This is a genomic window from Acinetobacter vivianii, assembly GCF_014635885.1.
Classification (GTDB): Bacteria; Pseudomonadota; Gammaproteobacteria; order Pseudomonadales; family Moraxellaceae; genus Acinetobacter; species Acinetobacter vivianii.
This window is the reverse complement of the sequence record NZ_BMDR01000014.1, coordinates 1-54,647: the sequence shown is the minus strand read 5'-3', so window position 1 is coordinate 54,647 and position 54,647 is coordinate 1. Positions and strand designations below refer to the sequence as shown.

The 54,647-nt window shown below is 41.6% G+C and carries 54 protein-coding genes and 1 pseudogene; 29 read left to right on the top strand and 26 right to left on the bottom strand.

The features are described 5' to 3' along the window. Positions 1-376: 376 nt before the first annotated feature. Entirely contained in the window at positions 377-2,365 is a 1,989-nt protein-coding gene (locus IEV36_RS18245; protein ID WP_005255258.1) for an Ig-like domain-containing protein, read from the top strand. A gap of 235 nt (positions 2,366-2,600) precedes the next feature. Here IEV36_RS18245 and IEV36_RS18240 read toward each other — a convergent pair whose 3' ends face one another. Beyond that, positions 2,601-2,936 carry a protein tyrosine phosphatase family protein gene (locus tag IEV36_RS18240; protein WP_004774417.1) on the bottom strand — a complete coding sequence of 112 codons (336 nt, stop codon included), beginning with the start codon at positions 2,934-2,936 and terminating at the stop codon, positions 2,601-2,603. A 122-nt stretch (positions 2,937-3,058) separates the two neighbouring features. Here IEV36_RS18240 and IEV36_RS18235 point away from each other — a divergent pair, with 122 nt between their 5' ends. The 4 genes from IEV36_RS18235 (at position 3,059) to msrC (ending at position 5,372) form a co-directional block, all read left to right on the top strand. Next, positions 3,059-3,955 carry an alpha/beta hydrolase gene (locus tag IEV36_RS18235; RefSeq protein ID WP_004774419.1) on the top strand — a complete coding sequence of 299 codons (897 nt, stop codon included), beginning with the start codon at positions 3,059-3,061 and terminating at the stop codon, positions 3,953-3,955. Continuing rightward, positions 3,956-4,393, top strand: a complete 438-nt coding sequence (trxC, locus tag IEV36_RS18230) for a thioredoxin TrxC (RefSeq protein ID WP_005255257.1) — start codon at positions 3,956-3,958, stop codon at positions 4,391-4,393. It begins immediately after the preceding gene. 1 nt (position 4,394) lies between these two features. Further along, positions 4,395-4,817 (top strand): acyl-CoA thioesterase, encoded by a 423-nt coding sequence (locus IEV36_RS18225; protein ID WP_004774422.1) that lies wholly within the window; start codon positions 4,395-4,397, stop codon positions 4,815-4,817. 75 nt (positions 4,818-4,892) lie between these two features. Beyond that, positions 4,893-5,372, top strand: a complete 480-nt coding sequence (gene msrC / locus IEV36_RS18220) for a free L-methionine (R)-S-oxide reductase MsrC (protein ID WP_005255255.1) — start codon at positions 4,893-4,895, stop codon at positions 5,370-5,372. Between the two features lie 56 nt (positions 5,373-5,428). On the opposite strand, the gene IEV36_RS18215 is transcribed toward msrC, so the two are convergent. Further along, positions 5,429-5,923, bottom strand: coding sequence for a DUF4442 domain-containing protein (locus IEV36_RS18215; RefSeq protein ID WP_004774425.1), 495 nt, complete (start codon positions 5,921-5,923; stop codon positions 5,429-5,431). Positions 5,924-5,937: 14 nt separating this feature from the next. Next, positions 5,938-6,426 carry a YajQ family cyclic di-GMP-binding protein gene (locus IEV36_RS18210; RefSeq protein ID WP_004774427.1) on the bottom strand — a complete coding sequence of 163 codons (489 nt, stop codon included), beginning with the start codon at positions 6,424-6,426 and terminating at the stop codon, positions 5,938-5,940. 90 nt (positions 6,427-6,516) lie between these two features. Here IEV36_RS18210 and IEV36_RS18205 point away from each other — a divergent pair, with 90 nt between their 5' ends. After that, positions 6,517-6,831, top strand: a complete 315-nt coding sequence (locus IEV36_RS18205; protein ID WP_004774429.1) for a rhodanese-like domain-containing protein — start codon at positions 6,517-6,519, stop codon at positions 6,829-6,831. Positions 6,832-6,908: 77 nt separating this feature from the next. On the opposite strand, the gene mnmC is transcribed toward IEV36_RS18205, so the two are convergent. From mnmC to IEV36_RS18185, 4 genes are read right to left on the bottom strand one after another with little or no spacing between them, the layout of a single operon-like run. Continuing rightward, positions 6,909-8,822 carry a bifunctional tRNA (5-methylaminomethyl-2-thiouridine)(34)-methyltransferase MnmC2/FAD-dependent 5-carboxymethylaminomethyl-2-thiouridine(34) oxidoreductase MnmC1 gene (gene mnmC / locus IEV36_RS18200; RefSeq protein WP_005255253.1) on the bottom strand — a complete coding sequence of 638 codons (1,914 nt, stop codon included), beginning with the start codon at positions 8,820-8,822 and terminating at the stop codon, positions 6,909-6,911. A gap of 17 nt (positions 8,823-8,839) precedes the next feature. Further along, the gene (locus IEV36_RS18195) at positions 8,840-9,301 is read right to left on the bottom strand and encodes an SH3 domain-containing protein (protein WP_005255252.1); all 462 of its coding nucleotides are present in this window, start codon (positions 9,299-9,301) and stop codon (positions 8,840-8,842) included. A 3-nt stretch (positions 9,302-9,304) separates the two neighbouring features. Further along, positions 9,305-9,607 carry a YciI family protein gene (locus tag IEV36_RS18190; protein ID WP_005255250.1) on the bottom strand — a complete coding sequence of 101 codons (303 nt, stop codon included), beginning with the start codon at positions 9,605-9,607 and terminating at the stop codon, positions 9,305-9,307. 24 nt (positions 9,608-9,631) lie between these two features. After that, positions 9,632-10,243, bottom strand: a complete 612-nt coding sequence (locus tag IEV36_RS18185; protein WP_004774436.1) for a septation protein IspZ — start codon at positions 10,241-10,243, stop codon at positions 9,632-9,634. Between the two features lie 45 nt (positions 10,244-10,288). Between IEV36_RS18185 and IEV36_RS18180 the strand changes: the two genes are divergently transcribed. Beyond that, positions 10,289-11,140, top strand: a complete 852-nt coding sequence (locus tag IEV36_RS18180) for a PHP domain-containing protein (protein ID WP_005255248.1) — start codon at positions 10,289-10,291, stop codon at positions 11,138-11,140. A 112-nt stretch (positions 11,141-11,252) separates the two neighbouring features. Here the strand turns inward: IEV36_RS18180 and IEV36_RS18175 are convergent, their stop codons facing one another. Further along, positions 11,253-12,164, bottom strand: coding sequence for a LysR family transcriptional regulator (locus IEV36_RS18175; RefSeq protein ID WP_005255247.1), 912 nt, complete (start codon positions 12,162-12,164; stop codon positions 11,253-11,255). Between the two features lie 101 nt (positions 12,165-12,265). On the opposite strand from IEV36_RS18175, the gene IEV36_RS18170 reads away from it, so the two are divergent. Then, positions 12,266-13,312, top strand: a complete 1,047-nt coding sequence (locus tag IEV36_RS18170) for an aldo/keto reductase (RefSeq protein WP_005255246.1) — start codon at positions 12,266-12,268, stop codon at positions 13,310-13,312. 43 nt (positions 13,313-13,355) lie between these two features. Here IEV36_RS18170 and IEV36_RS18165 read toward each other — a convergent pair whose 3' ends face one another. Both IEV36_RS18165 and radC read right to left on the bottom strand, forming a co-directional pair. Next, a complete protein-coding gene (locus tag IEV36_RS18165) occupies positions 13,356-14,267 on the bottom strand; it encodes a bestrophin family protein (protein ID WP_004774445.1) in 912 nt (303 codons plus the stop codon). 44 nt (positions 14,268-14,311) lie between these two features. Beyond that, positions 14,312-15,049, bottom strand: a complete 738-nt coding sequence (radC, locus tag IEV36_RS18160; protein ID WP_005255245.1) for a RadC family protein — start codon at positions 15,047-15,049, stop codon at positions 14,312-14,314. 181 nt (positions 15,050-15,230) lie between these two features. Between radC and coaBC the strand changes: the two genes are divergently transcribed. The 6 genes from coaBC to IEV36_RS18130 all read left to right on the top strand — a co-directional run bounded on the left by coaBC (position 15,231) and on the right by IEV36_RS18130 (position 19,600). Next, positions 15,231-16,487, top strand: a complete 1,257-nt coding sequence (gene coaBC / locus IEV36_RS18155) for a bifunctional phosphopantothenoylcysteine decarboxylase/phosphopantothenate--cysteine ligase CoaBC (protein ID WP_004774447.1) — start codon at positions 15,231-15,233, stop codon at positions 16,485-16,487. A 155-nt stretch (positions 16,488-16,642) separates the two neighbouring features. After that, positions 16,643-17,020: a cytochrome b562 gene (locus IEV36_RS18150; RefSeq protein ID WP_004774448.1), complete on the top strand. Its 378-nt coding sequence runs from the start codon at positions 16,643-16,645 to the stop codon at positions 17,018-17,020. A 165-nt stretch (positions 17,021-17,185) separates the two neighbouring features. Continuing rightward, on the top strand, positions 17,186-18,031 hold the full coding sequence (locus IEV36_RS18145; protein ID WP_005255244.1) for a methylated-DNA--[protein]-cysteine S-methyltransferase: 846 nt from the start codon (positions 17,186-17,188) through the stop codon (positions 18,029-18,031). Further along, complete coding sequence (locus tag IEV36_RS18140) at positions 18,018-18,755, top strand: 2OG-Fe(II) oxygenase (protein ID WP_005255243.1); 738 nt, start codon at positions 18,018-18,020, stop codon at positions 18,753-18,755. Before IEV36_RS18145 ends, IEV36_RS18140 begins: the two co-directional genes overlap by 14 nt. A gap of 4 nt (positions 18,756-18,759) precedes the next feature. After that, positions 18,760-19,005 (top strand): Ada metal-binding domain-containing protein, encoded by a 246-nt coding sequence (locus IEV36_RS18135; protein WP_005255242.1) that lies wholly within the window; start codon positions 18,760-18,762, stop codon positions 19,003-19,005. After that, positions 18,992-19,600, top strand: coding sequence for an alpha-ketoglutarate-dependent dioxygenase AlkB family protein (locus IEV36_RS18130; protein WP_005255241.1), 609 nt, complete (start codon positions 18,992-18,994; stop codon positions 19,598-19,600). Before IEV36_RS18135 ends, IEV36_RS18130 begins: the two co-directional genes overlap by 14 nt. Before the next feature lie 12 nt (positions 19,601-19,612). Here the strand turns inward: IEV36_RS18130 and IEV36_RS18125 are convergent, their stop codons facing one another. The 5 genes from IEV36_RS18125 to rsgA form a co-directional block, all read right to left on the bottom strand. Further along, positions 19,613-20,101 (bottom strand): hypothetical protein, encoded by a 489-nt coding sequence (locus IEV36_RS18125; protein ID WP_005255239.1) that lies wholly within the window; start codon positions 20,099-20,101, stop codon positions 19,613-19,615. A 92-nt stretch (positions 20,102-20,193) separates the two neighbouring features. Beyond that, on the bottom strand, positions 20,194-20,652 hold the full coding sequence (gene secB, locus IEV36_RS18120; RefSeq protein ID WP_004655889.1) for a protein-export chaperone SecB: 459 nt from the start codon (positions 20,650-20,652) through the stop codon (positions 20,194-20,196). Positions 20,653-20,680: 28 nt separating this feature from the next. Then, positions 20,681-20,941, bottom strand: a complete 261-nt coding sequence (grxC, locus tag IEV36_RS18115; protein WP_004774456.1) for a glutaredoxin 3 — start codon at positions 20,939-20,941, stop codon at positions 20,681-20,683. An 11-nt stretch (positions 20,942-20,952) separates the two neighbouring features. Next, on the bottom strand, positions 20,953-21,369 hold the full coding sequence (locus IEV36_RS18110) for a rhodanese-like domain-containing protein (protein WP_005255236.1): 417 nt from the start codon (positions 21,367-21,369) through the stop codon (positions 20,953-20,955). A 96-nt stretch (positions 21,370-21,465) separates the two neighbouring features. After that, a complete protein-coding gene (gene rsgA, locus IEV36_RS18105) occupies positions 21,466-22,524 on the bottom strand; it encodes a ribosome small subunit-dependent GTPase A (RefSeq protein WP_004774457.1) in 1,059 nt (352 codons plus the stop codon). Between the two features lie 124 nt (positions 22,525-22,648). Between rsgA and orn the strand changes: the two genes are divergently transcribed. The 3 genes from orn (at position 22,649) to IEV36_RS18090 (ending at position 25,016) form a co-directional block, all read left to right on the top strand. Then, positions 22,649-23,209: an oligoribonuclease gene (gene orn, locus IEV36_RS18100; protein WP_032810933.1), complete on the top strand. Its 561-nt coding sequence runs from the start codon at positions 22,649-22,651 to the stop codon at positions 23,207-23,209. Positions 23,210-23,335: 126 nt separating this feature from the next. Next, positions 23,336-24,070: a Bax inhibitor-1/YccA family protein gene (locus tag IEV36_RS18095; RefSeq protein ID WP_005255233.1), complete on the top strand. Its 735-nt coding sequence runs from the start codon at positions 23,336-23,338 to the stop codon at positions 24,068-24,070. Between the two features lie 142 nt (positions 24,071-24,212). After that, on the top strand, positions 24,213-25,016 hold the full coding sequence (locus IEV36_RS18090; RefSeq protein WP_032863807.1) for an enoyl-ACP reductase FabI: 804 nt from the start codon (positions 24,213-24,215) through the stop codon (positions 25,014-25,016). 89 nt (positions 25,017-25,105) lie between these two features. Here IEV36_RS18090 and IEV36_RS18085 read toward each other — a convergent pair whose 3' ends face one another. Next, positions 25,106-25,729: a hypothetical protein gene (locus IEV36_RS18085; protein ID WP_005255229.1), complete on the bottom strand. Its 624-nt coding sequence runs from the start codon at positions 25,727-25,729 to the stop codon at positions 25,106-25,108. 330 nt (positions 25,730-26,059) lie between these two features. On the opposite strand from IEV36_RS18085, the gene IEV36_RS18080 reads away from it, so the two are divergent. Beyond that, on the top strand, positions 26,060-26,476 hold the full coding sequence (locus IEV36_RS18080; RefSeq protein ID WP_004774468.1) for a hypothetical protein: 417 nt from the start codon (positions 26,060-26,062) through the stop codon (positions 26,474-26,476). 24 nt (positions 26,477-26,500) lie between these two features. Here the strand turns inward: IEV36_RS18080 and IEV36_RS18075 are convergent, their stop codons facing one another. From IEV36_RS18075 to IEV36_RS18040, 8 genes are all read right to left on the bottom strand, one after another. Next, on the bottom strand, positions 26,501-27,901 hold the full coding sequence (locus IEV36_RS18075) for an efflux transporter outer membrane subunit (protein ID WP_005255227.1): 1,401 nt from the start codon (positions 27,899-27,901) through the stop codon (positions 26,501-26,503). An 11-nt stretch (positions 27,902-27,912) separates the two neighbouring features. After that, the gene (locus tag IEV36_RS18070) at positions 27,913-29,904 is read right to left on the bottom strand and encodes a MacB family efflux pump subunit (protein ID WP_005255226.1); all 1,992 of its coding nucleotides are present in this window, start codon (positions 29,902-29,904) and stop codon (positions 27,913-27,915) included. Between the two features lies 1 nt (position 29,905). Then, complete coding sequence (locus tag IEV36_RS18065; protein WP_005255224.1) at positions 29,906-31,246, bottom strand: MacA family efflux pump subunit; 1,341 nt, start codon at positions 31,244-31,246, stop codon at positions 29,906-29,908. 108 nt (positions 31,247-31,354) lie between these two features. Next, positions 31,355-32,185: an SIR2 family NAD-dependent protein deacylase gene (locus IEV36_RS18060; protein ID WP_005255222.1), complete on the bottom strand. Its 831-nt coding sequence runs from the start codon at positions 32,183-32,185 to the stop codon at positions 31,355-31,357. A gap of 42 nt (positions 32,186-32,227) precedes the next feature. Next, entirely contained in the window at positions 32,228-33,223 is a 996-nt protein-coding gene (gene holA, locus IEV36_RS18055; RefSeq protein WP_005255219.1) for a DNA polymerase III subunit delta, read from the bottom strand. A 9-nt stretch (positions 33,224-33,232) separates the two neighbouring features. Next, entirely contained in the window at positions 33,233-33,742 is a 510-nt protein-coding gene (locus tag IEV36_RS18050) for an LPS-assembly lipoprotein LptE (protein WP_005255217.1), read from the bottom strand. 93 nt (positions 33,743-33,835) lie between these two features. Further along, on the bottom strand, positions 33,836-36,475 hold the full coding sequence (gene leuS / locus IEV36_RS18045; RefSeq protein ID WP_005255214.1) for a leucine--tRNA ligase: 2,640 nt from the start codon (positions 36,473-36,475) through the stop codon (positions 33,836-33,838). 142 nt (positions 36,476-36,617) lie between these two features. Then, entirely contained in the window at positions 36,618-36,956 is a 339-nt protein-coding gene (locus IEV36_RS18040) for a DUF4124 domain-containing protein (RefSeq protein ID WP_005255213.1), read from the bottom strand. A 508-nt stretch (positions 36,957-37,464) separates the two neighbouring features. Here IEV36_RS18040 and IEV36_RS18035 point away from each other — a divergent pair. The 5 genes from IEV36_RS18035 (at position 37,465) to IEV36_RS18015 (ending at position 44,368) form a co-directional block, all read left to right on the top strand. Beyond that, positions 37,465-39,189, top strand: a complete 1,725-nt coding sequence (locus tag IEV36_RS18035; protein ID WP_005255212.1) for an acetolactate synthase 3 large subunit — start codon at positions 37,465-37,467, stop codon at positions 39,187-39,189. Continuing rightward, complete coding sequence (gene ilvN / locus IEV36_RS18030; RefSeq protein WP_004655854.1) at positions 39,189-39,680, top strand: acetolactate synthase small subunit; 492 nt, start codon at positions 39,189-39,191, stop codon at positions 39,678-39,680. The genes IEV36_RS18035 and ilvN overlap by 1 nt, the downstream gene beginning before the upstream one ends. A 125-nt stretch (positions 39,681-39,805) precedes the next feature. Further along, on the top strand, positions 39,806-40,822 hold the full coding sequence (gene ilvC / locus IEV36_RS18025; protein ID WP_005255211.1) for a ketol-acid reductoisomerase: 1,017 nt from the start codon (positions 39,806-39,808) through the stop codon (positions 40,820-40,822). Between the two features lie 89 nt (positions 40,823-40,911). Further along, positions 40,912-41,862: a hypothetical protein gene (locus IEV36_RS18020; protein WP_004774490.1), complete on the top strand. Its 951-nt coding sequence runs from the start codon at positions 40,912-40,914 to the stop codon at positions 41,860-41,862. A 439-nt stretch (positions 41,863-42,301) separates the two neighbouring features. Continuing rightward, on the top strand, positions 42,302-44,368 hold the full coding sequence (locus IEV36_RS18015; RefSeq protein WP_005255210.1) for a putative bifunctional diguanylate cyclase/phosphodiesterase: 2,067 nt from the start codon (positions 42,302-42,304) through the stop codon (positions 44,366-44,368). 58 nt (positions 44,369-44,426) lie between these two features. Here the strand turns inward: IEV36_RS18015 and IEV36_RS18010 are convergent, their stop codons facing one another. Then, the gene (locus IEV36_RS18010) at positions 44,427-45,569 is read right to left on the bottom strand and encodes an alpha/beta fold hydrolase (RefSeq protein ID WP_005255209.1); all 1,143 of its coding nucleotides are present in this window, start codon (positions 45,567-45,569) and stop codon (positions 44,427-44,429) included. A 243-nt stretch (positions 45,570-45,812) separates the two neighbouring features. Here IEV36_RS18010 and arsC point away from each other — a divergent pair, with 243 nt between their 5' ends. The 5 genes from arsC to IEV36_RS17985 all read left to right on the top strand — a co-directional run bounded on the left by arsC (position 45,813) and on the right by IEV36_RS17985 (position 49,963). Continuing rightward, entirely contained in the window at positions 45,813-46,238 is a 426-nt protein-coding gene (gene arsC, locus IEV36_RS18005; protein ID WP_005255207.1) for an arsenate reductase (glutaredoxin), read from the top strand. Between the two features lie 41 nt (positions 46,239-46,279). Next, positions 46,280-46,600, top strand: coding sequence for a metalloregulator ArsR/SmtB family transcription factor (locus IEV36_RS18000; RefSeq protein WP_005255205.1), 321 nt, complete (start codon positions 46,280-46,282; stop codon positions 46,598-46,600). Between the two features lie 5 nt (positions 46,601-46,605). Further along, the gene (gene arsB / locus IEV36_RS17995) at positions 46,606-47,646 is read left to right on the top strand and encodes an ACR3 family arsenite efflux transporter (protein WP_004774500.1); all 1,041 of its coding nucleotides are present in this window, start codon (positions 46,606-46,608) and stop codon (positions 47,644-47,646) included. Positions 47,647-47,844: 198 nt separating this feature from the next. Beyond that, positions 47,845-49,239 carry a hypothetical protein gene (locus IEV36_RS17990; RefSeq protein WP_005255203.1) on the top strand — a complete coding sequence of 465 codons (1,395 nt, stop codon included), beginning with the start codon at positions 47,845-47,847 and terminating at the stop codon, positions 49,237-49,239. A 109-nt stretch (positions 49,240-49,348) separates the two neighbouring features. Next, positions 49,349-49,963, top strand: a complete 615-nt coding sequence (locus tag IEV36_RS17985; RefSeq protein ID WP_005255201.1) for a TetR/AcrR family transcriptional regulator — start codon at positions 49,349-49,351, stop codon at positions 49,961-49,963. Positions 49,964-50,541: 578 nt separating this feature from the next. Here the strand turns inward: IEV36_RS17985 and IEV36_RS17980 are convergent. Beyond that, on the bottom strand, positions 50,542-51,630 hold the full coding sequence (locus IEV36_RS17980) for an AraC family transcriptional regulator (RefSeq protein WP_005255199.1): 1,089 nt from the start codon (positions 51,628-51,630) through the stop codon (positions 50,542-50,544). 252 nt (positions 51,631-51,882) lie between these two features. On the opposite strand from IEV36_RS17980, the pseudogene IEV36_RS17975 reads away from it, so the two are divergent. After that, positions 51,883-54,647: pseudogene (locus IEV36_RS17975) on the top strand (ESPR domain-containing protein); the annotation flags it as partial.

Here is a 54,647-nt window from a genome sequence, read left to right as displayed (position 1 = left end):
CTCTTAGCGCTGATGGTAGTGTGGCACTTGCCATGTGAGAGTAAGTCATCGCCAGCTTTTAAATCTAAACACCCCTAACCTTACGGTTAGGGGTGTTTTTTATTGCCTAGAAAAAAGTATTCTAGATATCATTCTCTATAAATTTAAAAATTACTTTTGATCTAACAATTAAATTTTTCTCGTTATTTTATTTGTTAAAAATTTCAACAAAAATCTCGATTTTTAAGAATAGTTTGATTCGTTTCACTTTAATAATCTTTACTGGAAGATAAACTATATTTACATAAAAACCGTATTATGGTTACATTAGGCATATTTTTATAATGAAAAGTCTAATTCCATTTGGGGATTTGATCGGGGATAAAAAGGAATGATCATGAATAAAAAACAACTTACTTTAAAGTTGTCGGCGATTGCTGTCTCTGTTTTGTTAGCAAGTTGTGGTGGGGGCGGAGGTGGTTATTATGGTTCAAATGATAATAACTCTTCAGGTGGAAATGGACAAACGCCAGTTACAGCAGTAAATATTACAAATATTACGTTATATGATGCAAATAATACGGCTACAAATTCAATTACTGCAGCAGGTGTCACCGCTAAAGTCAAAGTGACTGATTCCTCAGGAAAGGGAATTAGTGGCGCGATCGTTACGTTTGGTGGGGAAGGCGTGACTTTAGGTACGACCAATGGTGCTGTTCTGACGAATGCAGAAGGTGAAGCTAGCATCTCTGTAAAACCGCAAGATTTAAATGCTACAGGTGCGTATCAAATTTCTGCGACGGCGAATTATAATGGTACATCTGCAACAACCAGTCCTTATAGTTTTGTACTTCAAGCTGCAAATATTGTTTTAGTTGGAATGACTGCTGCCACAACTCAATTAGAGTCAGGTGCATCAACCAATATTACTTTAAAGACACAAGATTCAAGTACTAAGGTCAACCAAAACAACGTTACTGTCAGCTTCAATGCTACTTGTGGTACCTTTGAACCAGCAAGTGTTGTGTCTTCGAATCAAGGGGATGTAACAACTTCTTATAAAGCAATTGGGGCTGATGGGAAGCTGTGTGAAGGTGAGCAAACGATTCTTGCATCTGGTTCAAATATTCCTGAATCCAAAGTTACTGTGAATATCGCTGCCATTGAAGCCAATTCTTTAAAATATACAACATCAAGTCCAGTAACTTTGGGTATTAGAAGTAGCGGTACTGCTGCATCAGGCCAAATTGAATTTACTTTATATGCGAATGGTACGCCTGCTGCAAATAAAGATGTAAATATTGAATTGGTTCGTGCTCCAGAAGATTTAAGTTTTATCTCGTTAGGTAATCAAAATCCTAAAACTGTGAAAAGTGACCCAAATGGTAAGGTTATCGTAACTTTATATCCAGGAGACAAACCGGGGCCTGTTGAAATCAAAGCAACCTTAGTTTCTAACAGTGCTGTTTCAGCTTTGTCTAAAAATGTTTCTGTATCCACTGGACGCGCAACTCAAGATGGCTTCAGTTTATCTGTAAGTAAAAATGCCTTACAAAATAGGGTTGATGGTGATAGCGCAACGATTAATGTCATGTTAAGAGACCGTACGGGTAATCCTGTACCTAATGGAACCGTGGTGAGTTTTATTAGTGAAGGCGGTGTGGTGACGCCTAACTGTTCGACTAACGCTGGTCGTTGTGCAGTTACTTTATCTGTTCAAGACCCACGACCTTTAGATAATCGTGTTACTGTTTTGGCGTATGTTGAAGGGGATAAGAGTTTTACTGATTTAGATGGTGATAATCTTTACACGAAAGGTGTAGATAAGCTTCTTAGCAATATTGGTAGCTTCTTCCGCGATGATAATGAAAATAATCAATACGATAATGACTATGGTATTGGAGAGTTTCTTTACAATCGAAAAATTGTAGGCAACAAGACTGCATGTGCATCTTCAACCATCAGTCAGCCGAATATTGCTGATACTTGTGATGATAATTTAGATGCCATTCTACGTCAGCAATTAATATTTGCATTTTCAGAAAATACAGCAACATTTACCAATATTAATGCAAGTGGTGATCTATTATCTTTCAGTTTATATGGAAATAGTATGCAAGGTGTTCCTATGCCTACAGGTTCTACGATAAGTGTTACACCAGAAGATAATACCAAAGATAATAATTTATCTTGTACCGCTGAATTAGTACAAGGGAGCTCACCTGTAGCCAATGTATTTAATCTTTTAACACCGACAACTTTTAAAAATAGTACACAAGCTTTTTATGGCTATCGTTTGAAAGAATGTGCTAAAGGAGATACCTTTAAAATCTCAGTAGCGGCTCCTGATGGTAAAGTTTCAACAGTTTTTGCTACTTATAAATAAACGAAAATATTTCCTATAAAAAAACAGCACTTCGGTGCTGTTTTTTTTATAGCCCTGTTCCTACACTGACTGAGGCAGTCGGACGAACTTGCATTGAACTACAAGCCGAGATGGCGAAAACACATAACAGGATAATAGCTAGTTTTGGCATGGTTCTTCATCTGATGAAAAAGAACCATCTTCTTATAAATAACAGTATTTAACTATTTTGATCAGGTAATTAAATGTAATGAATTTAATCGTCCAGCAAGTCCATTTGTTTTGCTAACTGATATAAATTATTCGAACGGTTACCTGTACGGCAGAACATTAAAATAGGTTTTGGCAATTCGTTATAATGATTTGCAAAAGTACGGACATCTAGCTCAGTAATCTGACCCGCCACGACAGGTTGATAAACGTAATCTAAACCTGCGCTGCGTGCAGATTCTTCGATTTGTGCACTGGTCGGTTGATCAGGTCCACCTTCCATATCTGGACGATTATTAATAATCGATTTGAAACCTTTTTCGACAACTTGGCCTACATGCTCTGGGCCGATTTGACCTGCAAAACCTATATTTTCTGACATCTTGTCACTCCAAAAACAAACAAAACATTTTATGCTCTATCATAGCATTAAGCTCGATCTTGAGTTTAAATGTCTAAATTAAATAAACGATGATAACGAATAAGATACGCAATGGAGCGCGCATGCATACTTATACAGTTGAACCGTTGTATGTTCCTAGTGGTGATGAAACGATCGCTGCCGATTTCTATCTTCCCAAAACCAATATCAAGCCTGCTGTGATTGTCATGGCACATGGTTTTGCTGGATTGCGTCAGTTTAAACTGGTTCAGTATGCGCAGCGGTTTGCCCATGCAGGCTATGCCGTGATTTTATTCGACTATCGTTATTGGGGCGGAAGTACAGGAAAACCACGAGAGCTGGTGTCTTTGAGTGCACAATTGGATGACTGGAAAAGCATTGTTCAATATGCCTCAAACTGTAAGTCGATTGATAGCCGCCGAATTATTTTATGGGGCACTTCACTCAGTGGCGGTTATGCCCTCAGTTTGGCCACCGATCTTAAAAATATTCAGGCAGTGATGGTGCAAGTGCCATATGTGGATGGAGCGGAGACGGCAAAACTGTATCCACTACAACGTTATCCTGAAGCATTAAAACGTTCTAGTCAGGACTATATGGGCTCCAAGATGGGAATGGCACCTAAAACCTTACCAGTAGTCGATCAATATAAGCTTTGTTTCTTACCTACTTCAGATAGTTACTACGGTTATCATTCGATTGTAAATCCTGATTATTACTGGAGTGGTGAGGTTCCTGCACGGGTATTTTTTAATTTAATGCGTTACCGGCCGATCCAGTTTGTACGTAAGATTAATATTCCCGTTTTATTTATTGCTGCGAAATATGACAGCTTGATTCCGATTGCATCCAGTCGCGAAGCGGCCACCAATATTGCACCATTTGTGAGCTATCATGAATGGGAAATGAAGCATTTCGATATTTATCACGATTCTTGGTTTGAAAAAGCAGTCACAACCCAATTAGAATTTTTACATCAACATATCGGAGTGATGTAAATGATTATTGTCTGTGCATCATGTGGTGCAAAAAACCGTGTACCTGAAGAAAAATTGGCAGTTCATCCTAACTGTGGTCAATGTCATAAAGCCTTATTGCCATTAGAACCTATTGAGTTAAACGAACAAAACTTTAGCAATTTCATTAGCAATAGTGATTTACCTGTACTGATTGACCTATGGGCGGAATGGTGTGGTCCATGTAAAATGATGGCACCACATTTTGCTCAGGTCGCAAAGCAAAATCCTTATGTGGTTTTTGCAAAAATTGATACTGAAGCAAATCCTCGTTTAAGTGCAGCATTTAATGTCCGCAGTATCCCAACCTTGGTTCTTATGAATAAAACCACAGAAGTAGCGAGAATCAGCGGTGCATTACGTGCGCCTGAATTACAACAGTGGTTAGACCAGCAATTACAGCAACATCAAGGAAATTAACATGAGCGAACGCCCAAAGCATCCAGAGGGGATTTTATCTCTACAGAACATTGCCATGCCAGCCGATACTAACTGGAGCGGTGATGTTTTTGGAGGTTGGATTGTTTCTCAGATGGATTTAGCTGGAGCGATTCATGTTGAACGTTTTAGTAAAGGTCGTTGTGCCACGATAGCCATTAATCAAATGACTTTCCTTGTTCCTGTAAAGGTGGGGAATGTGATTAGTTGTTATACCAAAATTCTGAAAGTGGGTAGCAGCTCGGTACAGGTTCAAATTGAAGTATGGAATAGCCATGACGATTCACGTGAACCTGTACGTATCACGGAAGGGGTCTTTACTTTTGTGGCGGTGGATGTAAATGGCAATAAACGTTTAATTACAGATGAAATTAAACAGTCCTTTTTAGCCTCACAGTCAGCTTAAGTAAGCCTTTTAAGGTCTACATTTATCAGAACAGGTTATTGTTTTAACACTACTTTTTAAATCGAGAATATACAGATGGCTGAAGAACTGGTTTTACAACAAGGCCATAAAGTTGAGCAATATCAAAGTATCCTTCCACAGATTCAGGCTATTGTTGAGGATGAGTCGGATGTGATCGCCAATCTGGGCAATATCTGTGCCGCACTTAAACAGCAATTCGGCTGGTTCTGGATTGGCTTTTATCTGGTGAAAGGGAATGAGCTGGTATTAGGCCCATTTCAGGGTCCAATTGCCTGTACCCGTATTGCTAAAGGTCGTGGTGTGTGTGGTTCAGCATGGCAACAACAGCAAGTGATCGTTGTGCCTGATGTGGATCAGTTTCCAGGGCATATTGCCTGTAGCTCTGACTCTAAATCGGAAATTGTGTTACCCATCATGAAAAATGGTGAATGTGTTGGCGTGCTAGATATTGATAGTGATGAATTAAATCAGTTTGATGAGATTGACGCTGAATATCTCAAGCAGTTGATGAGCGTCATCGAAAAATTTATCTAAGTCAAAACCTAAAAATAAAGCCCAAATCATTTTGGGCTTTATTGTTTGATTCAGAACTATTTTTTGCGTTTCGGCAACCAGGCCCACAGCATTTGGCACTGGATCGGTTCATTGCCTGAATCATCAATAACATTCACCGGAATCAATAACTCGCCTTTTTCATTCTCAGCAATAAACTTCTGCTGATCAGTTGATAAGCTTGCTGTCGCAGTTAAACCACCTTGGGCAACTTTTAAATAATCTACATGGAGTGATTTGATCAACAAGATACGATCATCTGGAACATGTAAACCTGTTAAAAAACCAGTCGCAGTTTCCGCAAGTAATGCCATCGCAGCGGCATGAACTCCTTTAATATGGTTTTGCATATTGCGCTGGTTTTCAATACGAACAGTCACGTGGTCTTTATCCACTTCTAAATAACGGATATTCGCAGTTCCAACCATGGGAACAACACGACCAAAAGCTTTGCTCCAGAGCGTGCTACGAATGCCTTTCGGAAATTTAGAGGTGGTTTTAACCAGCTTATAAAGACGGTTATCTTTTGCCATGGTGAACCTATTAATTAATCTTTGAAGTTATTAAATTGGAGCGGCAGACCAAATTGTTGTTCACGTAAAAAGTTCATCACTTGTTGCAAAGTATCGCGCTTTTTGTCCGTGACACGGATTTTGTCTCCTTGGATAGAAGATTGCGCCTTGATGCCACTTTCTTTAATGGCTTTATTAATTTTTTTTGCGGTATCTGAGTCAAGTCCATCTTTGAGCTTGATCACTTGCACGACATTTTTACCTGAAGCAGTTGCTTTTTGTGGATCAAGTGCTTGAACGTCGACTTTGCGTTTATAGAAATGGTTTTCCAGCATGGTATAGACTTGTTCACATTGGAAATCACTTTCAGTTGAGATTTTGATTTCTTTATTTTTTTCATTTAGCTCAATTGAAACATCTTGCCCACGGAAGTCAAAACGTGTAGCAATTTCTTTTTGCGTGTTTTGTACCGCATGATTGACTTCAAATAACTCTAATTCAGAAACAATATCAAAAGAAGGCATAGTTAGACCTTTACAAAGGGAAAGAATATTTGAGATGCTAAGGGGGTTTTCTTCATTTGCCAAGTGTTGTTTACATCAAAGGAGTGCACAATGATCCGTAAACAAGAAATTACAACATTTGAGTTCCCAGAAGGCGCAGTCATCTGGGATGTCCGAGATACCAAAGCGTATACAGAGGCTCATGTCAAAGGGGCGGTGAATCGTCCAATTGCTGAATTAACTGCGGATAGTTTGACTCAAGTGGCAGCGGATCAACCGATTTACATTCTGTGTGGTGGCGGTAGTAAAGCACCGCGTGCAGCAGAGCTTTTAGACGGTATTGATAGTTCTCGTGAGTATGTTGTATTGATGGGTGGCACACGCGCAGCGCGTGATGCAGGCTTAGCTTTGGAACAAGGCGCTTAAAACACTCAAAGAATTAGCCAAAATACTCGGGTATTTTGGCTAATTCAAAAATAATAAAGATTCAAAAGTCCAAACACTTAACCTGAATAATACGGTTTTTTAGCTTTCACTTTCTTCTGGAAGCGCTGCGGATTCAATTTATCCAGTAACTGCTGTGGCACTGGACAAAGCTCACCTAAGATCAATGCTGCCAAGATTTCACTACACAGTGGCGCAAACAAAAATCCTTTCGACCCTAAACCTGCAAAGCTATAGTTTTGCTCATGGTTGTGGACTTTGCCGACCAAAGGAAAGTAATCCAGACTCTGCGCACGGACAGAGGCTCGACCTTGCCAATTCTTTACAGCAGGCAACTGTTGTGCATATTCAGGAAAGACACTGTGGATAAGTTCGTAGTTATGCACATGGTCTTCAGTTAGTACATCTGCATCATCCCGATTGGGATAAAAAGATGCGCCGAGAACTAACTGTGAAGCATCCAGTTGCATGCAATAGCCCCCATAACTATAAGCTTGATCCAGTGCCAAAGGCTGCTGGCTATTCTCAACCCAGCTGACTTGTCCCCGAATTGGCTTTAAGACAGGATAGTTTTCAAAGAGTTCAGCACTTTGTTTCGCGCAACAGACGATAACATGATCTGCCGTGGCAATTCGTTGTTGATCTTGCCAAAGTTCAGTTTGTGTTTCGAGCGAATTTAAGCGGGAAATTCTGGCTGTTTTTATCGTGATATTCGGATGTTGTAAAATTTCATCGCGTAATTGGTGTGGAGAAACTGCACCTGCATGATGTAGCGTCAAACTCGGCAAGTCTGTCTTCGGGGATTGTTGCTGTTCTGATTGTGCTGATAAGACACCTTCAGGATACTGTGCTGCTAAAGCCAGTAATTCATCCGCATTTTTCAATGCCAATTGTTGGACCTGAATCGGCCTGAATGCATTAAAGCGTGTATAAAAGTTTAGCGCATGTTGCCAACTCAAGGTCATCAGATGTTCGGATGCCTGATCAATCGGGCATAGTTTGGGATTGAGCAGTGCCAGCGGATTACCAGATGCGCCTGAAAGGGGCTCATTTTGCTCGTATACGGTGACTTGATGCCCACGCTGAGCAAATGCCCACGCTGAGCTTAAACCCGCGATTCCAGCGCCAATAATCGCAATTTGGCGTGGTCCAGTATGCTCTATCGTTGTTTTCGTTTCAGGTTGCGAGGTTGCATCGTTCTGTTCTGAATCCATTGAGCCTGTTTCAGGTGCTACAGTGTCCTGCCAGATCGCTTTGAGCATTTCCCGTTTATGACCAAAACCACGTGGACGGCTAATCTGAATGCCATGTTGTTTAAGCCCGCGTTTCAGTACTCCCGCCACGCTAAAGGATGCGAAGGTGGTTCCAAACTCCGACAAACGTACAATGTGATTCAGCACATTCTCTTGCCACATATCCGGGTTACAAGATGGAGCGAAGCCATCAAGAAACCATGCATTGACCGCTTGTGTTTTAGGAATAACGGGAAAAATATCCTGAGCATCACCAAGCCATAAATCAATGCTAAAGCGTTGCTCTGGAAAACTGAGACGATGACAGCCAGCGATTGGCAAGGGATATTGCTGAATGAGCTGTTCTGCAAGTGGCTGAAGTTCAGGCCAGACATTCAGTGCACGAATCAGATCGGCTTTGCTGAGCGGAAACTTTTCTACACTGATGGCATGCAGATGGCTATGGTTATCTGGACGAACCTGTTGCCAGAGTTGCCATAAGGTCAAAATATTTAACCCTGTGCCAAAACCTGTTTCACCCACACAGAAATACTGATAATCATGTAATTGGGAAAGACGTTCAGTTAAATCATTGCCATTTAAAAACACATGGCGTGTTTCGAGTAAACCGTTATCTTTGGAAAAATAGACATCGCCGAATTGTTTAGAAATGGGAACTTCAATACCATCGACGAGTTCCCAGTCTAAATCAGCTGTTTGTAGTTTTGATGAGAGAGACATAAATAAAGGTGTATGTTTTACCACTGACGACGACGTTTAGTGTAGACATAACTTGCAATAAAGAAACCGAGAATAACACCGACAGCAATTGTCATTGCGCCATATAAAAACATTTGTGCACTACGTTCGCTTTGTAACACCTGAACCTGAACCGTTAAATTATCATTTTTTAACTGTAATTCCTGATTCTGCGCGAGCGCTTCAAGATTGGCATGTTCAAGTTGCTTTAAACGGCTAGCCTGATCCTGAATCATGGCTTTTACTTTTGCATCTTGCTGTTGTTTGGCTTTAACAATTTGTTCTGCTGTAAGCGGTTTAGCCGCAGTCGCGACGGTATTGGTTGGCGTCGTTGTGGTGGTTTTTGCTTGTGTCGCTGGAGCAACTGCTGTTGGGGCAGCAGTTGGTGTTGCAGGTTCTACCGCCCATGCAGTAGAACTGAGTAAACTTAAAACGAAAAAGCTTTTGACTGCAATGTGCATGATTTACCCTTTTGGAAAAGCTTTGTTGAAAGGTCTAACTTCAATATCTGAGTAGATCCCTTCTTTTAAAAATGGCTCTTCCTGAATCCATGCATCCAGTGCTTCGCGACTATCAAATTCAACAATCATGGTACTGCCAAAAAAGCCTGCTTGTGAATCATTAGGATCTTTAGGATGCGCGCCTGCAGCAATTAAACGGCCTTCATCATCTAACTTTTGTAGTCGTTCAATATGTTGCGGACGGGTGGCTAAACGTTTTTCCAGAGTACCTTCGCGATCAGTACAGGTCAGCACAAAATATGGCATGGCAGTAGCTCGATGATTTAAAATCTATTCAGTGGTTTTGAAATGTTTTCGTAAGAAAAATAGTATAGCAGCAAGGTAACTGATAGAAACGATAATATCGCCAAAAGCGGTGAATTCGCCCCAATATTTTCCTTGCATATAGACAAAACCAAAGAAGAAATGCAAAGCAGCAAGCAAAAAGAATTGACCACACCAAGCCCAGTTCAATTTGATCCAGCCTCTTGGACTGAGTTCTAACAGTGAACCTAACAATTTCTGGATAATCGGCATGCGTTCTTTATTAAATAAAGGTGTCACCAAAAAGCCGAGACCAATCCCGATATTGATAATAATGGCCTTCATTTTGATATAGGTGACATCGCTAAAAATTAGCGTAATTCCACCAAAAATAACCGACATGACTACGATAAACCACTGCATTTTTTCCAGTTTAAATTTCTGGAAAAAGAACAGGCAACCATAGACGACAAGTGTCGAGATCAGCAGGGCACAGGTCGCAACAAGGATATGGTTTTGGTCGGTATTTCCTGCGCTGCCCACCAACTGCAACAAAGGATGGTGACTATCTTTAGGATCGGTGGTTTTATAAAAATAAAAGAAGATAATAATCGGAAGATAGTCGAGCAACGCTTTCATGTTACAGTACGATGATGAAATAGGTCAGATAGCATAATACAAACCATGTTCGGTGTCGATTTACATACACATACTCTCATTTCCGACGGTACGTTCTCACCTGAGCAACTGGTGCAGGCTGCTGTTGATTTAAAAATACAGATACTGGCTGTGACTGATCATGACACTATGGATGGACTGGAACGGGCACAGAATTATGCACAAGACCATGATATTCAAATTATTTCTGGTGTAGAAGTTTCTAGCCAGTGGTCGAGACCGAATACAAAAAAAAGCTATGGTGTGCATATCGTGGCTTTAAATATGCAAGATGAAGCACCCATCAAGGCGATGCTGGAAAATCAGAAGAAGATCCGTGCGGAACGGGCAAAAGTGATTTGTCAGTTACTGGAAAAATGTATCAATTTTGATATTTACCCTGATGTCGTTGCCAAGGTTGATGGTTATGCAGATCGGGTCACCCGAACCCATATTGCCAAGACTTTAGTTGAAAAAGCGATTGTCAGTCGTCCGCAGCAGGCATTTGATCGTTTCCTGAAAGAGGGCAAGAAAGCCTTTGTCAAATTTGAAGGCGTGGGACTGAAAGAAACCATCGAGATTATTCATGCCAGTGGCGGTTTGGCTGTTCTGGCTCATCCTACACGCTATGATCTGTCAGCGACCAATATTCGTTACCTGATCGAACTGTTCGCTGAATCTGGGGGGGATGCCGTTGAGTTACCGCCGAGTATAGAACCTGCTTCAACCCGACAAATGGTCGATCGGATGATTCAACAATTTGATCTGGCAGTTTCAATTGGCAGCGATTTTCATGGGGACAATATGCCATGGATCAAACTGGGGCAAACGCCACGGGTCAATGAAGGTCAGAGCGGAATTTGGGAACGTTTTAGATAAACGGATCTATGAAAAATTAGAACTTTACCTGATTATTTTCTTTTTCCTGATGCTTTTGCTGTTATGGGGCATTCAATGGATGTTTCATGGTTTTGCGGGGCTTTGAAGAAACTCAATTTTCAGACCGCCAGTGATCATGATGCAGGAAGTAATCTGATAAATAATCTAAAAAGCATTGCACTTTAGGCGGTAGTAATTCTCGATGTGGAAAGACCGCATAAATTGCAGTGGCCTCGACTGGATAATCTGGCAAGATCTGTACCAGTTTGCCTGTGTCTAAATCTTCTGCAACATGCCAGAACGAATGATTGGAAATGCCTAAACCGTGTAAAGCAGCTTGTCGAACGGCTTCACCCGAATTGGTACTAAAGTAACCCTCTACCCGAATCTGTTCAGTTTCACCTGCTTTATTTAGAAAAGACCACTGGTTGGTGAGCCCATTGGCATGCTGTTGCAAAATACAGCGATGAGATTTGAGATCAGATAAGCTTTCTGGAATCCCATATTGTTGCAGGTAGGTGGGTGAGGCGCATAATAACCGTGGATTGGGAGCTAATTTTCTGGCAATCAGACTAGAGCTTTTTAATTGTCCAATACGAATCGCAAGATCCATACCTTGTTGAATTAAATCGATGTTTTGATCATTGAGATCGAGATGGATATTTAGCTCAGGATGCAATTTGGAGAACTCGGCAATTAGCGGCATTAAAACCTTGGTACCAAAGATAGCGGACGCGGTTATGCGTAATGTTCCCGAAAGCCTATGATCTTTGACTTTTAACGACTCGTGTAAATTGACAAAATCAGCCATCCAGCCGCGCCCACGCGTCAGTAGCGTGCGGCCTTCTTCGGTTAAGGTCAGCTTACGGGTAGTGCGATGAAATAAACGCAGTTGTAGCTGTTGTTCCAGACGTTGCAACTTCTGGCTGGCGACTGAAACCGAAATATTGGCATCCTGCGCGGCTTTGCTGATTGAGCCTAAGTCTGCCACCCGAATAAAAAATTGAAAATCTTCTGTATTCATTATCCATAAAACCAGAAAAGTATTTCCTGATTATCGTGGTTTTTTAAATAAACCCATAGCGCTATTTTGTCTCTAAGCAATCATGTATTGGAGAGAAAATCATGAAATATCATTTTCTAGGAAACTCGGGTTTAAAAGTCTCGGAATTGGGATTTGGTGCTGGCACTTTAGGCGGACAGGGACAAATTTTTTCTGCTTGGGGACAGGCCAGCCAAACGGAAGCCAACCAAATGATTCAGGCGGGTCTGGAGGCGGGGATTAATTACTTTGACACCGCAGATGTTTATTCGGATGGAGAGTCTGAACGGATGCTTGGCAAGGCTTTAGCTGCGAAAAGACAGCAAGCGATTATTTCTACCAAAGTTGGTATTCGTAGCTCGGATCATTTGAACGCTGCGGGATTTAGTCGAGACTATTTACTCTCTGCGGTGGAACAATCCCTGACACGATTGGGAACCGATTATATTGATGTGTTGCAATTGCATCTGTTTGATAGCTTTACCTCCTTGCATCAATTGATGAAAACATTGGATGAACTGGTTCGAAGCGGTAAAGTCCGTTATATCGGCGTATCCAATTTTGCGGGCTGGCAATTGATGAAAGCACAGGCTATTGCGGAACAATATGGTTATGAAAAATTTGTGGTCAATCAGGTTTATTATTCTTTAATAGGGCGTGATTATGAGTGGGAGTTGATGCCTTTAAATGATGATCAACAGATGGGTGCGGTGGTGTGGAGTCCTTTGGGGTGGGGACGCTTAACCGGTAAGTTTGATCGCGAAAATCCAATTCCTGCCGAGAGCCGTTTGCATGATACAGCACAGTTTGCACCTCCTGTGAATGAGGAACATCTTTATCGGGTCATTGATGCCTTAAAACAGATTGCACAGGAAACAGGTTATTCCATTCCTCAAATTGCGCTGAACTGGTTGCTACAACGTCCGACGGTTGCAAGTGTCTTGATTGGTGCCCGTAATCAAACGCAACTACAAGAAAATTTAAAAGCAAAAGATATTCAGCTGTCGGCTGAACAGATCACGCAGTTGAATCAGGCCAGTGCGGTTTATCCGCCGTATCCTTATTATCCTTATTGGAATGGACAATTTACAGAACGCTTTAAAGCACTGGTGACATCACAGTTTATTTGATAGATAAATCATTTCCCTCAACATTTGCTGAGGGAAATGGCAATTACAGCAAGTTGTGATCTTGTGCCTGAATCGGTGGCGGTGTTGGGCGACCTAAAGTTCCCAGTAATTCGATTTCAATTGAACGCACCATGGCATCCAGTGGTAGATCGTTACTTTGTGTGCCAAACGGTTCTTCAATTTCAGTACTGAGTGCATCTAAACCGAGAAAGGTATAGGCCAGAATCCCAACCAGTAATGGAGTAGCCAGACCCAATAAAGAACCTAAGCTGAAAGGTAGCATAAAGCAAAAGAAGTACACGGTACGATTCAGCAAAACCGAATAGGCAAATGGAATTGGTGTGTTGGCAATACGGTCACAACCCGTTTGCATTTCACTTAAAGCTGCCACGTGACGGTTCATCTGGGTATAAATAATATCCGAGATTTCACCTTCTTTCATGGCTTGCAACAGTTCCCATTGAATCAGGCTTAGAGTGTATTGCGGTGCATTGTGCTGTTGGTAAAGCTGGGTCAAAGCTTGCTGACTTAAGCCACTGGTTTCAGTAAGTTCGGTTGGATTCGCTGTTTGATGACGTAAGCGGTCACGCAGGACATTGGCAAAGATAATCACATTCTGAACGATACGCTCTCGACGTGCTTGTGTGAGAACACGACAGTCGCGGTCAAAATGTCGAGCCGTGGCGATCAAAACGCCCCAGAGTTTACGGGCTTCCCACCAGCGGTCATAACAGGCGGTATTCTTGAATCCAAGGAAAATAGACAGTACGACACCAATCAGGGTGAAGCCAACCAATGGGATTTCAGGGAAGCGATAAAGGCCTACATATTCAACACCACCAATAATGGCGGAGATGAGCATTACGAAGCCGAGAGAAGGTAAAATTTTGGGTAAAATCGTCCCACGCCATGAGAATAAAACTTTAAAAATACTCGGCTGGTCACGGACAATCATGTTATATGAATCATTAATTTTATGTGTTGATGTTCATGCCAGATTCAAGCTTTGTCAAGACCAGATTGCTTGATTTTAGTAGGGTTGAGTAGTTGTTGTTCAGAAAATGAAAAATGTCCTTCGGGTGAAATAATAAAGTGATCGATCAGCTGTATTTCCAGTAGTTTACAGGCCTGTTTTAGTTGCTGAGTCAGATAAATATCTTCTGTTGACGGTTGGGCAATCCCATAGGGATGATTATGTGCAACCACGATCTGGCAGGCTTGCTGTTGTAATGCATAACGTAAGGTCTGGTTGAGAGAAACACTACAGGAATGATGCGAGCCAAAAAACAGTTTTTTAAAGTGCAATTTCCGCAGTTCTGCATCCAGACACAGCACCGCAAAGACTTCCTGTTTTTCGCCTAGCAACTCATAACGTAAATAGTCGAGTACGAGGGTAGAGGTATCTAGACACAGTCGTTGCTGATGAAAATGATTGTTGAGATAGCGCCGTCCCAGTTCTTTTACTGCCATGAGCTGGGCATATTTGGTTGAAGCAATACCATTAAATTGTGATAGGTCCTCAAGATTGGCATCAAAGATCAAATTAAGTCCGCCAAAATGTTGAATCAAAATACGGGCAAGTTCGACGGCAGAATGCTGTTTTGAGCCGGAACGGAGAAAAATTGCCAGCAATTCCGCATCAGATAGACTTTGGGGACCTTGTGATAATAAGCGTTCCCGAGGGCGTTCTTGCTCGGGCCATGTTTTGATGGATTGATTCACCTGTTTATTCCCCATTGATTTTATTGCCTTTATTATTTTTATAAGCAAAAATAAATCGTCACATTTTCTCTTAACTCTTTAGGATCCCAATGATATTTTCTGTCGTTTGATCCATTGAAATCTTTATCGTCCCACTTGGGTATGAACTTATTTAATGCTATTGTGAGCGCCACTGCAACAGTAAGGTATCCTGTTTGTGAGCTTCGATCTAAGTGTTATTCCCCATAAAAACATTATATTAGCGGTTACAGGTGGTATTGCTGCCTATAAAAGTGCCATCTTAGTACGCCGTTTAAAAGACTTTGGTTTTGATGTCCGCGTGGTCATGACACATGGCGCACAAGCATTTATTACCCCTTTAACTTTTCAGGCATTGTCTGGAAATCCCGTACATACCGAATTACTTGATCCTGAAGCGGAAGCTGGAATGGGGCATATCGAATTGGCGCGTTGGGCCGATCTGGTTTTAGTTGCACCTGCCAGTTGTGACACGATTGCAAAATTTGCCAATGGTTTGGCAGATGATTTGCTCAGTACGTTATATTTGGCAACCAAAGCCCCTGTCTGGGTTGCACCTGCCATGAATCAGCAAATGTGGGCGGCGAAAGCGACGCAACGTAATTTGCAAACGTTGGTAGAAGATGGCGTCCATGTGATTATGCCTGATGCTGGTGAGCAGGCTTGTGGCGATGTTGGTCTAGGGCGGATGCCTGAACCTGAGGACCTGGCGCGTCAAGTTGCGGCCTATTTCCATAAGGCACAACGCGCGCTTGCTGAAAAGTTTGGTTTATTGGCGGGCAAGCGAGTGACCATTACCGCTGGTCCAACGCGTGAAGCGATTGATCCTGTACGTTATATTTCTAACCACAGTACGGGCAAAATGGGCTTCGCTTTGGCAGCAGCATGTTATGCCGCAGGTGCGAAAGTTACGCTGGTGGCTGGGCCTGTCAGTCTGGATACACCGAATGGTGTGCAACGTATTAATGTCAGCTCTGCCATGCAAATGCTGGATGTCAGTATGAATCAGCTGAAAGAAGGCTGTGACATCTTTATTGCAACGGCAGCAGTGGCAGATTATCGCGTGGCACAGGTGGCTGAGCATAAAATCAAAAAAGCAGGTGATGAACTTGCGGTCGCATTAGTGAAAAACCCAGATATTGTGGCAACGATTGCGCAGCAGGAAGAGCGTCCATTTATGGTCGGCTTTGCCGCTGAAACCCAAAATGTTGAAGAATACGCCGCAGGAAAACTGGTGGCGAAGAAACTGGATATGATTGCTTGTAATGATGTATCACGTCCAGATATCGGTTTCGCTTCAGATCAGAATGCCATGACCGTGTTCTTTGCCCAGTCTTATCACATGAAAAAACGTGAACTGGAAAAAGCATCGAAACAAGAGATTTCACAGCAACTGGTTGAATCGATTGCGGATGCTTTACGCCGTCGTTTATAAATGATAAACGCGATCTTTTTTATCAAAATGCAACGATTTCGTTGCATTTTTTATGTATGCTAAATCAGCAATTTTCTTTGTATGCTGGCTCCAGAATACAAGGTGTCTTGCCGTTGGAAATAAAGCATAGCCACAGTTTTTGATAGGATATCCTGATGATTAAAAAAACTTTAGCCACCGTTGTCATGTTGTCTGCTTTAGCATTGAGCCATAATGCGAGTGCAGCAGGTTTAGAAGATGATATGAAAACGCTAGGCAAGAATTATAAAGCGTTTAACCAAGCTGATAACTCGCAGGCTGCCACTGCTGCATTAAATAATATGCGTACTGCTGCGGTACACTCAAAACAATATCATCTGGCTGCCAATACACAGGATAAAGTACCTGCTTCACCAGCGCTATTTGACCAGATTGTTGGGGAAATTGATAAAGCCAAATTACTGGTACAGGCTGGTAAACTGGATGAAGCGAAAAAGCAGGGTAAAAAGATCGCTGAGTTGCGTGATCAGGGACATAAATATTATACCCATTAAGAGATGGATGATCGGATTGCAAAGCTGAAGCTGTACTCCAGAGAGTGCAGCTTTTTTATTGGGATCTCAGAAAATCATCCCGCAACATAAACTGAGCATGATTCAGATTTTCATCAAAATTTAAAGTTGCTACAGTGAAGTCATGAAGGATGAGAGGTGATGGATATGTTCTCACAGCAACGTAATTATGACCGGATTGCACAGGCAATTACTTATATCCAGCAGAATTTTCAGCAGCAACCCCAGCTGGATGAGGTGGCAGCGCATATACATTTAAGTCCTGCCCATTTTCAGCGTTTATTTACCGATTGGGTGGGCACCAGTCCTAAAAAGTTTTTACAGTATATTAGTGTCGAATATGCCAAACAGATTTTGAAGCAAGAGCAGGGCAGTATTTTTGATGCCACCTTTGCAACAGGATTGTCTAGCACCAGCCGTTTGCATGATTTATTTATTCAGATTGAAGGCATGACCCCAGCTGAATATAAAAATGGTGGGCAGAGTCTGACGATTCATTATCAGTTTGCAGATACCTTATTTGGTGAGGTGCTGATTGCATCTACACACAAAGGAATTTGTGCATTAAGTTTTGTCGATGATCGGGCGGAGGCTTTCGCCCAGTTAAATGCGCAATTTCCTCAAGCCATGTTTATTGAACAAGTAGATAATTTTCAACAGAGTGCCTTGGCTTTATTTCAGAAAGATCCGCAGCAACTGGCTGAGATTAAACTGCATTTGAAAGGCACCGAATTTCAGCTCAAGGTGTGGCAAAGTCTGCTGAAAATTCCGATGGGACAACTTGCGACCTATGGTGAACTTGCCAGAGCCATTGAGCACCCCAAAGCGGCGCGTGCGGTAGGCACGGCGATTGGTAGTAACCCTGTGGCATTTTTGATTCCCTGTCATCGGGTGATTCAGTCGAGTGGCCTGTTTGGTGGTTATGAATGGGGCAGCGTACGGAAAACAGCGATCATTGGTTGGGAAGGTGTGCAAAGCCATGCCGCTATCTGAACAAGATCAACTCCAGACGGTGATTGATCAGATCCAGTCAGCCGATTGGGACGGAATCACAGAGCAGATGCATCAGCAGGGTTTCGCCCTGATCAGGCAGGTGCTTTCGCCACAACAGTGTGAACAATTACAGCAATTGTATCCACAAGCTAGACTTTATCGTAAAACCGTCGAAATGCAGCGTTATCGTTTTGGTCTGGGCGAATATAAATACTTTAATTATCCATTGCCGAATTTGATTGAGCGGATTCGCCATGAGATCTATTCACGTTTGGCGCCGATTGCGAATGTATGGTTTCGGGTTCTGAAGATAGAGCGAACATTTCCGCCTTCACATCCCGAATTTTTACAACAATGCCAACAGCATGGACAAATGCTGGCAACGCCATTGATCCTGAAATATGGGCAAGGTGGATTTAATACCTTGCATCAGGATTTATATGGAGACGTCTATTTTCCACTGCAATTGGTGATTGTACTGAGCCAGCCGAACAGGGATTTTAGTGGGGGTGAATTTGTCTTAAGCCAACAAAATCCACGGGCACAATCTAAGGCGGTCGTTATACAGCCACAGCAAGGTGATTTACTGATTTTCACCACACAGTTTAAGCCAGAAAAAGGCAGTCAGGGCTATTATCGGGTCAATATCAAGCATGGCGTCAGTCCGATCCTGCAAGGTGAGCGTTATAGCCTCGGTATTATTTTCCATGATGCTGTGAGTTAGGCTGATGTGGCGACATCGTGAATTAGAATCTGGCGAATTACATCAGAAATTGAAACAGCACGAGATTCTGTTTGCAGGCAATACTCAGCTTAAAATCTATGGCAGATTGACCTGTAGCTCTGGTAAGCGCATGCTAAAAAGTAATCGGGTATTTTTTGTTGATGAGCAGGAGGCAATTGCACAAGGTTATCGGCCTTGTGGACATTGTATGAAGCCAGCCTATAAGAAGTGGAAAGATGCAGCTATTTGATATTGAAGCTGATCCAGAACAGAATCATTTGCCTTATGACGGCACGGTGCAGTACTATGGCAAAATCGTGCATGGCACTGCCGCAGATCATTATTTTGAGCAGTTGATGCAGACGATTGCCTGGGAAAATGATCAGGCCTTAATCTTTGGTAAGCTGTTAACCACTAAACGTAAAGTGGCATGGTATGGCGATCGGCGCTTTGAATATACCTATTCCAATATGAATAAATATGCCTTGCCGTGGACAACGGAGTTGCTGGAGTTAAAACAATTAACCGAGCAACTGACAGGAGAGACCTTTAATTCCTGTTTGCTTAATCTTTATCATAGTGGTGATGAAGGGATGGCATGGCATAGTGATGCTGAAACAGATTTGAAAAAAGATGGTGCAATTGCTTCTTTAAGCTTTGGTGCAGAACGGAAATTTGCATTCAAACATAAACAAAGCAAAGAAAAAGTAGAACTGTATTTAGAGCATGGCAGTTTATTGGTCATGAAAGATACCACGCAAACTTATTGGTTACACCGCTTGCCGCCCACCAAGAAAGTCAATGCAGCACGGATTAATCTGACTTTTAGAACTATTGTGGAATAACTCGATCCTCGCTTAGACATAGTGATAAAGCTCCACATCAGAAAATGTGCTATTAAATGCTTCAATGAGATGTTTAATCTGTTCGGCCTGATCTGGAACCAGCATCCAGTAAGGATTTTCATTCGAGATCAGTAATAGTGCTAAATCATGCTGTTCCGCAACCGCATAAAGATAGTCAAATAAAATCGCGTAGATATGTTCTGCAAAATCAATCTCGTTCTGCTCATCCTGTGTTGCATCAGCATATTCAGCGAAAAGCTGTTCGACTTCACTTTCAATACGGTTATTCAGTTGCTCAATATCGACTTGGGTTTGTTGCAGTTGATAACACTGGTCAGCGCCATTGTCATAATATTCTTTTAATTCTACATACTGGATGTTTGAGTGCAGGGTATTGGCCCAATTGATAAATTGATGAAACTCGTGTGGATGAAGGGGGTATGGAACTTGTGTCAGTTCAGGAAAGACCTGTTGGCAAAGTGGATAGAGCGCTGTGGTCATGTCTTATTCTCGTTTTACTCATAACATGCTTCTTATTATTATAAAAAAACCACAGCAAGTGCTGTGGTTTTTTTGATTCATTCACAAAAGTCTTATGCTTGACCTTGTGCATCTGCATCCGCTTGAAGGCGTTGCATGTTTGCTTCGAATTCAGCATCGAAGTTAATCGGTGTAAGTAACAATTGAGGGAAGCTACCCTTTGTTACTAGATCATTTACTGCTTCACGCAAGAACGGGAATAGGATATTTGGGCAGTATGCGCCTAAGATGTATGGAAGACGATCTTCTTCTACACCATCAACCAAGAAGATACCTGATTGAGTGACATCAACGATGAACGCAGTTTCATTTTCGTTGTTCGCTTGAACCACAACTTTCAAAGACACTTCATAGTGTGTTGGATCAATTTTTTCTGCAGCAGAAGATAAATTGATGTTGAGTTCTGGTTGCCATTGTTTAGTAAATACTTGTGCACCAGGAACTTCAAAAGAGATGTCTTTGGTATAAATACGTTCTAACGCGAGTTGTGGTTGAACTTGTTCTTCGCTCATTGTTTTTCCTTAAATCTCGGATGTGTTGTTAAGCTAATAATTGGTCGAGTTTACCTTCACGCTCTAAAGCATAAAGTTGATCAAAACCACCGATAAACTGATCTTTAATAAAAATTTGTGGCACTGTACGGTGATTGGTACGTTGCATCAATTCAATACGAACTTCTGGCGCTTCATTGGAAAGATTAATTTCTTTAAAAGCAACACCTTTACGCTCAAGTAATTGTTTTGCACGCACACAGTACGGGCAAGAAAGGGTTGAATAGATGGTGACGTTTGGCGTTGTCATGTTATCTCTCCTTAAGCTTTGGTTTTGCTTTTAACTAAAGGTAAGCCTTGCGCTTTCCAGTTGCTAATACCACCGTCTAGACGGTAGCTGTCAGCATGACCTACTTTTTGTAGTGCTGAGCCTGCAACTTGCCCTAAGTTACAAATGAAGACCAATGGACGATCACTTGCTTTTAATTCATCAACATGACTGGTGATCTGGCTATATGGAATGTTACGGCTACCGCTAATGTGACCATCACGGAAATCTTTTCCATCACGTAAGTCGATCAAGATGGCATTTTTTGCCTTGATCAAGATACCGAGTGATTGTGGTGAAATTTTACGACCATTGCGCTGTCCTTCTAAAATAAAGAACAACACGATTAACACGCCGAGCGTACCAAATAAGAAGGGGTGATTCCCCATAAACTCTAACCAGCGTTCCACAAGTCACCTAAAAATTAAAATACAAAATTGATCCTGAGTATAACTTATCTCTATGGTGATCAAAAATGTTAGTTCAAGGGGTAAAGTCCAACAAAATTAACTTTTTTGCTGGGCTTCCTGAATTTCATCCATTAAACGCAGATAACTGTCCAAACGTCTTGGCAAAATTTCACCAGCCTCAACCGCTTGTTTCAGTGCGCAATTTTTCTCATGGGTATGAGTGCAATTACGGAACTGGCAAAGCCCTAGATGTGTTTCTATCTCGGGAAAACCAGTACGTACCTTTTCCAGACTGAGATGCCATAGCCCGAATTCACGGATTCCCGGAGAATCAATGAGCGCACCGTTTGTTCCAAATTTGATCAATCTGGTCGAGGTCGTGGTGTGTTGCCCGAGTGCCGAGTTTTCTGAAATCACATTGGTTTTCTGTGCCGCATCTGGAACAATGGTATTAATCAGCGAGCTTTTACCGACACCAGACTGTCCAACGAAAGCGACAGTTTCATTGTCCAAACGTGCTGACAGTTCAGAGAGATCACCACGTGAATGGCAAATCAGGGTTTCATAGCCTAATGCTTCATATTCACTGAGCAGGGTCAGAATCGGATCATTTTCAGTCAGCAAGTCGGATTTATTCAACACTAACAGCGCTGGAATATTGGCATCGGCACAGGCCACCAGATAGCGGTCGATCAATGTCGGCGCGGGCTCTGGTAAAGGCGCAAACACGATGACGATGAGACTGATGTTGGCTGCGACAGGTTTAACCTTGTGATAGCGGTCGGGGCGGGTCAGGAGCGATTGTCTTGGATAAATCGCGGTGATAATGCCTAAGCCAGTAATCGGATCAGCTTGCCATTTCACCCGATCGCCTGTGACCAGTAATTCGAGGTTGGTACGGGTATGGCAACGCCAAATACTGTCCAATTCAATCGGTTTCCAGAATGGTTCTGGTTCACCATCGGCTACTTGTGGTTTTTCAGGATGCTGTTCAGGCACAGACAAGGCTTGTACTTCGAGTTGACGACCATAATGCTGAACAACCAGTCCATCTAAATCTTGTGACGTGTCAATGTCGTCTTGACGCGATTTATGCTGTTTCTCAATACGACGCTGCTGTTGTTCGGTTAAACGACGCTTACGAATTAAAGCCATTCATATCCCAAAAAATCCACACTTTGAAGACCGCAAAAATAGCATGAAGCCGCTATAGAATTACAGCCAAGATGTAATTAATTTGCTACTATTGATGTTTTTAAGCACTTTAGAATTGCCATCCATGAGCAGCACCCCTGATACACGATTAATTTGGATCGATCTGGAAATGACCGGACTTGATACCGATAACGACAAGATCATTGAAATTGCAACAATTATTACAGATGATCATTTAAATATCTTGGCTGAAGGGCCTGTTTTAGCGGTACATCAATCTGATTTGATTCTAAATGCAATGGATGAGTGGAATACCAAGCAACATGGTCAGTCTGGCCTGATCGAGCGTGTTCGCCGTAGTAAACTCACTGCACAAGATGCGGAACAGCAAACTCTCGAATTTTTGAAAAAATGGGTCAATCCAAAATCTTCTCCGATGTGCGGTAACTCAATTTGCCAAGACCGCCGTTTCTTGCATCGTTTGATGCCTGAACTGGAACAATTCTTCCATTATCGCAATCTGGATGTGTCTTCTGTAAAAGAGCTGGCTAAACGCTGGAGACCAGAAATTATGAGCGGTTTAAAGAAAAATGCATCGCATTTGGCAATGGATGACATCCGTGATTCGATCGCAGAATTAAAATACTATCGTGAATACTTTTTTATCATGAATAACGATAAGTAATCGTTTTCTGAGTCATACATAAAAGGAGCTTTGGCTCCTTTTTTAATGCGCTAAAAATAGTTGGGATTGATCAAAAAATCGCTTAAACTCGGATTTTAATTGCAAACTATAAAAAAGAGAGCGTACATGCAAAGTACTAACCCCATTTTAACGCGGGTAGAAACCTATCAAGATTTGGCTGAGCCAATGACCATTCAGGGTGCGATTCAAAAATCTGTACTTTTAACGGTGATTGCTGCTGTTTTAGGCATGGCCTTATTTTTCTACTGTGCGATGACAGCGAATCTGTCGATTGCTTATGCTGCAACGATTATTGGTGCAGTCGGTGGTCTTATTCTTGCACTCATTACCACATTTAAATCGAATACCGCACCAGCTTTAGCTATTCCTTATGCTTTATTTGAAGGGGCTTTTTTAGGTGGCGTCTCGTTTATTTTCCAGTTGAAATATCCAGGCGTACCTTTACAGGCATTATTGGCAACATTCGTGACCACTTTGGTGCTATTTGCCTTATATAAATTTCAGATCATTCGTGCCACTGAAAAATTTAAGGCAATTGTCATTTCTGCTTCCATCGCAATTGCACTGGTATTTGTGGTGCAGATTATTTTGCGTTTAGCTTTTGGTTCGAGCATCCCTTATATCTTTGAAAGTAACTGGTTGGGTATCGGCTTTGCTGCTTTTGTGGCTGTGATTGCCTCATTAAACCTGATTCTGGACTTTGATCTGATCGAAAATGCCGCTGCTCAACGTGCTCCAAAAGCATTTGAATGGATCTGTGCCATTGCCTTATTGGCAACTTTGGTGTGGATGTATTACTCATTCCTGCGTTTATTGAGTCTGCTTCGTGGCGATGATTAAGTTCTGATTCAATTAAAAATACAAATCGTCTTCCTGTGAAGGCGATTTTTTTATGCAAGATTGTAAAAAAGGTGGATTATGCAATTCCGCAAGCGCTGGAATCTTGGCATCATGTGTTGAAAATTTTTCGAGTGAGAATAAGATGTCACAAGGACTTTTAGCTGGTAAACGTTTTTTAATTGCCGGTATTGCAAGTAAATTATCAATTGCTTACGGTATTGCCGCAGCGTTACACCGTGAAGGTGCAGAGCTCGCGTTTACTTATCCAAATGAAAAGCTGAAAAAACGTGTTGATGATTTTGCAGCACAGTTTGGTTCAACTTTGGTTTTCCCTTGTGATGTTGCTGTTGATCAAGAAATTGACAATGCCTTTGTCGAGTTGGCAAAACACTGGGATGGTTTGGATGGTGTGGTGCATTCAATTGGTTTTGCGCCAGCGCATACGCTTGATGGTGACTTTACTGACGTGACCGATCGTGACGGTTTTAAAATTGCACATGACATTAGTGCATATAGCTTTATCGCGATGGCTCGTGCGGCTAAACCATTATTACAAGCGCGCCAAGGTTGTTTATTGACTTTGACTTATCAGGGTTCTGAGCGTGTGATGCCGAACTATAACGTGATGGGTATGGCGAAAGCATCGTTAGAAGCAGGCGTTCGTTATTTAGCGTCAAGTTTGGGTGTAGATGGTATTCGCGTGAATGCAATTTCTGCTGGTCCAATCCGTACTTTAGCAGCATCAGGCATTAAGTCTTTCCGTAAGATGTTAGATGCCAATGAAAAAATCTCTCCACTAAAACGTAATGTGACGATTGAAGAAGTGGGCAATGCTGCATTATTCCTTTGCTCACCGTGGGCTTCGGGTATTACGGGTGAAATCATGTATGTTGATGGCGGCTTTAATACGGTTGGTATGAGCCAAAGCATGATGGATGATGAATAGTTAGATTGATCTAAATTATTTGATAAAGCCGCTTTTATAGCGGCTTTGTTTTTTCAAAACTGTGGAAATAACGCCTGCGTTAGGCGATTTCATCTTCCAGCCCACTTTAGCTCATTTTTATAAGTCGCAAACAGCTGGGCGACTATGGATAACATTTCGTTAAAGCATTGCACAATTTCTACCCAACTAGCCTCTGGAAATTTATGGTCCTCCGAGCTTACTTGGAATTGAACCGTTCGCTCCTCATCATTCCCAAAGGATTGAATTGAATCGAAAACCTGCTTTTCAGAGAAATGAACATATCCCGAGGTGTATTTGTATGTATTTTTAACCCAAGGGTGCTTTTCGCTCATCCGCTCTATCAGGTATCCGTCCCTGAGTTGTTTTCCATCACGACACTTGAACTTGTGCAAAGGCTTACCACCAATGACGGCCAATGCCATTCCCGAAGGGTCATCTACATACGTATATGCCAAGAAGCGACTTACCGTATCCAACTGCATTCGAACTATCGCCCGCGAGCAAGTCATGTTTTTAGCATTGACCAAATCGCGCAAACCAGTGGCTAGACTTAAAGATCGTTTAGTGACGCCAATAACTACGATGTCCAAGATATACATAGGCCCGCCTTCTCCACCGAGCGTTTCCATACCAATCTTTGGAAAGTCCTCTATCCACTGATCTAACACTTGAAGTTCTCGACCAAGATTCATAATTACCTAGCTACAGTTACATAGCAAATTTTCCGAATAATCAAAATGAAAATGCCATATAACTAATTTTGTGCTTATCCAACATAATTATATTTTGATCAGCATATAAAACAGCAATATTTACGTCAATAAAAAAAACTAGTAAGCCTTATTTCATAATTTTTAACACAACAATAAACGATCTATTGAAAATATATCAATAAGTATAATTATCTATTTGTCATCCTATCCTTTATATGCTAATTAATGCTGGTTTTTGTTTAATCGAAAATTCTAAAGAGAATGTCGATAAATATATTATTTTTTAGCTTTCGGGGTAGGTCAAAAAACGTGAAGAAAATAGCTGTTGTTTTAGGATTAGTCACTCTTCTTTCACTTCAAGGTTGTGCTGCAGTCATGGCAAGTAACCAACCGCATAAAAAGAATATGACGGTTTTAGAAGTGGGGAAGCATCGAAATTATGTGATTTCTGAATTGGGTGCACCCGTCACTTCAGAAACAGTGAATGGCGAACGTAAAGAGATTTATACCTTCCAGCAAGGCTACTCAAAAGCAGCCAGAATCAGCCGTACGCTATGGCACACGACTGCGGATATTGCCACCATTGGTCTATGGGAAGTGATTGGCTCACCGACCGAGATGTATTTTAATGGTCAGAAACTCTCGTATGAAGTTGTTTTTGATGATCAGGACAAGATTAAACGTATTCAACAGATCCAGAATAATCCAGATCTGGTGAAAGAATAAGCGTGCCAAACAATAGCGCTAGGGCTATTGTTTCGGTAGTTCTTTTAAAGGACTTCCACCAAGTGCTTGCATCAAGGTCACATACGCATTGTATTGATTCTGCTTGGTTTCAACCAAACTGAGTCGGGCATTACGTGTAGTTTCCTGTGCATCCAGTAAATTCTTTAAGGCAATTGCACCATTGCGATAACGCACTTGGGTTAAGCGTTCAGTTTTATCTGCTAGCTCGACATTACGTTGTTGTAATTGAACTTGCTGATTCAGTTGAGTGCGATTAGATAAGGCATTTTCCACATCAGCAAAGGCCTGATAGAGCGTTTGACGATATTGAGTAATGGCTTTTTCATACTCAAGATCACTGATTGCAATATCTTTCTTCATATCATTATATTGCAGGAAAGGTAGGCTTAAGCTCGCACCCAAGGTTAGAGCAGGGTTCTTCAATAACTGAGTTAATGATGTACTTGTAGAGCCGAGACTTCCAGTCAGATTAATTGATGGATAGTAGCTGGCTTTAGTCGCATCTTTCGTGGCTAAGGTTTTACGTAAGCGTAATTCTGAAGCCTGCAAGTCTGGACGGCGCGATAAAATATCAGCAGGTAAGCCTGTAGCGATATTTGGCAAAGCATTGCGTGGTAATTGTGCTGGTTCCTTGATATTTAATTGCTGCACTGGCTCATGCAGTAAAACGGCAAGGGCGGTACGGGTTTCAACACGTTGTTGTTCGATTTGACTGAGACTGGCTTTCTGGCTTTGTACCGATTGCTCTGCTTGAGTGAGATCCAGACCAGAAACAGCACCTGCTTTGTATTGTGACTTCACTAGAGAATAGGTTTTTTGAGTCGAAGCCAAGTTCTGTTGAACAGTTTGATAACGCTCATTCAGATAACCCAGCTGCCAATACAGTTTCGCTGTTGTGCCAACTAGACTTTGCGCAGTGGCTTGCAAGTCTTGTTCACTTGCTAAAGCTTCCCAACGGCTGGCTTCTGTTTGGCTGGCTAGCTTGCCAAATAGATCAAGCTCATAGCTGACCCCCGCGCTGGTGGTTAAACCACGATCAGAGCCATTACCTGAACGTAGGTCATAACTATGACCAGTGGAAACCGTAGAGCTGGTACGCAGGCCTTGTTTATTTTCAGTCAAATCCGCTTGTAAGCGGGCTTGTTTCAGGGTGATGCCTGCGACGCTTAAATCACTATTTTTTGCCAGTACCTGATCGACTAGTTGATTCAACTGGGCATCATTAAACAGGGTCCACCATTGATCGGTCAGATTAACATTTCTATTTTTTTGTGCATCGTACTGGAACTGTTGTGGTACTTGTACAGCAGGGGCGTTGTAGGGTGTTTTGACGACTGCAGAACAGCCAGCCAAGGAGCCAGTGAGTACCAGTGCAAGTCCTAATTTTGTGAATTGAAAAGACATACTCAAATTCCTTACTCTCTCGCTAAAGCAGCAACTGGGTCGAGTTGTGCCGCATTTCTTGCTGGCAAGAAGCCAAATACAATACCAATCAGACTTGAGCAGACAAAAGCTGCCACAATCGAGGTGGTTGAATAACTCATTTCAATCACACCTTTGGCGAAGTGACCAATAATCTGCCCAATCCCTAAAGACAGCAGCACGCCCAGCACACCACCCAATAAACAGACCAGAATGGCCTCGATCAGGAATTGCTGCAAAATATCACTTTGACGAGCGCCCACTGCCATACGCACCCCAATTTCCTGAGTACGTTCGGTCACAGAAACCAGCATAATATTCATTACCCCAATCCCGCCAACCACGAGCGAAATCACGGCAATTGCAGAAATCAGCAAGGTCATGGTGGCCGTAGTCTGTTGAATGGTTTCACGAATACTGTCAGAGTTCTGGGTAAATACATCCTGTGCGCCGTGACGCTGTTCCAATAAGGTCAGAATCGCATTTTCAGCAGCACTACTTGGATATTCGTCTTTAATACGCACAATGATGCTGCGAACATTGGACTGACCCAACATACGGCTCATCACGGTTGAGTAGGGCAGATAAACATTCAGGCTGTCAGAACTTCCCATAAAGCCTTGCTGTGCATCAATCACACCAATAATACGGCTCGGCACACTACCTAATAACAGCACCTGACCGACAGGATTGGTACCATCAGCAAAGAAGGTCTTTTCTGTGTTGGTATCAATCACCACATCTTGGGCACGTTGAGTCACACTGGCCTTATCAAAAGGCTGGCCTGACTTAAAGGTCATACCGCGCACATAGAAGAAATCTGAGCTGACGCCATTTACAGTCGCTGCGGCTTCAGTATCTTTATAACGCAGCGTAAGACTGGTATTGGCTGAAGGACTGACCCCATCCACATAAGGCTGTTCTGCCAATGCTTCGGCATCAGCAGGGATCAGCGTCTTGGCTTGTGAGGTACGTGAGTTATCACCAAAACCACGCCCTTGATAGACGGTAATGGTATTGGTTCCCAGACTACTGATATTTTCCAGAATCTGCTTTTGTGAACCATTCCCCAGCGCCACGACCGAGACCACTGAGGCGATCCCGATAATGATTCCGAGCATGGTCAGGAAGGTTCGCATTCGATGCGCATTCATCGCTAGCAAGGCCATACGGAATGCTTCACCAAGGCGATCAAAGAAAGAACGCCAAGCGGAGGTTTTTTTCTGTGGAGTCCGTTGCAGCGTTTGATGTTCTAAATCATGATCTTCATTTTCAGGCACATTGGCACGGTCTGAAATAATATTACCGTCACTGATTTCGATAATACGGGTCGCATTTTTCGCAACATTCAGATCGTGTGTGACCAGAATAATGGTATGGCCTTTGGCATTCAGCTCACGCAAAATGCGCATCACTTCAATACCACTATTCTTATCTAGTGCACCTGTCGGTTCATCGGCAAGGATGACATCACCACCGTTCATTAAGGCACGGGCGATGGATACACGTTGTTGCTGACCACCTGAAAGCTGGCTTGGGCGATGATGTAAACGTTCTTCCAGTCCGAGTTCTGATAATAATTTAGCAGAACGTTCCTGACGTAGATGACTGTCGACACCCGCATAAATCGCAGGAACTTCAACGTTACCTGAGGCACTTAAATCCCCAAGTAAATGATAGCGCTGGAAAATAAAACCAAAATATTCACGGCGTAATTGGGCCAGTTCATCAGGCTCTAGCTGACGTGTTTCACGACCATTGACCTGATAGCTGCCCGCAGTAGGTTTGTCGAGACAGCCCAGAATATTCATCAGGGTTGACTTACCAGAACCAGACTGCCCGACGATCGCAACCAGTTCACCCGCATAAATCTTGAGGTCGATTCCTTTCAGGATCTGGACAGTACCTTCTCCCGCAGGAAACTCACGGGTGAGGTTACTGACCTCAAGCAATGGCTGTGATGAATGTGTTTGATGTTGAGTCATATTACATTCTCATTGCACGTTGGTTGCTACGTTTTGCAGCTTCATTTGAGCTGTCAGAGGCATCGGCAATCACCACTTGATCACCTTGTTTCAAGCCTTTAAGTACTTGTGCAGTAACACGGTTGTTTAAACCAATTAATACAGGTTGTGGTTGTGCTGAACCATCAGCCTGTAAGACACGTACCATACCTGTAGAGGCTTTACCTTGTGCAACAAGCGCTTTTTCTTCTTCACTCAGCTCTAGACGTTTTGGACGTTGCGCTTTGTCACTATCCGATTTTTTCGCTTGTTCTGCTGATCGATTACCTTGACCGCCCTTGGCACTACGATTACCGCGTTGAGTCTGGATTGCTGCTGCTGGAATGGTTAATGCATTTTTGGCATCAGCAAGTACGATGTAAACCTGTGCCGTCATATCAATACGAAGTTTGCCATCTTCATTCGGGACATCAAATAATGCGTTGTAGTACACCGCTGCATTCGACGTCGATGAACTGTTACTGCTGGTGGTTTCGGTATTGATTGAGTTTGGCGCAGGTTCAACCTGACGCAATTTCGCGTAATGTTTCTTGTCGCTGTTACCTAGAGTAGTGAAATAAACGGTTTGGCCTTTTTCCACCTTCATGACATCGGCTTCAGAAATCTGTGCCTTGATGGTCATGGTATCGAGCTTTGCCAGTTTCACAATGGTTGGTGCTGTTTGATTGGCGTTTACAGTCTGGCCTTCTTCGGTCACGATTGCGACGATGGTACCGTCCATTGGCGCAACAATACGGGTGTAGCCTAAATCTTCTTTAGCTGTTGCAAGCGTTAAGCGAGATTGTTCAATCTGTGCATTGATCGATGCAATTTGAGCTTGCGCCGTTTTAAAGTTTGCCAAAGCCGCTTCCAGTTCAGCACGAGAGGTTGCATCTTGGCTGTACATGGCCTGCTGACGCTTATATTCAGCTTCGACTTTGGCTAGATTGGCTTGCTGTACTGCCAATTGCGCCTGTTGGTTTTTAATATTGGCATCGGCCGTTTTCTTTTCGTTTTCCTGACGAATCGAATCAATCTGTGCAATCAGTTGACCTTGTTTAACCTGGTCACCCAACTGAACATACATCTTTTTCACCTGACCTGATACCTGCGCACCCACACTCACCATTTTGGTGGCTTCCAGTACACCTGTTGCCAATACCGAGTCTTCAATATCTCCGCGAGAAACTTCAGCACTGATATATTGCGGTGCTTGGGCTTTAGGCTTAAAGAACATCCATCCGAGCGCTGCGATGATAAGCACACCGAGAGCAATCATGATGAGTTTGCGAGGTTGGATTTTTTTAGTGGTTGTTTTTGGCATGGCAGCAGGTCAAAAGTGAGAAACTGAACGTAGTATAAAATTGAAATAAGGATAAAGCGTGAATATTTTTAATCTAGAATGAGAATTATTTTCTATTTTCCTGCTCAGTTATTCTATAAAAATCTGATAAATACTGCGTGCGCCTTGTTCAGCACAGGTGGGAAGGGCAATGCCACCTTTTGATGGAAGTGCAAATTCTCGCGGGTTAATTCGAATCAGATTAGGGGCAAAACGCTCGCTAAAATAACGCACGGTTGGTATCGCCGTACCTGCACCCAATTCGATGACAACAGGCTGATGATGGTCTTCTAAAAAAGTAGTGAGACGATGCATCTGTTGTTTTTGACGCTGACTGAGCCACGTATAATCATCAAACATCAAGATATTTGGGCGAGCAAGATTGCCGCAGTGAGGACATCGTGGAAGTTGTCCTTGCCATTGGCAATGCTGATGATCAATTTCTGGTGTTAATTCATCTGCTGGCCAGATATCGGATTCACAGGCTGTAAGACATTGTAGATGGTGAATAGAACCATGACATTCATAAATGTATTGTGGATCAAAGCCTGCTTTTTGAAATTGTCCATCTACATTGGACGTAAATACAAAATAGGGCAGTTTCAAGCGTTCAGCTAATTGCCTTAGTGCATGAAATCCAGTATGTGGAATAGTCTGCCGATACAATGCCAAGCGATGTCCATAAAATCCCCAAGCCAGATCTGGTTGTTGCTTAAATGCGGCTGGATTTGCGATTTCGGTAAAATCAAGGCGCTGTTTGCCGAGTTCAGGATACGCTTGCCACATGCCCTGATTACCGCGAAAGTCGGGTAGACCTGAATCGACACCCATGCCTGCACCAGCGCTGATGATCAGGCTATCTGCTGATTTAAACAGATTTTTTATTTGTTCAGTTTGATGGGGATCTAGATGGAAAGACATGTAAATGCCTGTTGTGATTATGATGAGATGAATTATCTGGTTTTAAGCGGGTTGGGCAAATAGCGTGGTTCCACACAATTCACTCAACGCCTGTAACATCAAATGTTCAGCATTCTCTTTCGACATACCTTTAATCGACGCATCAATTCGCAATAATAAATCAGGCCAGTTTAAGAACTGTCTTGGATTCAAGCGGCGTAAGGCCTGTTGATATTGCGAAACTTTGGTTTTCCAGATGCCGAGCTGAATCGCATTGTGTGGTTGCTCAAACAATTGCATCAATAAACGCATTTCTTTGCTCAGTGTCCACAAAATCAGGCTGTCAGGTTCACCCGCAGCAATCAGGTACTGATAAATCTTCACGGATTGGGCCAGATTTCCTGTAAGTACCGCATCACTTAAATCATAAGTGGTATAGCGGGACTGATCTTGTAAGCAGGCATAAAGCTGTTCAATCTGAATCTGTTGAATGTCTGGGAACGTATCTGCGACTCGCATCAAGCTGTTTTTGGCAGCCAGCAAGTTATGTTCATGATGCTGCATGAGCCATTGCCAGGCATCATTATTGAGCTGGATATTTAACTTTTCTGCTTCGATAGCGAGGATACGCTGTCGATCTTGCGGATAGGTTGCGGTAAGTGGCACAACCACGCCGTTGGCTTCAACCACCTGAAAAAAAGCTGACTTTAAACTGCTACTGTCTTGTTTCGGCAGAACGATCAATAGCAGGTTATGTTCATTATGTTGAATATAACTTTTGAGTTGTTTCAAGCCATTGGCATCAGGCTTGATATTGCCATGTACTTCAATCGCAAGTTGTTGAGAAAACAAGGACAGGCTATTCAGCGCATTAAAGACATTTTTCCAGTCATTTACGCTACTAATATCGTAGCGCTGGCGTTCAACTTCTTGTTGTTGCCAGCTTTTACGAAATGCATCAAGCAAGTTTTGTTCAAGCAGAGGCTCTTGTCCATGCATGATCCATGCACCACGAGCTTCATTGACACGTTTTAAGGCTTGAACATAATCCAGTTTCATAATACGTGATTATGGCTGAGCTTTAGGTAAACGGTTGGCAGCAATTTGACGTGTGATCTGTTGTGCCACATCATCAATCACAATACGGTTCAGATACGCTTCTTGCTGGTTATCGGTGTTTACCGTTGCCACATCGTATTGGTAAGTACGAGAAGCGGTAAGTGTACGCGGTTCAGTAATTTTGCGGCCTTGACGATCTTCGATCTGGAACGTCACGGTTAAGCGTAATAATACTTCGGTTAATTTACCGTTGAGGAGCTGACGGCGAGGGGTGTAATCCAGAATGCGAAGGACATAGGCATCATTGGCATTGCTGAGTTGTACGCCCGTTGCGCTGAGGTAAATGCTGAGTCGGTTTTCAAGCTCGCCCGTGTTGCTAGGCAAGGCTAAAGACAGCTTGTTATACACCAATGGTGCTGCTGTTGGGTTACTTCCTTTCAAATGAAAGCCGCAGCCGACTAAGCCTGCACTTAGGCCTAAAGTGAGAACGATAGCAGCTGCACGTTGCGCTAAGTGCATATTTATTCCTCTATTTATTCATCTTCCCCAAGCCCTCTTTGTTCAATTGAGGGAACCTCTCTTTTTTAGTGAAAGAGAGGTTGAAAGGGACTATCAAACAACTAAATTAACGAGTTTATTTGGTACCACAATTTCTTTCTTGGTCGGGCCAGTCAAGAATTGTTGAACTTCTGGTAAAGCTTTTGCCAGAGCCAATAAGTCATCTTTAGACATATCAACTGCGACGTCTAACTTACCACGAAGTTTACCATTCACTTGTACAACAATCGTTTGTGTATTACGTGTTAATGCAGACTCATCGACTTGCGGGAATTCAACTGTGGTGAGTTCCAGACCAAACTGAGTCAATAAAGTTTGACTTAAATGTGGTGCAAATGGTGCAAGCAAGGTAAGAAGCGTTGTGATCGCTTCACGTGCGACAGCCGCATCATTATCATCTTTTGCTTCAAACTTGTTGCTGGCATTGAGTAATTCCATCAATGCTGCAATGGCGGTGTTGAAGGCATGACGACGCTCGATGTCATCACCCACTTTCTGAATGGTTTCATGCGTTTTACGACGTAAATCTTGCGCATCTTTAGAAAGATTTGCGGTATCAATCGCAGTCGCTTGATTGCCTTTTTCAAGGAAGCCTGCCGCTAAACGCCATACACGTTTCAAGAAACGGTTTGCGCCTTCTACACCTGCATCTGACCATTCCAATGATTGATCTGGCGGTGCAGCAAACATCATGAAGACACGTGCTGTATCTGCCCCGTATTGATCAATAATCGCTTGTGGATCAATACCATTGTTTTTCGACTTAGACATTTTTTCTTGTCCGCCGATCACAACTTCCTGACCATCACCTGAATATTTTGCAGACAGGATACGACCTTTTTCGTCACGTTCTAATTCGATGTCAGCAGGGTTGAACCAGGTTTTCTTGCCATTCTCAGCTTCACGGTAGAAGGTGTCGGCCAAAACCATGCCTTGTGTTAACAAGTTAGTAAATGGTTCGTTACCTTGTACTACGCCTTCATCACGCATCAATTTATGGAAGAAACGTGCATAAAGTAAGTGTAGAATTGCGTGCTCTACACCACCGATATATTGGTTCACAGGAAGCCAGTTTTGTGCAGCTTCAGGTTTGACCATACCGCCAGTAAAGTCTGGAGATGCATAGCGTGCATAGTACCAAGATGATTCTACGAAAGTATCCAATGTATCTGTTTCACGACGTGCATCGCTGCCACAGCTTGGACATTTGGTTTCATAGAACTCAGGCATTTTATTCAATGGGTTGCCAGAACCATCTGGAACGACATCTGTCGGTAATACCACTGGTAATTGATCTTCTGGAACTGGCACCTGACCACAACTGTTACAGTTGATCATCGGGATTGGACAACCCCAGTAACGTTGACGAGAGACACCCCAGTCACGTAAACGGAATTGAACTTTAGCGTTTGCCAAAGCTTGTGGTTCTAATTTTGCGAGGAATGCATCGAAAGCAGCTTGGAATGCTAAACCGTCAAACTCACCAGAATTGACCAATTTACCTTCTTTCGAGCCATACCATTCTTGCCATTCAGTTGCAGAATAATCTGCATCGTCAGCACCTTTGGCATCAATCACTTGCTTGATTGGCAAATTGAACTTATTTGCAAATTCAAAGTCACGTTCATCATGTGCTGGAACCGCCATTACAGCGCCAGAACCATAAGACATTAATACGTAGTTTGCGATCCAGACTGGAAGCTCTTCACCCGTTACAGGGTGTTTTACGAACAAACCTGTTGCCATGCCTTTCTTTTCAGCAGTGGCTAAATCCGCTTCTGCTACCGAACCCATGCGGCATTCTTCAATAAATGCAGCCAATTCAGGGTTGCCTGCTTCTGATTGGAGGGCAGCAGCTTTAAGCGCTAGCGGGTGTTCTGCTGCAACCGCAACGTATGTCACACCCATAAGTGTGTCAGCACGCGTTGTATAAACCGTTAAGCCGTCAGCATAGATTGCAGGATTGGCAGAAGGGAAGGTGATTTCCATGCCTGTTGAACGACCGATCCAGTTACGTTGCATGGTCAACACTTGTTGAGGCCAGCCATCTTGCAAGGTATCTAGGTCATCTAATAATTCTTGTGCATAGTCCGTGATGCGGAAGTAGTACATTGGAATATCACGTTTTTCGACCAATGCACCTGAACGCCAGCCACGACCATTTTCAACTTGTTCATTGGCTAAAACAGTCTGGTCTACAGGATCCCAGTTCACTGTTGAAAGCTTACGATAGATCAAGCCTTTTTTATAAAGCTGTACGAATAACCATTGTTCCCAGTGATAATACTCTGGTGTACAGGTTGCAAATTCACGATCCCAATCGACAGACAAGCCCAATTTTTTTAATTGGTCACGCATATAAGCGATGTTTTCAAATGTCCATTTGGCAGGTGCAACCTGATGCGCAATCGCTGCATTTTCAGCAGGTAAACCGAAAGCATCCCAACCCATTGGCTGTAGGACTGTCTCGCCTTTTAAACGATAAAAGCGGCTGATGACGTCGCCAATTGTATAGTTACGCACATGCCCCATGTGCAGCTTGCCACTTGGGTAAGGGAACATCGACAGGATATAGCGATGTTTACCCTCTACAGTGTCTGCAACTTTAAAAACTTTGCGATTGTCCCAGTCTTGTTGAACTTGAGGCTCAATGGCACTTGCTTGATATTCGGAGTCAATGTGAGAAGTCGTCATAGGGATATGCGATACAACAAAAAAGTAAAGTTAAGATTGCTGCACAGCATAGCGCAAAATTGTAGGAAATGTCAGTTTTTAGATCGGGATTTTATCTGCAAGCTCACCTGTCTTAAAAGTCGCTTGCAGATCAGTACACGGTTTAATGAACAGATTGTGGTGTGTTTGCAGGTGGAGTTTGTGGTTTGACAGTATTTGCTGGCACTTGAGGTTCAACTTGAGGTACTGGGGATGCAGTATTCGGGTTAGTCGTTGCATTATCCTGCTGAGAAGGATTTTGTTTCACTTGATGACTGCTGCCATAAGTTGAAACTTTATCCAGTCTTTTGGCACCTTTCGGTGGCGGTGTTGTGGTGTAATGGGTCGAGCCATTGGCATCCATCCATTTATAATATTGCTGTGCATGGTTCTGGCTTGAACACAATAATATTGCTGTTGTTGCGAATGTGTATAAGCTTGATTTTAAATAAGATGATTTCATATTTGATCTCCCCAAGAGAATGCTGTTTATATTCGATCAAAATGCTGAATTGAGTCGTTTACAATGCCTATTTTTACTTAAAAAGAAAACAGTTTTTTGACAAAAGGACGTTTAAAAAGACCAAATTATTCCGTGAAATGTGTTTAAAAAAACAACAGCTAAAAAATATTCGTTAAAAACCTTTTCTTTGTTCTTGACTTTGCTTATGAAAGAAACAAGAATGCATTCTTAAGTTTTATATGCGCTTATTTGATCACCCTTCGAATAAATGTCATGGCTTGTAATGGACATTCTTTCTAGCCGAGAGAATGATTTTTTGAAATTTGCTTATCCCAGCATATTTTGATTCGAGATGTCATCAAGTTTATACGGCTGATGAGTCTCAGAAAATTTTTCCTATTACAGCAAAAACGAGTAGAATACGCACACTTATAAGAAGTGCAAAAGTTAATGAATAACACACAATTTATGTCTCCCATAAATTGTGCTAACACTAGGGTGAATCACGTTGGAACTTTTATCTGGTGGTGAAATGCTCGTTCGTGCCCTCGCGGACGAAGGCGTAGAGCATGTTTTTGGGTATCCAGGCGGCGCTGTATTACATATTTACGATGCGCTATTTCAACAAGACAAAATTAACCATTACCTCGTGCGTCATGAGCAAGCTGCTGGTCATATGGCAGATGCATACTCACGCGTAACGGGTAAAACTGGTGTAGTACTGGTCACCTCAGGACCAGGCGCGACCAATACCGTCACTCCAATTGCTACAGCCTACATGGACTCAATCCCAATGGTGATTTTGTCTGGCCAGGTTGCAAGCCATCTGATTGGTGAAGATGCGTTCCAAGAAACAGATATGGTTGGTATTTCTCGTCCAATCGTAAAACATAGTTTCCAGGTGCGTCACGCTAGCGAAATTCCTGCAATTATCAAGAAAGCATTCTATATTGCTGCATCTGGCCGTCCAGGTCCAGTTGTGGTTGATATTCCAAAGGATGCAACCAATCCAGCAGAAAAATTTGCCTACGAATATCCTGAAAAAGTGAAGATGCGCTCATATCAGCCGCCTTCACGTGGTCATTCAGGTCAAATTCGCAAAGCGATTGATGAACTGATTTCTGCAAAACGCCCGATCATTTATACCGGTGGTGGTGTTGTTCAGGGCAATGCTTCTGGCTTATTGACTGAGCTGGCACATTTACTTGGCTATCCAGTAACAAATACCTTAATGGGCTTAGGTGCTTTCCCAGGCGATGATCCACAGTTCGTGGGTATGTTAGGGATGCATGGTACCTATGAAGCCAATATGGCGATGCATAATGCAGATGTAATTCTGGCAATTGGCGCACGTTTCGATGACCGTGTAACCAATAACCCTGCAAAATTCTGTACCAATGCAAAAGTCATTCATATTGATGTAGACCCAGCAGCAATTTCGAAAACCATTATGGCGCACATCCCGATCGTGGGTGCAGTAGAGCCAGTGCTTCAAGAAATGTTAGCGCAGCTGAAACAGATGAATGTATCGAAGCCAAACCCTGAAGCAATTGCGGAATGGTGGTCTCAGATTAATGAGTGGCGCAAAGTACATGGTTTACGTTATGAAGCAGGCCAGAATGGTGTGATGAAGCCGCAGCAAGTGGTTGAAGCACTTGATCGTGTGACCAATGGTGAAGCGATTATTACTTCTGACGTAGGCCAGCATCAAATGTTCGGTGCCAATTACTACAAATACAAACGTCCACGCCAATGGATCAACTCTGGCGGCTTGGGCACCATGGGTGTTGGTTTACCGTATGCGATGGCTGCAAAGCTTGCATTCCCTGACCAGCAAGTGGTTTGTATTACAGGTGAAGCATCAATCCAGATGTGTATTCAAGAATTATCAACATGTAAGCAATATGGCTTGAATGTGAAAATTCTCTGCTTGAATAACCAAGCGCTGGGCATGGTGAAACAGTGGCAGGACATGAACTATGAAGGACGTCATTCAAGTTCTTATGTAGATTCATTACCTGACTTTGCCAAGTTAATGGAAGCTTATGGTCACGTTGGCATTCAGATTAACCACGCAGATGAGCTGGAATCTAAATTAGCTGAAGCGATGGCAATTAATGATAAATGTGTATTCATTAATGTCATGGTAGACCGTACTGAACATGTATACCCAATGCTGGTTGCTGGTCAGTCCATGAAGGATATGTGGTTAGGTAAAGGGGAGCGTACATAATGAGACATATTATTTCTGTACTCGTTGAAAACGAGGCTGGTGCGCTTTCTCGTCTTGTTGGTCTTTTCAGCCAACGTGGCTACAACATTGAAACCCTCAATGTTGCGCCAACTGAAGATGAAACTTTATCTCGTCTGACTTTAACCACTTATGGTGACGATCATAAAATCGAGCAAATCACCAAACAGCTCAACAAACTGGTTGAAGTTGTAAAAGTGGTTGACCTGTCAGAAGGTTCACACATTGAACGTGAATTGATGCTGATTAAGGTCAAGGCATTGGGTGCAGCGCGTGCGGAAATCAAACGTACAGCTGACATCTTCCGTGCGCAAATCGTAGATGTTACACCGACGACCTATACGATTCAGATTGCGGGTACGACTGAAAAGATTGATGGTTTTATTGATGCGCTCGCAGAAAATACCATTCTTGAAGTGGTTCGCTCTGGTGTATCAGGTATCGCACGCGGCGAAAAAGTTTTAACAATTTAAAAATCTCCCCCAACCCCTCTTTGTAAAGAGGGGGGATCATCCAGAACGGTAATCCTGGGGGAGCCAACAAAAGATCTGTCCTTGCAGAACAAGGGAAATGACAACAATTTTAGCGGAGTAAACAGATGCAAATTTTTTACGATAAAGACTGTGACTTATCTATCATCCAAGGCAAGAAAGTTGCAATCATTGGTTATGGTTCACAAGGTCATGCACACGCACTTAACTTGAAAGACTCTGGCGTAGACGTAACTGTTGGTTTACGTGCTGGTTCAGCATCTTGGAAAAAAGCTGAAAATTCTGGTCTTAAAGTATCTGAAGTTCCAGCTGCTGTAGCGCAAGCTGACTTAGTCATGATCTTGACTCCAGACGAATTCCAATCTCAACTTTATCGTGACGTTATTGAACCGAACATCAAAGAAGGTGCAACTTTAGCATTTGCTCATGGTTTCTCTATTCTTTATAACCAAGTTGTTCCACGTAAAGATCTAGATGTGATCATGGTTGCACCGAAAGCACCAGGTCATACAGTTCGTTCAGAATACCAACGTGGTTCAGGTGTTCCTGATCTTATCGCAATCCATCAAGATGCTTCTGGTAATGCACGTAACGTGGCGCTTTCTTATGCTTCTGGCGTAGGTGGTGGTCGTACCGGTATTATCCAGACTTCATTCAAAGAAGAAACTGAAACTGACTTATTCGGTGAGCAAGCAGTTCTTTGTGGTGGTGCTGTTGAATTGGTTAAAATGGGCTTCGAAACTTTGGTTGAAGCTGGTTATGCACCAGAAATGGCTTACTTCGAATGCTTACACGAACTTAAGTTAATCGTTGACTTGATGTTCGAAGGCGGTATCGCTGACATGAACTATTCAGTATCGAACAATGCTGAATATGGCGAATACGTAACTGGCGTTGAAGTCATCAATGAACAGTCTCGTGAAGCAATGCGTAATGCATTGAAACGTATCCAGTCTGGTGAATATGCGAAGATGTTCATTCAGGAAGGTGCATTGAACTATCCATCAATGACTGCTCGTCGTCGTCAAAACGCAGCACATGGCATCGAAGTAACTGGTGCTAAATTACGTGCGATGATGCCTTGGATTCAAGCAAACAAAATCGTAGATAAAGAGAAAAATTAATTTTTCTAATTAAATGATTTTGTGTTATAAAACCCTGCCTTAGCAGGGTTTTATATATTTAAGATTAAATAATTAGTTTTGGGTGGATAATGAGTTTACCGTTAACAGATCTACAAAAAAACAGATTAAAGGTTTTGGAGCCAAGATTAAACCGAGCGATAAATGAACAGAATTATAAATTTGCGAAAGAAGTAGTAATCGAGATTCAAGGCTTATTAAGACCAACAAAACATTTTGTTAGATTAGTACAAGCTAAGAATAAATTATGTGAATTAGCAATTGAATTGAACGATACTAAGTCTGCTCTATCACTATTGAATTCAAATATTTTAGTTATCAATAAAAATACTAGACTCTATTTAGAGACTATTTCATTATTGGCAATTTGCCATCTAAGAATGAAAGATGTCGATGGTGCAAAAAAATATATTAAAGAAGTCTTAGTGAATCATACTGTTATAAAAACAGAAAGAACTAGAGAAATTTTTCACTTTGAAATTATAAATAGGTTTAATGAAGAAGTTGCTTTAGCAACTTTAACTGGATTTGACGAGTTCTATTTAAATCCTGAAGAAATTGAAAAAGAAGCTATTAAAATTATTCGAACTTTATCTGAAGATGAGATTTTTAGTCAGATTGGGAAAGTTTCTCCACAATCAACTAAAGACCTAATTTATATAGTTCATGACTATTCAACGAAACAATTAACATTCACAGAAAGATTAGCCTTGCCAAGCCCAGATCAGAAAATTAAAGATAAAGAAGTGGGTTTAACCGTCTTTGAGTCGGTAAAACGTGTTTTATATAATTCATTATGTAATCCTGAAAGTGAAATATATAAAGCTTGGTTTAATAATGGTTTACAAGTGGTACTAGACAAAAAATATATTGTTACTGCTGTTGTGAGTTGCTTAAGTGAGATAGGTTTTGGAATTTCTATGATAGTGCCTTCATTAGTAGCATTAATTACAAAATTTGGTATAGAAGTCTATTGTACAAAGCAAAAGCCGTTATACATTTCTGAGATTAGAAATATATAAGAGGCGATTAATAACAGAGTTATAACAATATGGGCAAAAAATCAGATTAGTATTGTTTGAGTTTTAAGTATTTTTTATGAGAGATTGATCACTGATTGAGAATAACAATGCGCTATGATTTTTGCATAGAGATACGATTGAAAAAAAATAAAAATCAATAAAGTGAAAATTAAATAAACGCTGATAAAGATAAATGGGTCTCTAGGAAATAGTTGAAATAAAAAAATAAGGTTTTTCATCGGCTTGAATTTAACATTTGCTTTTATTCTATTGATTTATAAAGTGAAAAGGACTTGACCTTATGTGAGATGATGCTATTGTTAAGGAAAGTTTATGAATCACAGATTCATTGCTTTTTGGGGTGTGGAAGGTCGTTCGGATTTCGAGCATTTTTGCTCATCAAATAAAAAAAAGTACTGAATAATCATGGAAGTCCTTTATGGTTCACGTTGATTACGATAGCACATTGGTCATCGTTTCCATTTTGGTTGCAATAGCGACATGCTATGCTGCAGTTTCAATGGAAGAACTCGTTTTTAAAGTTGCTTATAAAAAATTTGAAAAAAGCATTTTAGTGGCGAGTGGGTTAATCTTGGGATTAGCGATATGGTCAATGCACTTTGTGGGAATGCTGGCTAGCCATTTGCCAGAAGGGTATCATTTTGATGTTAATTTAACCGTACTGTCTTATCTGGTGGGTGCGGTGGCTTCCATTTTTGCAGTATGGTTAACCTCACGACCCACGTTACCATTGCCCCGTTTGATTCTCGGTGCCGTTTTTATGGGCCTTGGAATATCGGGTATGCATTACACCGGCATGCTGGCGTTAACGGTTGAACACCACCGCATGCATTATGATCCACTGTTGGTGATTTGTTCGGTACTCATTGCGATTAGTGGTTCTGGTTTAAGTTTCTTTTTCATTTTCAAATATAAAAGCGCTGTCAAATATCGAACTTTACTTAAAGCAATCATCGCTGTCCTGATGGCATTTAGTATTGTTGGCATGCATTATACGGGCATGGCAGCCACCTATTTTGATGAAAGTCTGGCTCAAATCCTGACCTCGGATCAGACCGAACAAAGCGTTTTACTCTTTACCATTATTTTTATTACCAGTCTGGTTTTTGTTGCAGGTTTTGCAGTTGCTGTGTTGGAAGCACGTCTGGAAGAACGCAATGAACAGCTCACAAAAATTAATAAAGAGTTGGCTACACAGTCCTTACACGATGCACTGACAAAATTACCCAATCGTTTATTTCTGACTGATTATGCTGAAGTCGTATTTAGTCACCATCGTCTGCATGAACAAAAAGCGGCTTTTTTATATATCGATCTAGACCGTTTCAAGTCGGTGAATGATGCTTTCGGGCATCATATCGGTGATCAGCTTCTGATTCAGATGGCGAACCGTTTGCATAATAAATTAGACAATAGCCGCCATAAGCTGTTTCGGATTGGTGGTGATGAGTTTGTTTTAATCGCTGAAAATACGGATATCAATGAAGCGATGCAGCTTGCAGAAAATATTCTGCATTACATTCAGGAAACCTATTTAATTGCGACCAAAGATATCAATATCTCTGCCAGTGTCGGGATTGCCATGTATCCTGAACATGCCACAAATGTGCAGGACATTTTAATTAATGCTGATGTAGCGATGCTGATCTCCAAAGAGCAGGGCCGTAATACCTATACCATGTTCCATTCAATGTCTGACCAGCACGATGTCCGCAGTCAGTCCAAATTGATTAATGATTTATATAAAGCGGTCGATGAGCAGCAATTTGTTTTATTTTACCAGCCTAAATTTACGGCCAACTACGAAGTCTGTGGTGTCGAAGCCTTGATTCGCTGGAAACATCCAAGTTTAGGATTGTTAACGCCGCAAATGTTTATCGAAGGGGCAGAAAAAACCGGTTTGATTATTCCAATGGGATACTGGGCACTCGAGCAAGCCTGTCAGCAGATCCAGAAATGGGAACGAAATAACAGTGCATTTTACCCGATAGCAGTTAATCTGTCGGCTCTTCAGTTTGAAAATAAAAAGTTATTTAGCGTACTGGAACAACTGCTCGAGCAGTATCAAATCCAGCCACATCATTTGATCCTTGAAATTACCGAATCAACTGCGATGCATCATATTGATTCCAGTATCCGTACGCTGGAACGCTTGCGTAAGCTGGGGATTCGTATCGCCATTGATGATTTTGGGACAGGTTATTCGAGTTTCCTGTATTTAAAAGATTTACCTGTGGATGAGCTTAAAATTGATCGGGGCTTTTTGATTGACTTGCAGCCGAATTCAAAAGAAGAAGCGATTTTGGAAAGCATTATCCATTTAGCAGCAAAGCTGGGTTTGACTGTGACCGCAGAAGGCGTAGAAACGCAACAACAAGCCGATATCTTGACTAGTTTAGGCTGCAATCAGTTACAAGGCTATTTGTTGGGAACACCCGTAAATGTTGAAAGTCTGGTGCTACATCGCCAGCAGCATTTTGCCTGAGTTATTTATATAGGCTGCTCGGTTATTTAAACCTTACAGCCTGATCTTGCTGAAATAATTAATCAGAACGTTGTGCCAACCACTTGGTGACTACGGGCCAAACGGAAAGGGGTGCCTGATTACCTGAGACCAGTCCCATATGTCCGCCAGGGACGATTTCAAATTGTTTATCGGTACTGCTAATTAAATCCATCAGCGGACGTACCGCCTCAGCAGTTACAATAATATCGGTGCTTCCACCTACTGCCAGTACTGAACAATCAATATCTTTTAGATTCGCGGTTTGCTCGCCGAATTTAACCGTTCCAGTGGAAAGTTCATTATCAATCCAGAAACGTAAAATGATATCGCGCATGACACCGCCAGGGTAAGCCAGCATATTGTCGACAAAAGAGCTGGAAGTCGCGTGATTAATCACAAACTGACGGTCATTCAGATTCTTAACCAGTTCCCAGTAATTCTTAAAGTTTCCAATCGGATCGGTCAGTTTAAATCCCAAGGTATTTTGCCAGCCGTGGATATGGAAGACGCGACTGGGTACCTGATAGATACGGAACTTGGTATTGCTACGAATCCATTGCGCGGGTGCAGTCAGTTTTTGATAAAACTTGCCCATATAACCTGATTTATGCGTATTAATGGGTGATGCCAGAATCACGATATTTTGAATATTTTTATCTTTAAAGAGAGAGGTGTAGCAAAGAGAAAGTGCGCCACCTAAACTCCACCCATAGAGTGAAAGTTGTTGTTGACCGCTATGCTGGCGGATCTGTTCAATAAAATCTGGCATAAAGGTTTTGACATAAGTACCGAGATTATATTTTGCCTGTCGCAGACTCGGTGTACCCCAATCAATTAAATAAACATCAAAACCTTGTGCAAGAAAATAACGGACTAAACTACGATTTGGAAATAAATCATAGATCAGCATGTTGGCTGCAAGGGGAGGCACAATGACTAGAGGAATTCGATGTTTTGCTGTCGTATGATCCGTGGTGTAGTGACGCAAGCTGATAATTTCACGTTGATAGACGATGTCAAAAGGTGTCTTGCCTGAAAGGGCAAGCTGTTGTCCACGAAAGACACGATCTACGGCATTTGCAAAGATATGACGTGCTTGGTGGCTTTTACGGCTATGCAAAATTCTTTTCGCCGTTTGTGTACTCAACAAAGTACGTTTCGCTTTTGGCAATTGAGTCATTGTGAACCTAAAACGTTAAGCTATTACTATTCAGTAGCGGCATATTAGAAGAAAAAGTGCGGCAGCTCAGTGACTCAATTGCTTAACTTATATTCCAAAATGATCAATTTTCTATAAAGCGTCTGGCCCAAAAAGGTGAGGAGGATTGATTTGATTAGAAATAATAGAATTTAATATATATGTAGTTGCATATATATGGATAGTCATATATAAAGATTATATTATTCTTTGGATGTCTTTCTCATGGCAGAAATCAAGATTTATCACAATCCTGCTTGTGGAACTTCTCGTAATACCTTGGCGTTGATTCGAAATACTGGAATTGAACCCATCATCATTGAATATTTAATTCATCCCCCGACACAAAATGAATTGGTACAACTGATTCAGGATGCGCAGTTAACTGTACGAGATGCGATTCGAAAAAATGTCGAGCCCTATCATGCGCTGAACTTGGATCGTGATGACTGGACGGATGAACAACTGATCCAGTTTATGCTTGAGCATCCAATTCTGATCAATCGTCCTTTTGTAGTGACCCCAACGGGAACCCGCCTTTGTCGTCCGTCAGAAGTTGTACTCGACATTTTAGCGCTTGCCCAAAAAGGTGCTTTTTATAAAGAAGATGGCGAGCAGATCATTGATGAAAATGGACAGCGTATCCAGTAAACCCTGATAAATGAAATGAATAATTTAAGTCGGAGATAGAGATGGATGCCGTCAATTTTTTTAAATGCTTATCGGATGAAACAAGGCTGAGTATTGTGATGCTCGTTGCGGAGCATAAAGAATTATGCGTCTGTGATTTAACTGAAAAATTACAATTAAGCCAGCCAAAGATCTCTCGCCATTTAGCTTTATTACGTGCAAGTGGAATATTACAAGATCGCCGTCAGGGACAATGGGTGTACTACAGTATTGCGGCCCATTTACCAAGTTGGTGTAACGAAATCTTTGACGTTTTGAAGTTACAGCACACAACAATTTTCCCTCAATTACAACGCTTAGATCGCAAAAGCTGTTGCGAATAAAACCTATGAAAAAGTTATCCTTTTTAGATCGTCATCTGACCGTGTGGATTTTTCTTGCAATGGGCTTAGGCGTTGCAATAGGCGTATTTTTCCCACAAGCCTCTATTGCTTTGGATCGGATGCATGTTGATTCGGTCAATATTCCGATTGCAATCGGACTGATTTTGATGATGTATCCTCCTTTGGCAAAAGTGGACTATGCAAGCCTGCCCGAGGTATTTAAAGATAAAAAGACGCTGAGCTTATCTTTGATACAGAACTGGCTGATTGCACCAAGTTTGATGTTTGGTCTGGCGATTATTTTTTTGCATCATTATCCTGAATATATGACGGGACTCATTCTTATTGGTTTGGCGCGTTGTATTGCGATGGTTTTGGTCTGGAATGATTTGGCCTGTGGTGACAACCAGTATGTCGCTGCTCTTGTAGCCTTTAATAGCGTGTTTCAGATTCTATTTTTTAGTACCTATGCCTGGTTATTTCTGAGTGTCTTACCGCCGTATTTTGGTATTGCAGGACAAGTGATCCATGTCGATTTCTGGACAATTACCCATGCCGTACTGGTTTATTTAGGGATTCCATTTTTTCTTGGATTTATGACTCGTTTGGTTTTGGTGAAAACTAAAGGGCTGGAATGGTATCAGCATCATTTTATTCCCAAGATTAGTCCATTTAGTTTATTGGCTTTGCTGTTCACGATTGTCGCTATGTTTAGCCTGAAAGGTGGTGAGGTGATTAGCCTGCCTTTAGATGTGATCCGTATTGCTATTCCGCTGACAATTTACTTTGTTGTAATGTTCTTCATTAGCTTTTTTATGAGCAAATGGATGGGGAATGATTATCCCAAAACAACAGCAATATCTTTTACCGCTGCGGGGAATAATTTCGAACTGGCCCTTGCCGTTGCGATTGCAACATTTGGCTTGGCTTCACCAGTGGCTTTTACAACGGTGATTGGCCCATTGGTTGAAGTTCCTGTGTTGATTGCGTTGGTCAGTGTGTCTTTGTGGTTAAGAAAGAGATTATTTCCTCAATCAAGCGCCTAAAAGAAATATTAAAAAAAGTTAAAAAATTCAATCAGCTAAATTTTATTTTTGACATAAATTGTAAATCGCTTGAAATTTAATCCATTTGGATTATTATTTTAATCTAGATGGATTAGATCTTAAGTGAAAAAAATCCAAAATCATAAGTATGAAACCAGTGGATAGGTTCATTAGAAATTGATTAAAAAGGAAAAATTTATGGAAAAACGCAATAAAGTAAAAACGGCAATTTTTTTAACGGTGATGGGTTCTGCTGGGCTAACTGCATGCAATGACAATGATCATTCAAGTTCGGCCAGCAATCCGCCACCTCCAGTTACTGAACTCACTGATTGTATGTGGCAAAACTCGGTTACCAGTAAATCACATACTGGTGAAGATCCACTTAATTTTGCATTTCCAGATACCAATGTAAATTACTGGTCATCTGAGTTTACGGTACCAGAAGGTGCCAAAGTGATGATTGATGGAGATTATCCTTATTCTCGTCATTTTTCTCTGGTTAGCTATACCGCAAAAGGAGAGCGGGTCAATTCGTTGCTTGATCGGGCGATTGAACCAAATCAAGGGGCGACCAATCCTTTTGTAGAAGGAAATAATCGATTAGGAAAAGACCGAGCATATTCAGCACAATTACAACTGGCAGACTTACCTGCTACACCAGCCAAAAACACCCTTTATGCGCCTAAAACAGCCGATAATAAAGTTGCCATTTTATATCGTGTCTATGTTCCTAACAAAAATATGAATGAGAAAGGCAATGTAAGTTTTCCACGTTTTAAAGTTCAGCTTGCCAATGGTGAAGTGAAAAAGGGCAAAGAGGTTTGTAATATCTTACAGGTCAAGCAAGGGCCGATTGATCGTACGACAACATTGCCTTTACAAGCGACTTTAGCTGCATTCAATCAAAATCGTTATGAAGGTTTTCCTGCACAACAGGAACCGAAGTGGTACAAGGCTTTTAGTGGTTTAGATAATTTTAAATGTACTTATAAGTTTGATCCAGTGACCAAGCAACCTTTAGAAAAGTGTGAAGGTTTAACGGTTACGCCGAAACTTAACTATTGGGCGACACCAGACAATGAATACGTGTTTGCAGCAACCAGTCGTAGACTGGGTAAAGTAATTGAGCTACGAGCTAAAATGCCAACTACAGAAAAAACCTTTAATAATGATCAGTTTGTGAAAAAAACGGATGTACGTTATTGGTCGATTTGTACCAATGAAGTGATTACCACAGCAACCAATTATTGCCTATATGATGAAAATATTCAGAAAGTTGATAAAGATGGGTTCTACACCATTGTCGCATCTTTAGCCGAAGACAGACCTGCAAATGCACGTGAAGAATGTGGTGTATATTTCCTTGAGCTCAGTCCGAGAGGTTCAGGCTATACTGCGGAAGATGGAAAAGCATTTGGACATCCTGACTTTGGTCTATTGATCATGCGTAATTTATTACCTGATCCTGAATTTAAGCACGCCGTGCAAAATGTTAAAGCATGGGGTGATGAAAAAACAGTGATGGGGGATTACTTACCAGATATTCGCTATACCTCTAAAGCTGCTTTTGAAGACAAAGGCTGTGTTTAAGCTGTTACATCTATCTCACGCATTAAACCAATCTTGTTGAAAGATTGGTTTAATTTTGATGCCTTATGATATAAAAGTAATCGATTCAAATCTTTCCCTGTGAAATAGCATGACCAATCAAACGAAAGAGAAGCTGATCGAAGCAGCTATTGTTCTTTTTTCGCAGAACAATGTTGAAACGCTTTCTGTTCAGAAAATAAATGAAACTGCTGGGGTTGCAAATAAATCTGCACTTTACTATCACTTCAAAAATAAGTGGGGATTGGTCGAAGCTGCATTGGCACATGTGATGCAACCTTACGTCAATGATAGCTTGGCTTTGCTCAATGCAATACAGCCAGAACAGGCACAAGTCTCAGATGTTGTCGATGCGCTCATGAAGCCTATGGTCAACATCCTCTTACAGGAAAATGGTATTCATTATTTGAAATTCTTCTCCAAGACAATAAGTGCAGGAGATGAGGGGCGAATGATTGTTGCCAAGACACTGGTACCCATTTCAAATAAAGCAGTTGAACTTTTAATGCTTGCTTTACCTGAAGCAGAGCAGGATGCGCTATCGCTCAAAGTGTTGTTCACCTTCAATACAATCTTAAATATTATTAGTGACATTGGGCTTGAACATTTCTGGCCAACCAATGTGAAAGATCATCGATTGATTGGTAAATATTTAAAAGATTATATTGAGGGGGCAATACGTTTCAAAGCAAATCATACTTATTGATTTTAAATCGCAAATATATAGATTGTTAAAATTGGGCTTATCATTTTTTATCGAATTTAAAGTTTGATAAACCGAAATGGGAATAATCTGCCTGTTTTGTAGTCTTGGTTTTTATTTTACCAAATGGTTAAATTAAACGATTGTAAAATATTAATAAGATTTTCTCTGTTGTTTTTGGTTCTGTCGATCTTATTTAGTGCTGTTGAGTTAGACAGATTGTGGGAGATAATTTAATTTTTTTCATTAATTGAGTAATAGAATAAAAGATCTAAAATCATGGTGTGAAAATAAGAGCTGAAAAAAGAAGAATAAAATAGATTTCTTAATTTGATTGATGAATATTGAGATTGTTTAAAATTTTTATCTAGCATGTATGAATTTCATACAAATACTTTAGCCATAAAAAAACCTCAGCTAACGAAAAATGCTGAGGTGAAAAGGAGGTTGCATCATAATTATATTGCTATTTATTTTTTAATTAAAGGGTTTTGGGTTATAAAAGCATAATGTGTCTATTTTTAGAAGCAAAATTGTTTTTAATTTTTTTCTTAAATTTTGCTTCTGCTTTAAGGTTTTAATCAAGAGATTTTTTTAGATTGCTTTAAGTAGTAGTCTTTAAAAGAGACTCTTTGCTCACGAATATAATCACTTGGTTTTTTACCTGTCCAGCCAATAAATGCTCTTGAAAAAGCACTAATATGGCTATAACCCAATAAATCTGATATTTCCTGAATATTTCGGTTCGAGTTAATTAACTTTTTAGCTAACTCAAATTTTTTGGATTGTAGCAAGGATGAGAATGTTGTATTGGCGCTTGATAGTTCTCGCTTTAACGTTCTTTCAGAAATTTTTAACTTTGTCGCGACATCCGTTAAGCTCGGAAAACCAAAACCGGGTGTGAATTTAAGTTGTTGATTTACCTTTAAAATAATCTTGTTATCTTGGTCTTGATAGAAAAGGTATTCTTTATTGACCAGTTCCATTGCAATCATATAAGCAGTAGGTGAGCTAAACGTTAGAGGTAAATCCAAACACTTGGTATCAAAGCTGATCTGGTTATATTCTTCATTAAAATGAATAATCGGTAAACGCTTTTCATAAATTTTATGATAGTTAACAGGTCCCCAATTTACATTGATATTTATGCCAGTTAAATTATAGTTGGTAATGAGTTGAAGGTTATTCACAATATCAATTAATGCACTTTCAAAAAAAAACTTATTAATAATATTTTTTTTGCTTTCATTTAGGTAGCTGGGTAGTTGGTAAAGTGGGTTGAGGCGGATAATAACTCTATTGTTTTTGTTTAAAATGGATAAATCCATTTTATGTAGGCGCATATTATAATATTTTTGCAAATCAATAAGCATTTTACCAATAGTATTATTTGTAAGTAATGCAAAGCCCAGTGCGCCATGGGTGGTAAGCTTGCAATTCAAACCAAACTGATAGCCTAAGCCTTTTTCTGGCAGGAGTTCTAACAGACGAATCACAATATCAATCCACTGGTTGAAATTGATACGTTCATTCTGATTGACGTCAGTTAGCAAAGACAAAGGAATTTGACAATATCTGATGATTTCTCCTTTAGTTAGCCCAAACTTACAGGCTGTATCAACAAGGATTTTTAGGTAATCATTATGAACATTAAGTGACTGTTTTTTCATGGCAAAAATAAAATGCTAACCTGAACGTCCTTATACATTAGGTTATTATATTTTTTATATTTTCACGAAACAAAGTCCTATTTTGTTAATTATGATAGTTTTTAATGTTTATTAATATTCCTTTGAGGAATAATGGGCAAAAAATGATAAAAAAATGTCGTAATTGTTAAAACAATGTATTAATTGTTAAATGTGTATAGGTTTTATTTCAGTAGATTTATATGTGCTTGATCCCTTTTAAGGCACATAATCATGAATAAAATATATCGTTTAGTCTGGAATAAGAGTCTAAGTTTATGGACCGTTGTTTCTGAAAATGCACGAGGTGTCACAAAAAAACGTAATGTAACTACAATTCAAACAGTTGCAGCGCTCTCGCCCTCATCTCTTCAACACAATAATAAACTCTTAAATCTTAAACCAAACTTGATTGCACTCACCATTAGCTCGATTTTCTTGAGTACTGGAACCTTTGCTGCTGTAAATACTGGTGGTGGAGGTGTGAGTAATAATGGTAGTGGAAATAGCATGGCTATTTCTCCGACTGGACAGCAATGTGGAAATGTTGGGCAGGCTACTGTAAATGGTAATAGTGGAGTAGCCGTAGGCTGTGGTAACAATATTAGTGGGACAGATGAGACTTTTGCTCAAAGTTTAAATAACCGACGTGGTGGAAATGTAAGTAATAACTATCCTACTGGAGCAACTAGTATTACAGGTGCTTCTACAGCAATAGGTAAAAGTAATCGAATTACAGGTGTGGGTGGGGCTACAGTTGTCGGAAATGCAAACATTTCTGATGGTGGTAATTTTCATAATGTTGCAATTGGACAAGGAAACCGCACAGGTGGAGCTGGTTATAACACTGCGCTAGGAATTGGTAATGATGCTAGTGCTGGAAACTCTAATGTCGTCATCGGAGTGGATAACCGAGCGCGCAGCAACACAGCCATTGCAATAGGTCGAGGTACATGGGCTGATGCAGATTTTGCGATTGCACAAGGAAATACCGCAACTGTAGCAGCAGGTGCTACGGGGGGGATTGCGATGGGTAATGCTGCGACCACCAAAGGTGTGCGTGGTATTGCGATTGGTAGTGGGACGGGTGGTGCAAGCTACGATGCGACTGCTGCTAATGCGGAGGGTGCTGATTCAATTGCGATTGGTACAGAGTCTAAGGCAAAAGGTGATCAGGATATTGCTATAGGAAAAGGAGCATACGCCCAAGGTGTAACAGAAAACGGACGCATTTATACAGCCACTGCAATGGGTGAGGGTGCTAGAGCTGAAGGCAAGAATACCACAGCCATCGGACAACAGAGTAAGGCTACAGCATTTGGAGCATCTGCCTTCGGGGCGTTATCAGAAGCAACTGCCCAATATGCTAGTGCTTTAGGTGATGGTTCTAAAGCGACTGCTGACTTTACAACAGCAATAGGTAATCAGGCAAATGCTTCCGCAGTAGGTGCGACCGTAGCTGGTTCAAACTCAATTGCGAGTGGGCAGCTATCAACTGGCTATGGTGCACTTGTAAAAGCTACGGGGGAAAAATCTACAGCACTTGGTACTGGTGCTCAGTCTGAAGGTGACTCTTCTGTTGCTATTGGAGAAAATTCAAATGCACAAGGCGAGAATGACATTGCAATCGGCCGTGATGCTGCAACGTCAAGTGGCACAACTGACAATATCGCGATTGGTCATGGTGTAACTACAGGCGACACAGGTCAGAACGTTGCGATGGGCTCTGGCGCAACCAGTGCCAATGCTGCTTCTTCAGAAGGTGGTGCCGTTGCAATTGGTCGTGATCAGGTGGCACGTGGCGATGGTGCAGTTGCGATTGGTGACCCAAATAATGCCAATGGTAATGGTGCAGTTGCACTCGGCCGAAATAATACTGCCGCGGGCAATGATGATGCCACAGAAGCTGCAAATGGCGCGATTGCAATTGGTAATGAAAACAAGGCGATTGGTCAAGGTTCAGTTGCATTGGGTAACGCATCTACAGCAGCAGAAGCAGGTGCGATTGCATTAGGTGACTCAGCAAATGCACAAGCAGCACGAGGCATTGCTTTAGGTTCAAATGCAGTAGCGACCAATGCAGATGATGTTGCTTTAGGTGCTGGTAGCATTACTTCTACAGCAACAGGTGACAGTTTCTTAACTGGAATAGCAGCACCTGCTTCCGTAGTTTCTGTTGGATCGGCAGGCAATGAACGTCGTATTCAACATCTTTCTGATGGTGCAGAAGACACTGATGCTGTGAATGTGCGTCAATTAAAACACGTTAAAGGTGTGGTGGATGAGCAAGGCGAAAGCACAGCCAATGCGTTAGGTGGCGGTTCTACTTATGACCCTGAAGCAGGGGCCGTTTCAAATCCAACTTATAATATTAATGGCAACGACATGAATAATGTCGGTGATGCTTTAGCTGAACTCGACAAAGGCTGGACATTACAGACCAATGGTGAAAATGCTGGCGCAGTGAAAGCTGGCGATACCGTTGATATCGGTACGGCAGATGGAGAAGAAAACTTACAGGTTGAGAAAGAAGGCAACAACATTAAGTACAGCCTGAACCGTGACCTGAAAGTGGATAGCGTGACTGCAGGCGATACTGTTCTTAATACAGATGGTATGACGATTGCAGGTGGTCCAAGTGTGACCAAGTCTGGTATCGATGCCGCAGGTAATAAAATTACCAATGTTGCAGAAGGTACAGAAGGTACAGATGCAGTTAATAAAGACCAGTTAGACAGTGCAACAACGGCAGCAAAAACTGAANAAGCGAAACGGGTGCAAATGGACAAACCATTTATACCGTTGCGACAGCGGATGATGTTGAGTTCAATTCAGTTAAAGTGGGTGACGTGAGCATCGATGGTGCAACAGGAAAAATCACTGGCGTGACTGCAGGTGATGTCAATCCTGATTCAACCGATGCGATCAACGGTAGTCAATTGGCAGGTACAGCACAAAGCGTATCGGATGCCTTGGGTGGTGGTTCAACGGTCAATCCC

What these genes read in the sequence shown, in the direction of transcription:
- IEV36_RS18245 (WP_005255258.1), top strand. Translation starts at nt 377, where the DNA reads ATGAATAAAAAACAACTTACTTTAAAGTTGTCGGCGATTGCTGTCTCT.
- IEV36_RS18240 (WP_004774417.1), bottom strand. Translation starts at nt 2,936, where the DNA reads ATGTCAGAAAATATAGGTTTTGCAGGTCAAATCGGCCCAGAGCATGTA.
- IEV36_RS18235 (WP_004774419.1), top strand. Translation starts at nt 3,059, where the DNA reads ATGCATACTTATACAGTTGAACCGTTGTATGTTCCTAGTGGTGATGAA.
- trxC (WP_005255257.1), top strand. Translation starts at nt 3,956, where the DNA reads ATGATTATTGTCTGTGCATCATGTGGTGCAAAAAACCGTGTACCTGAA.
- IEV36_RS18225 (WP_004774422.1), top strand. Translation starts at nt 4,395, where the DNA reads ATGAGCGAACGCCCAAAGCATCCAGAGGGGATTTTATCTCTACAGAAC.
- msrC (WP_005255255.1), top strand. Translation starts at nt 4,893, where the DNA reads ATGGCTGAAGAACTGGTTTTACAACAAGGCCATAAAGTTGAGCAATAT.
- IEV36_RS18215 (WP_004774425.1), bottom strand. Translation starts at nt 5,923, where the DNA reads ATGGCAAAAGATAACCGTCTTTATAAGCTGGTTAAAACCACCTCTAAA.
- IEV36_RS18210 (WP_004774427.1), bottom strand. Translation starts at nt 6,426, where the DNA reads ATGCCTTCTTTTGATATTGTTTCTGAATTAGAGTTATTTGAAGTCAAT.
- IEV36_RS18205 (WP_004774429.1), top strand. Translation starts at nt 6,517, where the DNA reads ATGATCCGTAAACAAGAAATTACAACATTTGAGTTCCCAGAAGGCGCA.
- mnmC (WP_005255253.1), bottom strand. Translation starts at nt 8,822, where the DNA reads ATGTCTCTCTCATCAAAACTACAAACAGCTGATTTAGACTGGGAACTC.
- IEV36_RS18195 (WP_005255252.1), bottom strand. Translation starts at nt 9,301, where the DNA reads ATGCACATTGCAGTCAAAAGCTTTTTCGTTTTAAGTTTACTCAGTTCT.
- IEV36_RS18190 (WP_005255250.1), bottom strand. Translation starts at nt 9,607, where the DNA reads ATGCCATATTTTGTGCTGACCTGTACTGATCGCGAAGGTACTCTGGAA.
- IEV36_RS18185 (WP_004774436.1), bottom strand. Translation starts at nt 10,243, where the DNA reads ATGAAAGCGTTGCTCGACTATCTTCCGATTATTATCTTCTTTTATTTT.
- IEV36_RS18180 (WP_005255248.1), top strand. Translation starts at nt 10,289, where the DNA reads ATGTTCGGTGTCGATTTACATACACATACTCTCATTTCCGACGGTACG.
- IEV36_RS18175 (WP_005255247.1), bottom strand. Translation starts at nt 12,164, where the DNA reads ATGAATACAGAAGATTTTCAATTTTTTATTCGGGTGGCAGACTTAGGC.
- IEV36_RS18170 (WP_005255246.1), top strand. Translation starts at nt 12,266, where the DNA reads ATGAAATATCATTTTCTAGGAAACTCGGGTTTAAAAGTCTCGGAATTG.
- IEV36_RS18165 (WP_004774445.1), bottom strand. Translation starts at nt 14,267, where the DNA reads ATGATTGTCCGTGACCAGCCGAGTATTTTTAAAGTTTTATTCTCATGG.
- radC (WP_005255245.1), bottom strand. Translation starts at nt 15,049, where the DNA reads ATGGGGAATAAACAGGTGAATCAATCCATCAAAACATGGCCCGAGCAA.
- IEV36_RS18150 (WP_004774448.1), top strand. Translation starts at nt 16,643, where the DNA reads ATGATTAAAAAAACTTTAGCCACCGTTGTCATGTTGTCTGCTTTAGCA.
- IEV36_RS18145 (WP_005255244.1), top strand. Translation starts at nt 17,186, where the DNA reads ATGTTCTCACAGCAACGTAATTATGACCGGATTGCACAGGCAATTACT.
- IEV36_RS18140 (WP_005255243.1), top strand. Translation starts at nt 18,018, where the DNA reads ATGCCGCTATCTGAACAAGATCAACTCCAGACGGTGATTGATCAGATC.
- IEV36_RS18135 (WP_005255242.1), top strand. Translation starts at nt 18,760, where the DNA reads ATGTGGCGACATCGTGAATTAGAATCTGGCGAATTACATCAGAAATTG.
- IEV36_RS18130 (WP_005255241.1), top strand. Translation starts at nt 18,992, where the DNA reads ATGCAGCTATTTGATATTGAAGCTGATCCAGAACAGAATCATTTGCCT.
- IEV36_RS18125 (WP_005255239.1), bottom strand. Translation starts at nt 20,101, where the DNA reads ATGACCACAGCGCTCTATCCACTTTGCCAACAGGTCTTTCCTGAACTG.
- secB (WP_004655889.1), bottom strand. Translation starts at nt 20,652, where the DNA reads ATGAGCGAAGAACAAGTTCAACCACAACTCGCGTTAGAACGTATTTAT.
- grxC (WP_004774456.1), bottom strand. Translation starts at nt 20,941, where the DNA reads ATGACAACGCCAAACGTCACCATCTATTCAACCCTTTCTTGCCCGTAC.
- rsgA (WP_004774457.1), bottom strand. Translation starts at nt 22,524, where the DNA reads ATGGCTTTAATTCGTAAGCGTCGTTTAACCGAACAACAGCAGCGTCGT.
- orn (WP_032810933.1), top strand. Translation starts at nt 22,649, where the DNA reads ATGAGCAGCACCCCTGATACACGATTAATTTGGATCGATCTGGAAATG.
- IEV36_RS18095 (WP_005255233.1), top strand. Translation starts at nt 23,336, where the DNA reads ATGCAAAGTACTAACCCCATTTTAACGCGGGTAGAAACCTATCAAGAT.
- IEV36_RS18090 (WP_032863807.1), top strand. Translation starts at nt 24,213, where the DNA reads ATGTCACAAGGACTTTTAGCTGGTAAACGTTTTTTAATTGCCGGTATT.
- IEV36_RS18085 (WP_005255229.1), bottom strand. Translation starts at nt 25,729, where the DNA reads ATGAATCTTGGTCGAGAACTTCAAGTGTTAGATCAGTGGATAGAGGAC.
- IEV36_RS18075 (WP_005255227.1), bottom strand. Translation starts at nt 27,901, where the DNA reads ATGTCTTTTCAATTCACAAAATTAGGACTTGCACTGGTACTCACTGGC.
- IEV36_RS18070 (WP_005255226.1), bottom strand. Translation starts at nt 29,904, where the DNA reads ATGACTCAACATCAAACACATTCATCACAGCCATTGCTTGAGGTCAGT.
- IEV36_RS18065 (WP_005255224.1), bottom strand. Translation starts at nt 31,246, where the DNA reads ATGCCAAAAACAACCACTAAAAAAATCCAACCTCGCAAACTCATCATG.
- IEV36_RS18060 (WP_005255222.1), bottom strand. Translation starts at nt 32,185, where the DNA reads ATGTCTTTCCATCTAGATCCCCATCAAACTGAACAAATAAAAAATCTG.
- holA (WP_005255219.1), bottom strand. Translation starts at nt 33,223, where the DNA reads ATGAAACTGGATTATGTTCAAGCCTTAAAACGTGTCAATGAAGCTCGT.
- IEV36_RS18050 (WP_005255217.1), bottom strand. Translation starts at nt 33,742, where the DNA reads ATGCACTTAGCGCAACGTGCAGCTGCTATCGTTCTCACTTTAGGCCTA.
- leuS (WP_005255214.1), bottom strand. Translation starts at nt 36,475, where the DNA reads ATGACGACTTCTCACATTGACTCCGAATATCAAGCAAGTGCCATTGAG.
- IEV36_RS18040 (WP_005255213.1), bottom strand. Translation starts at nt 36,956, where the DNA reads ATGAAATCATCTTATTTAAAATCAAGCTTATACACATTCGCAACAACA.
- ilvN (WP_004655854.1), top strand. Translation starts at nt 39,189, where the DNA reads ATGAGACATATTATTTCTGTACTCGTTGAAAACGAGGCTGGTGCGCTT.
- ilvC (WP_005255211.1), top strand. Translation starts at nt 39,806, where the DNA reads ATGCAAATTTTTTACGATAAAGACTGTGACTTATCTATCATCCAAGGC.
- IEV36_RS18020 (WP_004774490.1), top strand. Translation starts at nt 40,912, where the DNA reads ATGAGTTTACCGTTAACAGATCTACAAAAAAACAGATTAAAGGTTTTG.
- IEV36_RS18015 (WP_005255210.1), top strand. Translation starts at nt 42,302, where the DNA reads ATGGTTCACGTTGATTACGATAGCACATTGGTCATCGTTTCCATTTTG.
- IEV36_RS18010 (WP_005255209.1), bottom strand. Translation starts at nt 45,569, where the DNA reads ATGACTCAATTGCCAAAAGCGAAACGTACTTTGTTGAGTACACAAACG.
- arsC (WP_005255207.1), top strand. Translation starts at nt 45,813, where the DNA reads ATGGCAGAAATCAAGATTTATCACAATCCTGCTTGTGGAACTTCTCGT.
- IEV36_RS18000 (WP_005255205.1), top strand. Translation starts at nt 46,280, where the DNA reads ATGGATGCCGTCAATTTTTTTAAATGCTTATCGGATGAAACAAGGCTG.
- arsB (WP_004774500.1), top strand. Translation starts at nt 46,606, where the DNA reads ATGAAAAAGTTATCCTTTTTAGATCGTCATCTGACCGTGTGGATTTTT.
- IEV36_RS17990 (WP_005255203.1), top strand. Translation starts at nt 47,845, where the DNA reads ATGGAAAAACGCAATAAAGTAAAAACGGCAATTTTTTTAACGGTGATG.
- IEV36_RS17985 (WP_005255201.1), top strand. Translation starts at nt 49,349, where the DNA reads ATGACCAATCAAACGAAAGAGAAGCTGATCGAAGCAGCTATTGTTCTT.
- IEV36_RS17980 (WP_005255199.1), bottom strand. Translation starts at nt 51,630, where the DNA reads ATGAAAAAACAGTCACTTAATGTTCATAATGATTACCTAAAAATCCTT.